The following is a 57,671-nucleotide window of genomic DNA, read 5'->3' as shown; positions in this document are numbered from 1 at the left end:
ACGGCGAAGGAGGTGATGGAGCCGTTCTCGTCGGTCTCGATCTCCGGCCGGAGGATGTTGATGCCGGCCGTCTCCAGCCATGCCTTCGACCAGGTCTTCAGGTCGCGTCCTGAGGTCTCCTCCAGGGCGCCGAGGAGGTCGGACAGACGGGTGTTGCCGAAGGCGTGGGCCTGGAAGTAGGCCTGGACGCCCTTGAAGAACTCGTCCTGGCCGACGTAGGCGACGAGCTGCTTCAGGACCGAGGCGCCCTTGGCGTACGTGATCCCGTCGAAGTTGACGAGCACGTCCTCCAGGTCGTTGATCTCGGCCATGATCGGGTGCGTCGACGGCAGCTGGTCCTGGCGGTAGGCCCAGGTCTTCTCCGCGTTGGCGAAGGTCGTCCAGGCGTTGGGCCAGCGGGTGCCCGCCACCGAGGCCTGGCAGGCGACGGAGGTGTAGGTGGCGAACGACTCGTTCAGCCAGAGGTCGTTCCACCACTCCATGGTCACGAGGTCGCCGAACCACATGTGGGCGAGCTCGTGCAGGATCGTCTCGGCGCGCCGCTCGTACGCCGCGTCCGTCACCTTGGAGCGGAAGACGTACTGGTCGCGGATGGTGACCGCGCCCGCGTTCTCCATCGCGCCCGCGTTGAACTCCGGCACGAAGAGCTGGTCGTACTTCGCGAACGGGTAGTCGTACGCGAACTTCTCCTGGAACCAGTCGAAGCCCTGGCGCGTGACGTCGAAGATGTGGTCCGCGTCGAGGAACTCGGCGAGCGACGGACGGCAGTAGATGCCCAGCGGGACCGTCTGCCCGTCCTTCTCGTACGACGAGTGCACCGAGTGGTAGGGGCCGACGATCAGCGCGGTGATGTACGTGGAGATGCGCGGCGTCGGCTCGAACACCCAGATGTCGTCCTTGGGCTCCGGCGTCGGCGAGTTGGAGATCACCGACCAGCCGCTCGGCGCCTTCACGGTGAACTGGAAGGTCGCCTTGAGGTCGGGCTGCTCGAACGAGGCGAAGACGCGACGCGCGTCCGGCACCTCGAACTGCGTGTACAGATAGGCCTGGTCGTCGACCGGGTCGACGAAGCGGTGCAGGCCCTCGCCGGTGTTGGTGTACGCGCAGTCGGCGACGACCTTGAGCTCGTTGCGGCCCTCGACGAGGTGGGGCAGGGCGATCCGCGAGTCGCGGAAGATGACGGCGACGTCGAGCACGCGGCCGTTCAGGACGACCTCGTGCACGGCGGGCGCGACCAGGTCGATGAAGGTCGAGGCACCGGCCTCGGCGGAATCGAAGCGGACGGTGGTGACGGACCGGTAGGTGCCGCCCTCCTGCGCACCGGAGAGGTCCAGTTCGACCTCGTACGCGTCCACGGTGAGCAGCGCTGCCCGCTGCTGAGCCTCTTCGCGGGTCAGGTTTGTGCCAGGCACCCGGTCAACTCCTCGGTTTTGTGATGTTTGGCCCATCCTTCCACGGGGTGTGTCGGCGGCGCACGAGACATTTCCCAGGGCGAACACGGGAGCTCTCCCGGGCGAACGCGCGAGGGCGGCCACCCGTCTCCGGATGGCCGCCCTCGTACCGGTTCGGGGCGTCAGGCGCCCTTGAGCTCGGCCGCGACCAGCTCCGCGATCTGCACGGCGTTCAGCGCCGCGCCCTTGCGCAGGTTGTCGTTGGAGAGGAAGAGCGCCAGTCCGTTGTCGACGGTCTCGTCCACGCGGATGCGGCCGACGTACGAGGCGTCCTTGCCGGCCGCCTGGAGCGGGGTCGGGATCTCGGAGAGCACGACGCCCTCGGCGTCCTCGAGCAGCTCGTAGGCGCGCTCGACGCCGATCGGGCGCTCGAAGCGGACGTTGACCTGGAGGGAGTGGCCGGAGAAGACCGGGACGCGGACGCAGGTGCCGGAGACCTTGAGCCCGGGGATCTCCAGGATCTTGCGGGACTCGTGGCGGAGCTTCTGCTCCTCGTCGGTCTCGAAGGAGCCGTCGTCCACGATCGAGCCGGCCAGCGGGACCACGTTGAACGCGATCGGGCGCTTGTAGACGGCGGGCTCGGGGAACTCGACGGCCTCGCCGTCGAAGGCCAGCTGGTCGGCGTTCTCGGCCACGGCACAGGCCTGGGTGCGCAGCTCGGCGACACCGGCCACACCGGAGCCGGAGACGGCCTGGTAGGTGGTGGCGATCAGCGCGGTCAGGCCGGCCTCCTGGTGGAGGGGCTTGAGGACCGGCATGGCGGCCATCGTGGTGCAGTTCGGGTTGGCGATGATGCCCTTGGGGCGGTCCTTGATCGCGTGCGGGTTGACCTCGGAGACGACCAGCGGGACCTCGGGGTCACGGCGCCAGGCGGAGGAGTTGTCGATCACGACGGCGCCCTGGGAGGCGACCTTCTCGGCGAGGGCCTTGGAGGTGGCGCCACCGGCGGAGAACAGGACGATGTCCAGCCCGGTGTAGTCGGCCGTGGAGGCGTCCTCGACCGTGACACCGTCCACGACGGTGCCGGCGGAGCGGGCGGAGGCGAAGAGCCGCAGCTCGTCGAGCGGGAACGAGCGCTCGGCCAGGATGCTGCGCATGACTGTGCCGACCTGACCGGTGGCTCCGACGATTCCGACCTTCACGGGGACTCCTCCGTACGTATGTGCAGGTTGCTGCCGGTCCATGATGCGTATGTCCCGTGCCACCTTGTCCAATCCATTGTCCAAGGGACGGACGAGTGTCGGGACGCGAAAGGGGCGGGCACCGGTTCCGGTGCCCGCCCCCTTCACCTGCGGGATGCCGCGGGTACTACGGGGTGACGGCGCCGATCAGGACGCTGCCGGCGCCCGCGACGGTGCCGCGGGCGTTGACCAGCTGGACCTCGCCGAAGAACTGACGGCCCTCGGGAGCCGCACCGGCGACCAGGACCTCGGCCGACACCTGGGCGGACGCGCCGTTGGCCAGGGGGTACTTCTTCGCGGCGTCGATCTGGACGGTGCCGAGCGCGGACGAGAAGTACACGTCCTTGTAGTCGTACGTGGTGCCGCCCGCGGCGTGGACCGCGTAGCCGTCGACGACGACGGTGTACGTGCCCGCGGCCGGCTTCACGAGGGAGACGGACTCCTCCGAGTCGCCGTCGGCCGACTGGGCGACCTGGGTGCCGTTCAGGAGAACGGTGAGGTCGAGGTCGGCGGCCTTGTCGGAGGTGTTGCCGATCCCGATGTCGAGCCGCTCCACGCCCTCACCGATGGTGACGGTGCGGGTCTGCGTCTCGTGGTGCTGGATGGTCGGCGTCTCGCTCTTCTGCGAGCCGAGGGAGCCGCCCTTGAGGGTGCCCTCCATACCCGCGAAGCGGTTCGTGACCGTCCACTGGACCGGGGCGGGCGTGCCGATCTTCGCCTCGGCGACCGTCTGGACGGCCGGGTCGAAGTCGGCGCCGAGGACGGAGACACCCAGGGTGTACGGGTTGTCCAGGTCCGGCGACGTACGGCGGGACTCGACCTCGATCTCCCAGACGCCGGGCGTCGGGTTCGGGTAGGACCGCAGGTCCGGGCGGCAGGTGTTCGCCGGGTTGTAGTGCGGGTAGCAGCCCGTGGTGGCGGTCGGGTCGACCGGCACGCCGTACGGGTGGATCGCGATGAAGCGGGTCTGGCTCTTCGCCTTCAGACCGGCCAGCGAGATCTCCAGCGTCTTCGCGCCCGCGGGCACGGTGACGAAGTAGTGCTTGGTGCTGTTGCGCTGCACCGAGCCGGAGGCGGAGAAGCCGTAGCCCGGGGCGGCCAGGTCGCTCGCGACGATCGAGGTGGCGAGGATCTGCTTGTCGACGCCCTCGGTGCGCTCGTCGTCGGCCTCCAGGATGACGCTGTGCGCGCCGGCGGTGGCGGCACGGGCCTGGAGCTTGACGGTGACCGGCTTGTTCAGCGGCAGGTCGATCTCGTCGTCGCCGAGGATGCGGAAGGTGCCGTCGTTGTACTTGAGGTCGAGCTCGTGCTCGATCGACCGGTTCGGGCCGCTCGTGCGCGTGATCGTGACGTCGTAGACGCGCTTCTGGCCGACCTTGAGGTCACCCTCGCGGTCGTACACACCGGTGCCGGTGTGCGGGGCCGGGAAGATCGCGGTGTCGACCGGGGCCTCGACCTTGTAGTCGTGCGCCGTGGCGCCGTCCTTGATCGACTCCCAGGCCTCCTCGATGTCGATGCGGCCCGAGCCCTGCTCGTGCGCGGCGACACCGGGGATGCGCTGCGCGGTCGAGGTGAGGGCGGTGCGCAGGGTCAGCGGCGAGAGGGCGATGCCCTTCTGCTTCGCGGCCGAGAGCAGCAGCGCGCTCGCGCCCGCCGCCTGCGGCGAGGACATCGAGGTGCCGTTGAGCATGCCGTAGCCGGCGGGCAGCGCGTAGCCGGACTCGGGAACACCGGCGCCGGCCAGCCAGGTCGGGATGGTGTTCACGGACGAGCCGGGGGCGGTGATCGTCGGGGTGAAGCCGCCGTCCTCACGCGGGCCGCGCGAGGAGAAGGGGAACATGGCGTACTTCTTCTCGACGGCCGAGCCGTAGTTGGCGGCCCAGGTGTCCTTGGAGACGGCCGCGCCCACCGAGATGACCTTGTCGGCCAGCGAGGGGTCGCCGATCGTGTTGATGCCGGGGCCCGAGTTGCCGGCCGAGATGACCAGCTGGACGCCGTAGGTGTCGATCAGGCGGGTGTAGAGGCGCGAGCGGACGTTGTCGCCGTCGTTCTGCTGCGGCAGGCCGCCGATCGACATGTTGACGATGTCGACGCCGCGGTTGACGACGAGGTCCGTCATGCCCTCGGTGAGGGCGGTGTTGGTGCAGCCGCCGGTCCAGGTGCAGGCGCGCGAGGAGACGATCTTCGCGCCGGGGGCCGCGCCGTTCATCCGGCCGCCGAAGAGGCTGTTGGCGGCGGTGATGCCGGCGACGTGCGTGCCGTGGGAGGACTCGACGAGACCGACGTTGACGAAGTCGCGCTTCTGGCCGACCCAGCTGCCGCCGTACGGGTCCATCGGGACGTCCTTGCGGATCTCCACGACGAACGGGGTCTTCTCGACGACCTCGGTGGTCGCGTTGTCGGTACCGAAGTAGCCGACCTGGTTCCCGTCCTTGTACGGCTTCATCGGAGCGTTGTCCGTGAAGTCGTTGTTCTGGTCGGTGTCCACACGGACGGTGCCGGCCGCCGGGTCGTACAGCAGGCCGAAGACGTCGGTGGTGTCGCCGTCGCGGTTGATGTCACCGGCCGGGTCGCCGCCCGCGGTGACCGCCTCGGCGAAGCGGCTGAACTGGTAGGAGCCCTCGGGCGCCTTCCAGCTCTGCGAGGCGGCGGTGAAGACCGGGCCCGCGACCGGGGCGTTCTGCACACGCCAGGTGGCGTCGCTCTCGGTGATCGGGTCGGTGGCGGTGACCCAGTCGACGATCTTGCGCTCGCCGGTGGTGGTCTTCTGGAGCGCCGGGTGACCGAGGTCGACACCGGAGTCCAGGATGCCGATGGTCACGCCGCGGCCGTCGGCCTTCGGGTGGTCCTCGACGAAGTCGACCGCGCCCGTCTCGTGCGACGGGTTGTACGGGTTCTTCGCCGGGGTCTTCTTGCTCGGCGCCGGGTACGTCTTCGTGACCGTGGTGCCCTCGACACCGCCCGAGGCGGCGCCCGCGTCCGGCGTCGGGTCGTCCAGGGGGATCTCGGCCTGGAGGTCGACGGACTGGACGGAGGACAGCTTCGTGGCGGCCTTGATGGCCGCCTCGGCCTTGGCGGTCGGCAGGGTGGCGCGGACGTAGCCGAGCGCGTCCTGCTGCTTGCCGACCGAGGCGCCGGCGACGGCGTCCAGCTGGGCGGCGACCTGCTCGGTGGCACCGGGCACGGTGGCGACGAGGACGGTGACGTTCTTCTCGCCGCCGGCCTGCGCCTCGATGAGCCGCTGGGCGTCGATGGTGCCGAGCTTGTCGGCGGAGTCCGAGGCCTTGACCGGGGGAGTGACCGCCGGGTCGTCGGCGGCGAGCACGGGCGCGGCGCCGGTCGCGACGAGCGCGGCGACGAGACCGGCGGCGGCCGCGATGCGCGCCGCACGTCTGTGCCCGTGTGCGGAGCGCCCGGGTATGGCGCTCCCAGTTTCGGGTGTGGTCATGAGCATCCCTGTTTGTGAAAGAGAGGGTCCGGATATCGGTGCCGGAAGACCGCTCAGCCTTTCGCAAATGACAGGGGTTTGTGGAGAGTTGCCGGTGACCGGGTTTACGCCGCGGCACAAACCCGCCAGCGCGCCCAATGCGTCACAGGGGACGAACCCGCCTCAACCGGGGCGTCAGTTCTCCTTCGTTCGGGCGTAGTGACGGGAGGCCTTGGCGCGGTTGCCGCAGATCGCCATCGAGCACCAGCGGCGCGTGCCGTTCCGCGAGGTGTCGAAGAAGTGCAGAATGCACGCTTCGTGGGCACAGGCCCGGATGCGGTCCGGGGCGTCGCGCAGCAGATCGAGGTAGTCGCGGGCGGCCGTCCAGCCGGGGCCCCAGGCGGGGTCCGCGAACTCGGGCCGCTCGCCGGGGCCCTCGGCGGTGAGTGTGGCCCGGATGCGGCCGTGGTCGAGCACGGCGTCCACGCGGGCGGTGGCGGCGGGGTCGCCGGGCCGGTCGACGAGCGCGGCGAGCGCGTCCCGGGCGGCGAGGGTGTGGCGCAGGGTGGTGGCGTCGGCGGTGAACCGCTCGCGCAGGCCGTTGGCGGTGAGCCAGACGGCGAGGCCCTCGACCCCGGTGAGCAGGTCCTGGCGGACGCCCTCCTCGTTCCAGCGGGTGTTGAGGAGGTCCAGGGAGACGGGCTCGCCGGTGAGCGGCCGTGGGTCGGTGGCGGTCATGCGGTGAATCCTCCTCGGTGAACTAACCCCTCAAGAGTACGTGAGCGGTTGACTCCTCTCACGCCTAACCCTTAAAGTCGAATTAAGAGGTTAGCCCGAGAGGGGTCGACCGCGCCAGGGAGAGAACCGTCATGACCGCGATCGGCACACTCGCCACCCACCACGTCGGCCTCAACGTCACCGACCTCGACCGCTCGCTCGCCTTCTACGGAGAGGTCCTCGGCTTCGAGACCCTCGGCGAGGGCAAGGAGGGCGACAGCCGCTTTGCCTTCCTCGGACAGGACGGCCGCCTGGTCCTCACCCTCTGGCAGCAGGCCGGCGACGCCTACGCCCCCGGCCGCGCGGGCCTCCACCACCTCGCCTTCGAGGCCGAGTCCCTCGACCACGTACGGGCCGCCGAGGCGGCGCTCACCGCCCGCGGCGCCACCTTCGCCCACGAAGGCGTCGTGGCCCACCACGAGGGCGCGGCCTCCGGCGGCATCTTCTTCCACGACCCCGACGGCACCCGCCTGGAGATCTCCGTCCCCCGGGGCGCGGAGGGCGCCGAGGCCCCCTCGGGTTCCGCCCCCACCTGCGGTTTCTTCTAGGCCGTCCCTTCCGGATCCCACTCGACCGGCGAGATCCGGAAGAGGCGGCCCGGCCGACCCCGTCCCCACGCCCGCACCCCCAGGAGGACCCCATGGGCGCCCAGAACACCGGCCACCTCGCGACGCCCGCCTACCACCAGGGCTCACGAGCCGTGCAGGCCCGCCTCGGCGTCCAGGACCTCGCCGAACACGTGGGCCGCTCCATCACGCCCGGCATCCGCCCCGTCGCCGCCGCCTTCCTGGAGGCGCAGCCGATGCTGATGATCGGCGCGGCGGACCGGGCGGGCCGCGTCTGGTCCACCCTCCTCACCGGCCCGCCCGGCTTCGCCCGCGCGACCGGCCCGGACACCGTCTCCGTCGCCGGCGGCATCCCCGCCCACGACCCGCTCGCCGACGCGATCACCCCCGGGGGAACCCCCGTCGGCACCCTCGCCCTCGACCCCCGCACCCGCCGCCGGATGCGCCTCAACGGCATCGCCCGCCCCAGCGCCCGCGGTTTCACGATCGAGGCCGAACAGGTCTTCTCCAACTGCCCCAAATACCTCCAGAAGCGGGAGTGGTACGGCTCCGATCCCGACCGCTCCGAGACCGGTGCCGTGCGGCACGGCGAGGTGCTGAGCCCCGACCAGGTGCGCCGCGTCCGTGCCGCCGACACCTTCTTCGTGGCCAGCGCCGCCCCCGACGGCGTGGACACCAGCCATCGCGGCGGCAACCCCGGGTTCGTCCGGGTGGACGCGCCACGCGAGCTGAGCTGGCGCGACTACCCCGGCAACGCGATGTTCCTGACCCTGGGGAACCTGGAGTCGGACGGGCGGGCCGGTCTGCTCTTCCTCGACTGGGAGACCGGGACGACCCTGCAGCTCAGCGGCCTCGCCCACACCGAGTACGGTCCCGAGGGGCGCGTCACCCGCTTCCGTGTCGAGCGCACGGCCGAGACCCCGGCCGGCAGTCCGCTGCGCTGGTCGGCCCCGGAGTACTCACCGGCCAACCCGACCGTGGCCTGACCCCCGCGGCACCGCGCACCGCGCACCACGCGCCTCCGACCGACCGCCGACACCCGCCGACACCCCGAGGACCCCGTGACCACCACCCCGGCCCCCGACACCACCCTGCCCGCCACCGCCCCCGCCGTGCCCCCCGCCGAAACCGTCCCCGCCACCGGAACCCCCGTGGTGCCCCCCGCCGGAGCCGCCCGTCGTCCCGGCCCGCCCCCGCGCCCCCGCCCCCGGGTCCTTCTCCTCTCCACCGCCGGCAGCGTCGCCGCGCTCCTGATCCTGGTCGCCGTCGGGACCGTGCTCCACCAGCCCCTGCTCATCCCGCCGCTCGCCGCGAGCATGGCCCTGGTCGCCGGCGCCCCCGACCTGCCGCTGTCCCAGCCGCGCTCGGTCGTCGGCGGCCAGCTGCTCTCCGCCCTCACCGGCTTCGCCGTCCTCGCCGCCGCGGGCCCCGGCCTCTGGTCCGCCGCCGTCGCGGGCGGCCTCGCCCTGGGGGTGATGATGCTGGCCCGTACCCCGCACTCGCCCGCCGCGGCCACCGCCGTGATCGTGGCCCTCCAGTCCCCGCCGCTCTGGTCGTTTCTCGGCCTTCTCGCCCTCGCCTGTGCCGTCCTCGTCGGCGTCGGCCTCGGGGCCGCCCGTGCGACGGGCCGGACATACCCCACGTACTGGTTCTAACCTCGGCTCATGAAGCAGGAGTTGAGGGTGGCGGCCTACGCCGTGTGCGTCCGGGACGGGCAGGTCCTCCTGGCCCGCTGGGTCGCGAGCGACGGAACCAGGCGGTGGACCCTGCCGGGCGGCGGCATGGACCACGGAGAGGAACCCGTGCGGACCGTGGTCCGTGAGGTGGAGGTGGGGGTCCCCCCAGGCCGCCGGGCCTAGGGGGAGAGACGGGCTGTCTCGCCGAACCCACCGCCCTCCTCGGGATCGACTCCATCCGCCGCTCCTGGCTGCGCCGCCTCGCGGCCCCCGGCGACTTCCAGGGCCTGCGGATCATCTACGAGGCGCGGGTCACCGGGGGTGAGCTGCGCAACGAGACCGGTGGTTCCACCGACCTCGCCGCCGGGCACCCGCTCGACGCCGTCGCCGGTCTGGAACGGGTGGAACTCGTCGACATCGGCCTCGACCTGTGGCGCGAGCGGCCCCCGGTCGGACGCTCCCGGCTCGCCGATCCGTCGAACGGCTGAAAAGCGCTCAACCGGCGCGACCCCGCTCAACCGCCGAGCGGGCCCCGCGGTCCTCCCCGTCGACCGCAGCACACGCAGCACCGTCACAGGGGAGCCCGCATGTCAGCCGTACGCACGACCCGCACCGTCCTCGCCGCCGCCCTGGTCGCGGGGCTCACCGCCACGGCGCTCGCCGGCCCCGCCCTCGCCGCCGCACCGGCGAAGCCGGACCACGAGGCCACCCGGCAGGCGCTCCTGGCCGCGGTCGACGCCGGTGTTCCCGGTGCCGTCGCCCAGGCCCGGGACGGGCGGGGCGGCTGGACCGGCACCGCGGGCGAGCGCGGGGGCGACGACCGCTTCCGGGTCGGCTCCATCACCAAGACCTTCGTGGCCACCGTCCTCCTCCAGCTCCAGGCCGAGGGCCGCCTCGACCTCGACGACCCGGTGGAGAAGTGGCTGCCCGGTGTCGTCCGCGGCAACGGCCACGACGGCCGCAGGATCACCGTCCGCCAACTGCTCAACCACACCAGCGGCGTCTACAGCGTCACCGCCGACCCCGGCTTCCAGGAGAAGATCTTCGGCCCCGGCTTCCTGGAGCACCGCTACGACCGCTGGACCCCGCGTCAGCTCGTCGACATCGCCATGACCCACGCGCCGGACTTCGCCCCCGGCACCGACTGGAACTACTCCAACACCAACTACGTGCTCGCCGGCATGGTGATCGAGAAGGTCACCGGCCGTCCCTACGGCAAGGCGGTCGAGAACCGCATCGTCAAGCCGCTCAAGCTCCGCGCCACGAGCGTCCCCGGCACCGATGTGCGGATGCCGAAGCCGAGCTCCCCCGCCTGGTCCACGCTCTCCGCCGACCCGGACGCCCAGGTCCACGACGTCAGCCGGCTGAGCCCCACCATCGCCTACGCGGCCGGCGAGATGATCTCCGACTCCAACGACCTCCAGACCTTCTACCGCGCCCTGCTCAAGGGCCGGCTGCTCCCGAAGGCCGAGATGAAGGAGATGACCACCACCGTCCCGATCTCCCCCGAAATCCCCGGCGCGGGGTACGGACTCGGGCTCATGAAGCAGAAGCTCAGCTGCGGCAAGGAGATCTGGGGTCACGGCGGCGGCATCCACGGTTCCTCCTCCGAGGCCCAGGCCACCCGCGACGGCGGGCACTCCCTCGCGATGAACTTCAACGCCGACTGGACGGGCGACGGCAACAGCGTCCTGGAGGCCGAGTTCTGCGGCGTCACGCCCAAGCGCTGACCCCTCACCGCGGCAGGACGACGACATACGTGGCGGGCTGCCGGTCGGGCGCGGCCATCAGGGCCGTACGCACCACGGCCGCCTGCTGGTCCATCGCCTCGCGCAGCTTGCGCGGGGTGAGGTGGACGACCGTGATGCCGAGCCGCTCCAGGTGCTCCCGCTTGCGGGTGTACTCGGACCAGAGCGCGTCGTCCTCCTGCCGCGGCGCCCGGGTGTCCAGCTCGACGGCGACAGCCTGGTCGGGCCAGTAGGCGTCCACCCCGCCCAGGTGCGGTCCGCCCGGCAGCCGCAGGTCCACGTTCCACAGCGGGTCCGGCAGGGCGAACTCCCGCACCATCTCGTACAGCCGCTCCTCGGAGAGCGAGCGCCCCTCGGCCAGCAGCGCGTCCACCGCGTCCACCACGTGCGGCCGGGTGAGCAGCCGGGCGCGGTTCAACTCACGCACCACCGCGCCCGGTTCGCAGTGCCCTCCGCGGACCGCCTCGGTGAGCAGCCGGCGCACGGTCTCCGCGTCCGTGAGCCCGGACACCGCGTCGGCGACGGCGCGGGCCACCGGGGCGACGGGGACTCCCGTCAGCTCGACCGGCTCGGGGGACTCGGGGGCGCGCACCACCCGCACCCAGCCGGTCGAGCGCAGCCGCCGGGTGCGCGGGACCAGGACGTCGATCCGGTCCAGGGCGGTGAGCGGGGGAGCGGAGGAGAAGCGGTGCAGGGTCAGCGCGGCGAGGCCGGTGATCATCGCGTCGGGGCCCTGCGGGGGGACGGCGCCGGTCCTGCGGGCGTAGAGCAGTGCGGCGTGCAGCCGGTCCTCGCTGGTGGGCGGACCCGGCCGGAGCAGGAACACACCGGGCAGGAGCTGCTGCCAGGCGCCCGGCCGGCAGTGCGCGGCGACCTCGCCGGCGGGAATGCCCCGGGCCCTCAACTGGTCGGCGGACGCGAGGCGTTCCGTGACGCCGGTGGGGGAGGCGAGGGGGAGGGGGCGGGGGGTGATGGGGGTGTTGTGGTTCATGCCGGGGGTCTTCCGCTCCCGAAGGCTCCCCTAACCCCTGTTACACGCTCGTCGACAATTGGGGACAAGCTCGCCCTAAAGTACGCGCGTTCGAGTGCCGATGAGGGGCGCGCCCGGGAGGCCCGGACAACGCGACGGGGGCCGCGGGCCGAAGCCCGCGACCCCCGTCGTCGGCCGGTGCCTCAGACGGCGAGGCGGTCGCAGGCCTGCGCCCGCAGCGCCCGCGCCAGGTCGTCGCGCGACTCCAGGACGAGCCGGCGCAGCGCCGGCGCGGCCGACTCGTGCGCCGACAGCCAGGCGTCCGTGGCGGCCAGCGTCGCCTCGTCGTCCTGGAGCCCCGGGAACAGGCCCCGGACGATGTCCATGCCGATCTGGATCGACCGCTCGGCCCACAGCCGCTCGATCACCGCGAAGTACTTCTCCGCGTAGGGGGCGATCAGTTCACGCTGCGAGGGCTGGACGAAGCCCGCGATGGTCGCCTCGACCAGCGCGTTCGACAGGGTGTCCGACTCGACGACCTGCGCCCAGGCCTGCGCCTTGACGGCGGCCGAGGGCCGCGAGGCCAGGCAGCGGACCTGGTGGCGCTTGCCGGTCGCGGTGTCGTCCCGGGCCAGCTCCTCGCCGATCCGGACCTCGTCCGCGCGGCCGTGCACGGCCAGCGGCGAGAGCAGCGACCAGCGCATCTCCTGGTCGACGTCGAGCCCGTCGATCTTCGCCGAGCCGTCGAGGAGCCCCTCGACGAGCTGGAGGTCGGCCTCGGAGGAGGCCGTCGCGGCGAAGAACCGCGCCCAGGTCAACTGGTGCTCGCTGCCCGGCTCGGCCACCCGCAGCTCGCGCAGGGCGCCCTCGGAGACCTGCCGCCCGCCCTCCTCGCGCCACTCGGGGGCCGCGTAGAGGGTGACCGCCGACTTGGCCCAGGCGTGGGTCATCTGGAGGACGCCGATGTCGGTCTCGCGGCCCGCGAAGGCGAGGACGACGGAGACGAAGTCCCGGGCGGGCATCAGTCCGTCGCGGGTCAGGTTCCACAGCGCCGACCAGCACAGGGCTCGGGCGAGGGGGTCGGTGATGTCGCCGAGGTGCGCGCGCAGGGTGGCGAGCGACCCCTCGTCGAAGCGGACCTTGCAGTAGGTGAGGTCGTCGTCGTTGACGAGGACGAGGTCGGGCTTCTCCTCGCCCGCCAGGTCGTCGACGACGGTCCGGGCCCCGGTGATGTCGGCCTCGGCCCGCGCGTACCGGACGAGCTCCCCGCCGGTGAGCCGGTAGAGGCCGACGGCGGCGCGGTGCGGACGCAGCTCGTCGCCCTCCTGGAGGACGGCGAGTTCGGTGATCCGGCCCTCCGCGTCGTAGGTGACGGCCGGCGTCATGGTGTTCACGCCGGAGGTCTGCAGCCAGGACTTCGCCCAGGACTTCATGTCGCGGCCGGAGGTCTCCTCCAGGATCGCGAGGAGGTCGGCGAGCCGCGTGTTCCCGTAGGCGTGACGCTTGAAGTAGCGGCGCGCGCCCTCCAGGAAGGCGTCCCGGCCCGCGTAGGCGACGAGCTGCTTGAGCACCGACGCGCCCTTGGCGTACGTGATGCCGTCGAAGTTCAGCTTGGCGGCCTCCAGGTCACGGATGTCGGCCGTGATCGGGTGCGTGGACGGCAGCTGGTCGGCGCGGTACGCCCAGGCCTTGCGGTTGTTGGCGAAGGTCACCCAGCTGTTGGTGAAGCGGGTCGCCTCGGCCAGCGAGAACGAGCCCATGAAGTCCGCGAAGGACTCCTTCAGCCAGAGGTCGTCCCACCACACCATGGTGACGAGGTCGCCGAACCACATGTGGGCCATCTCGTGCAGGATGACGTTGGCCCGGCGCTCGTACGCCGCCTGCGTCACCTTGCCCCGGTAGATGTACTCCTCGCGGAAGGTCACCATGCCCGGGTTCTCCATCGCGCCGAGGTTGTACTCGGGGACGAAGGCCTGGTCGTACTTCCCGAAGGGGTACGGGTAGTCGAAGTTGTCGTGGAAGAAGTCGAAGCCCTGTTTGGTGATCAGGAAGACGTCGTCCGCGTCGAAGTGCTTGGCGAGGCCCTTGCGGCACATCGCGCCGAGCGGGATCTCCAGCTCGGTCCCGTCGGCCAGCGTGCGCCGGTAGCTGTCCGTGACGTAGTGGTACGGGCCCGCCACGACACAGGTGATGTACGTGGAGATCGGCGCCGTCGCGGCGAACCGCCACACGCCCTCGGCGTCCTGCTCGCCCACACCGTTCGACCAGACCGTCCAGCCCTCGGGCGCGGTCACCGAGAAGAGGTGCGGGGCCTTCAGGTCGGGCTGCTCGAAGGTCGCGTACACGCGGCGGGCATCGGCCGGCTCGTACTGGGTGTAGAGGTAGACCTCGCCGTCCTCCGGGTCGACGAAGCGGTGCATGCCCTCGCCGGTCCGGCTGTAGGCGCACTGGGCGTCCACCACGAGGGTGTTCTCGTCGGCGAGGCCGTCGAGCGCGATCCGCGCGCCGTCGAAGACGACCGCCGGGTCGAGGGAGCGCCCGTTGAGGGTGACCGCGGTCACGGACGGGGCGATCAGGTCCACGAACGTGCCGGTGCCCTCGCCGGTGCGGCGGAAGCGGATCGTGGTCTGCGAGCGGAAGGTGCGCACCGCCTCGTCGGAGTCGCCGACCGCGGAACGCAGGTCGAGGACGACCTCGTAGCCGTCGACGGACAGCAGCGCTGCCCGCTCGTGGGCCTCGTCGCGGGACAGATTCTCACCGGGCACGGTCACTCCTTCGTGGCACGTTCGAAACAGCACCGATCCTCCCATGTGCAGCTGTCACCCGAGACACGGGAATGCCCTCGGGCGCGAGCGGGTTCCCTCCTTTCGGCGCACCACCGTCTTCTTTCCGCCTTTCTTTCCGCCACGGCCGTACCGAGGAGTGACATGTCCGAGAGCAGGACCATCGCCGACTTCTACTTCGATCCGCTGTGCCCCTGGGCCTGGATGACCTCCCGCTGGATGCTCGAGGTGGAGCAGGTCCGCCCGGTCGACGTGCGCTGGAAGGTCATGAGCCTGGCCGTGCTCAACGAGAACCGGCTGGACGAGGTCCCGGTCGAATACCGGGAGATGCTGGAGACCAAGGCCTGGGGCCCCGTCCGGGTCGTCGTCGCCGCCCAGCAGCTGCACGGCGACGAGGTCGTCGGCAAGCTCTACACGGCGCTCGGCACCCGCTTCCACAACAACGGCGAGGGCCCGACCCGCGAGGCGATCGTCGGAGCCCTGACCGATGTCGGTCTGCCGGAGGACCTGGTCGAGTACGCCGACAAGGACACCTACGACAGCGAGCTGCGCGCCTCCCACACGGAGGGCATAGAGAAGGTCGGGCAGGACGTCGGCACCCCGGTCATCGCGGTGCCGGGCCCGGACGGCGACGAGGTCGCCTTCTTCGGTCCCGTCGTCACCCCGACCCCGCGCGGCGAGGCGGCGGCCCGGCTGTGGGACGGCACCCTGCTCGTGGCGGCGACGCCGGGCTTCTACGAGATCAAGCGCACCCGCACCGCGGACCCCAGCTTCCACTAGCCGGCGCGGCCTCTCCGGAGGCATGGAAGAACCCCCGTGATTCACGTCATCACGGGGGTTCTTCTTTCATCCGCCCGCAGGTGAAGGTTGAGAAGACGATCACGAGCAGGACGACGGGGGGAGCCTCGGCGGGCTCCGGATCAGAAGGAGATCAGCGGTACGGAGGCCTTGGCGGCGTGGTAGCGCCTGCTCACGTCCTGCCAGTTGACGACCTGCCACATGGCCTCGATGAAGTCCACCTTCTGGTTCTTGTACTGCAGGTAGAAGGCGTGCTCCCAGGCGTCGAAGACCAGGACCGGCACCGAGCCCTGGCCGACGTTGCCCTGGTGGTCGTAGACCTGCTCGACGATGAGCCGGCCGCTGATCGGCTCGTACGCGAGGACACCCCAGCCGGAGCCCTGGGTGGTCGCGGAGGCCTTGGTCAGCTGGGCCTTGAACTTGGCGAAGGAGCCGAAGGACTCGGTGATCGCGTCCGCGAGGTCACCGACGCCGTCGGCGGCCAGCGGCTCGCCGCCGCCCCCGTCCTTCGGGCTGTTCATGTTGTTCCAGTAGATGGAGTGGAGGATGTGGCCGGAGAGGTGGAAGGCCAGGTTCTTCTCCAGGCCGTTGATCGCCCCCCACTGATCCTTGTCGCGCGCCTCCTCCAGCTGCTCCAGGGTGTCGTTCGCGCCCTTGACGTACGCGGCGTGGTGCTTGTCGTGGTGCAGCTCGATGATCTGCGGATTGATCACCGGTTCCAGCGCCGCGTAGTCGTACGGCAGCTCCGGAAGTGTGTAGATCGCCATTGCCGAGCCCTTCGCCTGACCTCTTATTGCAACCCTTATGCAAGTGCAGGCTAACAGTAGGTGCAGCAGATATTGATCAGCCCTTGGTCCTAAGTCGGTCCTACGCCTGTGGTCGTTCGTACTGCTTCCGAGCGCTCCGCCGAACGGGCCGACGATGTCCGGAGACGGCACCGCGCCCCGCCGAGCAGCAGCTCGACGGGGCGCGGTCGCGTAGGAAGGGGAGGCTCAGGCCTCCTCGGTCACCGGACCCCGCAGCTTCTGGCGGGTGAAGCCGACGGCGGCGAGCAGCAGCGTGAGGCCGCCCGTCCAGTACAGCTGCACCCGGGTGCCCTCCTCGCGGGCCATCAGGACGAAGATCGCCGCCATGCCGGCGAGCGCCACCCAGGTCAGCACCGGGAAGGCCCACATCCGCACGACCAGCTTCTCGGGCGCCTCGCGCTCGGTGCGGCGGCGCAGCACCAGCTGGGAGGCGGCGATGAAGAACCAGACGACCAGGATGATGGCGCCGATCGTGTTGAGCAGCCAGACGAAGATGTCCTCCGGACGCCAGTAGCTCAGCAGCACACAGGCGAAGCCGAAGACGGAGGAGACGAGCACCGCCGGGCGGGGGACCCCGCCGAAGGTGCGGCCGAGGGCCTTCGGGCCCTGACCGCGCGAGACGAGCGAGCCGGCCATGCGGGAGGCGCCGTAGATATTGGCGTTCATCGCCGACAGCAGGGCGACGAGCACGACCACGTTCATGATCTGGCCGGCGCCCGGGATGCCCAGGTGGTCCAGGGTCGCGACGTACGGGCCCTTCTCGACGACCGCCTTGTCGTCCCACGGGACCAGGGTGACGATGACCGCCATCGAACCGATGTAGAAGAGCGCGATCCGCCACATGGCCGTCCGCACGGCCTTGGCGACGCCCTGAACCGGGTGCTCGGACTCGGCCGCCGCGATGGTGACCGTCTCCAGACCGCCGTACGCGAACACCGAGGCGAGCAGACCCACGATCAGACCCTCGGAGCCGTGCGGGAAGAAACCGCCGTCACCGGTGAGGTTCGTGGCGCCGGGGGCGTCCGTGCCGGGCAGGACCCCGACGATCGCGAGGACGCCGATGCCGAGGAAGAGGACGATCGCGCCGACCTTGAGCGCGGCGAACCAGAACTCGAACTCGCCGAAGTTCTTCACGGCCGCCAGGTTGGTGGCGCAGAAGACCAGCATGAAGAGCGCGACCCAGGCCCACTCGGGGCTGCCCGGGAACCAGCCGGTCATGATCTTCGCGGCACCGATGCCCTCGAGGCCGACGGCGACGCAGAGCAGGAACCAGAAGGCCCAGCCGGACGTGAAGCCCGCCCAGGAGCCGAAGGCCCGCTCGGCGTGGACGGAGAAGGAGCCGGAGGCCGGGTTCGCCGCGGACATCTCGCCGAGCATGCGCATCACCAGCATCACGAGGATGCCGGAGATCGCGTAGGCGATCACGATGGAGGGCCCGGCCGCGGCGATACCGGCGCCGGAGCCGACGAAGAGCCCGGCTCCGATGACACCGCCGAGGGCGATCATCGAGAGGTGGCGCTGCTTGAGGCCGTGGGTGAGGCCCTCGGCAGATGCGGTCGCGCCGTCCTTGCGGTCGGCCGGCGCGGGCGCGGTGGTCCGAGACATGGGCGAGCCCTGTTCACTAGCTGAGACGGGGAGGGAGCCCACAGTCTGTGGGCCCGCACCGCTCACAGGGAACGGATGTCCGCTATACGGGCACGACCTTCACACAAGGTGAAGATCTAACCCCGCTTCGTACGCGGCTCCCGCAGCCACGCCACGAGCAGCACCGCCCCGGTCGCCGCCCCCGACCACAGCACCTGCGGCCGGGCCCCGTCGTCGAAGAGCATCAGGACCAGCACCGCGCCCATCGCGGCGAGCGCCACCCAGGTGAGCCACGGGAAGCCCCACATCCGCAGCGTCAGCGTCTCCGGCGCCTCCCGCTCGATCCGGCGCCGCAGCCGCAGCTGCGAGACCGCGATCAGGGCCCAGACGAAGAGCAGTACCGCGCCGACGGCGTTGAGCATGTAGAGGAAGACGGAATCCGGCCACTTCAGATTGAGGAGGACGGAGAGGAACCCGAAGGCCACCGACGCGAGCACCGCCCGGCGCGGCACCCCTCCGCCCGAGACCCGGAGCAACCCCTTCGGCGCCTCCCCGCGCTCCGCGAGCGAGAACACCATCCGCGAGGAGCCGTACAGGTTGGCGTTGAGCGCCGAGAGCAGCGCCACGAACACCACCACGTTCATGATCTGGCCCGCCCCCGGCACCCCGATCGAGTCCAGGACCGCCACGTACGGCGACTCGCCCGGCTTCATCGAGGTCCACGGCAGCAGCGTCACGATGACCAGCATCGAGCCCACGTAGAAGAGGAGGATCCGCCAGACCGCGCTGCGCACCGCGCGCGCCACGTTCCGCGCCGGGTCGTCGGACTCGGCCGCCGCGATGGTGACGACCTCCAGGCCGCCGAAGGCGAAGACCACCGCGAGCACCCCGGAGACCACTCCCGCCCAGCCGTTCGGCAGGAAGCCGCCCTGGCCGGTCAGGTTCGCGAGTCCCACGGGGTCGGTGTCGGGCAGCAGGCCCACGATCGCGAGCACGCCGAGCACCAGGAAGAGGACGATCGCGCCGACCTTGAGCGCGGCGAACCAGAACTCGAACTCGCCGAAGTTCTTCACCGCGGCGAGGTTGGCCACGGTGAACACGATCATGAAGATCAGCACCCAGCCCCACTGCGGGACACCGGGCACCCAGCCGTGCGCGATCCGCGCCGCCCCCGTCGCCTCCACGGCCAGCACGACGACGAGCAGGAACCAGTACAGCCACCCCACCGAGAAGCCGGCCCACCGGCCGAGCGCCCGCTCGGCATGGACGGAGAACGCCCCGGACGCAGGCATCGCCGCCGACATCTCGCCCAGCATCCGCATGACCAGCATCGCGAGCGTGCCCGCGATCAGATACGAGACCACGATGCCGGGTCCTGCGACGGCGATGCCCGCCCCCGAGCCGACGAAGAGCCCGGCGCCGATCACGCCGCCGAGCCCCAGCATCGTCAGATGACGTTGCTTCAGGCCGTGGGAGAGGGGCTCCGGTTCGGAGGCGAGGGAGTCGTGCATGTGGGGGCTCGTGCTCTCTGACGGTTTATGGAGACCCCACAGTCTCTCCAGTGAACGACCCCTGGCGCAAAAGGGACCTCCAGGCGTGAGTTCCTAGTGACAAGCGTCACGTGGCGCGAGGTGTGATCAGCGGGGTTTGTTTGATCTCCACGAAGCACTCGGCCGCTGCTTTGTCGGCGGCTGACGGTGATCGGGCGTTCACTCCTGGCATAGCGTCAACCTGTCCCACCCACCCTCACCCCCGCGGAGTACCGATGAGCACCGCCGCCGCCCCCGTCCGTTCCCTCCGTGCGGGCACCGTCCTCGCCGACCTGCTCCCCGCGAGCCGTACCCGCGACATCGCCCTGGTCGTCGGCGGCGCCGCCCTCACCGGTCTCGCCGCGCAGCTCTCGGTCCCGGTCCCCGGCTCCCCGGTCCCGGTCTCCGGCCAGACCTTCGCCGCGCTCCTCGTCGGCACCGCGCTCGGCGCCCGCCGCGGCTTCCTCGCCCTGGCCCTGTACGCGGTGGCGGGCATGGCGGGCGTGCCGTGGTTCGCGCAGGCCACCTCCGGCTACGGCATGCCGTCCTTCGGCTACATCCTCGGCATGCTCCTCGCCTCGACCGTCGTCGGCGCCCTCGCCCGCCGCGGCGCCGACCGCTCGGTGCTCCGCACGGCCGGTGCGATGGTCCTCGGCTCCGCGATCATCTACGCGGTCGGCGTGCCCTACCTGGCCCTCGCCACCGGCATGAGCCTCGGCCAGGCCGTCGCCGCCGGCCTCACCCCGTTCCTCATCGGTGACGCGCTCAAGGCGGCGCTCGCCATGGGCGCCCTGCCGGCCGCGTGGAAGCTGGTCGGCCGCAAGGGCTGAGTCCCCCGCGCACGAGAAGAGGGCCCGCCGTTCCCCGAGGAACGGCGGGCCCTCTCGTGTGTGAGGCCTCTGGCGTCAGAGCGTCAGACGAGCTCGGAGTCCTGCTTCGGGGACTTGACGAGCCGCTCCTTGACCAGCGCGATCGCGATCACCAGCGCGGCCACCAGCAGGGAGAGCACGACCTGCTCACGGGCGCTGCCGCCGTCGTAGATCATGTAGCCGAGGACGAAGACGATCATGGCGATCGTCGCCCAGGTCAGGTACGGGAAGAGCCACATCCGCACGACCAGCTTCTCCGGCGTCTCGCGCAGGATGATGCCGCGCATCCGCAGCTGGGTCACACAGATGACCAGCCAGACGAAGAGCGCCACCGCGCCGGAGGAGTTGAGCAGGAAGGCGAAGACGGTGTCCGGCCACTTGTAGTTGAAGAAGACCGCGACGAAGCCGAAGACGACCGAGCCGAGGATCGCGGCCGTCGGCACGCCCCGCTTGTTGACCTTGGCGAAGGCCTTGGGCGCGTCGCCGCGGCGGCCGAGCGAGAAGGCCATGCGGGAGGCCGTGTAGAGGCCCGAGTTCAGGCAGGAGAGCACGGCCGTCAGGACGATCACGTTCATGATCTGACCGGCGTGCGCGATGCCGATGGAGTCGAGGGCGGCGACGTACGAGCCCTTCTCGACGATCGACTTGTCGTTCCACGGGAGCAGGGTCAGGACGACGAAGATCGAGCCCAGGTAGAAGACGCCGATGCGCCAGATCACGCTGTTGGTGGCCTTGGTGACGGCCTTCTGCGGGTCCTCGGACTCACCGGCGGCGAGGGTGACGATCTCGCTGCCCATGAAGGAGAAGACGACCATCAGCACACCGGTGAGGATCGCTCCCGCACCCATCGGGAAGAAGCCCCCGCTGTCGGTGAGGTGCGCGAATCCGGCGCCCGGGTTGTCCGAGCCGGGCAGCACGCCGAAGACGGCGAGCATGCCGATGACGACGAAGGCGCCGATCGCGACGACCTTGATGCCGGCGAACCAGAACTCGAACTCGCCGTAGGAGGCGACGGAGCCGAGGTTGGTGGCGGTGAGCACCACCATCACGATGAGCGCCCAGCCCCACTGCGGGACGGCCGGGATCCAGCTCTCCAGGATCTTGGCGCCCGCGGTCGCCTCGACGGCGAGGACGACGACCCAGAAGAACCAGTACAGCCAGCCGATGCTGAAGCCGGCCCAGCGGCCGAGGGCCCGGTCCGCGTAGGCGGAGAACGATCCGGAGGACGGCCGGGCGGCGGCCATCTCGCCGAGCATCCGCATCACGAAGACGACCATGGCGCCGACGAGGAAGTAGGACAGCAGGATCGCGGGGCCGGCCGCGGCGATGCCGGAGCCGGAGCCGACGAAGAGGCCGGCACCGATGACGCCGCCGATGGCGATCATCGAGAGGTGACGGTTCTTGAGACCGGCCTTGAGACCGTCGGAGGAGTGCGGTGTCCCGGGGGTACCGGTCTCCTCGCCGTCCTTCGTCAGGGTCGGTTGCGTGTTCATGAACGCTTCCTTGCGTGTGGGGGCTGCTCGGGTCGCGAGCCCGAGCATTCAACCCTGTGAACGGGGGTGATCGGAAGACCTCATTCCGGATAGTTGTGAGGACCACTCCGCGAGAGGCGAAGGTCCGTACCAGACCGGGTGAAGGTCCCGACCCCGATGCCGCCTACCCGGCCCCCGACATGCCACACTCGCCTTCATGCGCGTCTACATCGGTTCCGACCATGCCGGCTTTGAACTCAAGAACCACCTCGTCGAGTGGCTCACGGCACACGGCCACGAGCCCGTCGACTGCGGTCCCCACATCTACGACGCCCTGGACGACTACCCGCCGTTCTGCCTGCGCGCCGCCGAGAAGACGGCCGCGGACCCGGACGCCCTGGGCATCGTCATCGGCGGTTCGGGCAACGGCGAGCAGATCGCCGCGAACAAGGTGAAGGGGGTGCGCGCCGCCCTCGCCTGGAGCGAGCAGACCGCCGCCCTCGGCCGCGAGCACAACAACGCCAACGTCATCTCCGTCGGCGGCCGGATGCACACCCGGGAAGAGGCGACCAAGTTCGTCGAGATCTTCCTCAGCACCCCGTACTCCGGTGACGAGCGTCACACCCGCCGGATCGACATGCTCACCGCGTACGAGAACACCGGCGAGCTCCCCCCGATCCCGGCCCACCACCCGCAGGAGCCGACCGCCTGATGCCCGAAGGGCACACGATCGACCGACTGGCCGCCGACCACCGGGAACGGTTCGGCGGCCGGTCCGCGCGTGTCACCAGCCCACAGGGCAAGTTCACCGACTCGGCCGCGCTCCTCGACGGCACGGTGCTCGACACCACCGAGGCCCACGGCAAGCACCTCTTCCTCGGCTTCGCCGGAATCGGCTGGGTCCACATCCACCTGGGTCTCTTCGGCAAGGTGAACTTCGGCGACGCGCCCGCCCCGCCGCCCACTGACACGGTCCGGCTGCGGCTCGCCAACCCGGAGTCGTACGTCGACCTGCGCGGCCCCACCACCTGCGCCCTGATCACCGACGCCGAGAAGCGGGCGATACACGACCGCCTGGGCCCGGACCCGCTCCGCGCCGGCGACGACCCCGACAAGGCCTGGCGCCGGATCTCGAAGTCCCGCACCACGATCGCCGCCCTGCTCATGGACCAGAAGGTCATCGCCGGCGTCGGCAACGTCTACCGCGCCGAGGTCCTCTTCCGGCACGGCATCGACCCGTACCGCGCCGGCAAGGACCTCACCCGCCGCGAATGGGACGCGATCTGGACCGACCTCGTCGGACTCATGCGGGAGGGCGTCCGCCTCAACCGCATCGACACCGTCCGCCCCGAACACACCCCCGAGGCGATGGGCCGCCCGCCGCGCGTCGACGACCACGGCGGCGAGGTGTACGTCTACCGCAGGACCCACCAGCCCTGCCTGCTCTGCGGCGAAGAGATCCGCACCGCCGACCTCGCCGCCCGCAACCTCTTCTGGTGCCCCGGCTGCCAGACCCGCTAGGGGCGTTCCTTCCGGCCTGCCCGACCGGCGGGATCCGGAAGAGACGACAGGGCCTAGAACCCGTGCGGCAGCCACGGGGCCACGGGGGACCCGAAGGCGACCGACGCCTCGACCAGCGCGCCTTCCCGCCGCTCCCGAACCCGCCCGGCCGCCGCCAGCGACATCAGCGGAACTCCGCCCAGATACGCCGCGCCCAGCTCCCGCACGGACAGTTCGAGGTCCGCCGGATCCGCGGTCCGTACACAGGTCGCTCCCTTGGCGTCACCCGTCAGCCGCCAACGCCCCTCGTTCCAGGGACAGAAGGCGTCCTCGACCTCGAACACCACGTCCAGCGGCGCCTGGTACGTCCGCGCCTCCAGGGCCGCGCCCACCTCCACCAGCCGCAGGTGCAGCACGTCCCGCAGCGTCGGGGAGCAGCGCCGCACATCGCTCACCAGGTGCTGCCAGGCGTCGTCCACCGGACAACTGTGGATCAGCACCTCCCTGGTCAGATCCACGGAACAGAGGAACCGCCACAGCGCCGCCTCCGCCACCGCGTCGAGCCCCATCAGCCGATGAACCGCGACCGACCCGTCGGCACCCGCGGACGACCACTTCGGCTTGATCGCGTACTGCGCGAACCCCACGACCTCCCCGGCCCGCTCCGCGAGCACGCAGAGCTTCGGCGAGGCGCCCTCCCGGTCGCCCGGCGGATCGAGCAGCGGCTCGCGCTCCCAGTGCGGCAACCGGGCGATCATGCCCGGCCGCGACGGCACCAGCTTCGCGTACACCTCCTCGCACACCGGCGACGACTCCTCCAGACCGGCCAGCCGCAGCGACACCTCGTCCGTGCCCTCCGGCACCGAGAGCCGCACCCGGGTCGTGTCGATCGCCGCCCGCGCCGCGAACGAGGCGAGGCCGTAACCGAACCGCCCGTAGATCTCCGGCTCCGAGGCCGTCAGCACCGCGAGCGACTCGCCCGCCGCCCGGAGGTCGTCGAGCTGGCGCCGCATCATCGAGGTCAGGATTCCGCGCCGGCGGTGCGTCCCCGCCACGCTCACCATCGTCACCCCGCCCGCCGGCACCGACGCCCCGCCCGGCACCGTGAGCCGGAACGAGAACGCACCCGCCGTCCCCACACAGAGATCGCCGTCCCACGCACCCATGAAACGGTCGAACTCGGTCAGGTCGCGCCACAGCGCCCGCTCCTCCGGGGCCTCCGCCACACCCCCGAACGCCAGCTCCAGGACCTCGTACCAGCGATCCCACTCGGTCGGGTCGAGAACCCGCAGTTCAGTAGTCATATGCCATCGATATCAGCGGCGCACGCCCGGGGCGACCCGATTTCACGCACATTGTCACCGGGGTACCCCTGCGCGATGTCGGACGGGATGGATAGGGTCCAGGCCAATGGGACACCGCGCCGGAGTGAACACGTACGCGGCCCGGACGCGCCGACGCGCACGCCGGGCCCGCAGCGCGCTGCGCAAGTCCGGCGTCGACTACTTCCGCGGGGACGGCTCCGACTGGCTCGCCTTCGCCGGACTCCTCCTGATGATTCCGGCCATCGCCTGCGGAACCCTCCTCGACCCGGTCTGGTGCGCCCCCGCCGCACTGGTCCTGCCGATCGTCGCGGGCGGACTGCTGCTCCGCCCCGCCAGCCTGCTCGGTCTGTACGCCGCCGCCGCGGGCGCCCTCATCGTCGAGTCCGTCGTCCTCGGCCCCTACACCCAGGGCCCCGCCCGGGTCACCCCCGGCACCGTCCTGGTCGTCGCCGCCTGCGGTCTCTTCGGGTTGCTCATCGCCCAGTTCCGGGCCCGGGTCGGGGTGCCCTGGCGGCGCGGCGGCACCATGCTCTTCGACCTGCGCGAACGCATCCGCGTCCAGAGCGCCCTGCCCCGGCTCCCGCAGGGCTGGCACCGCGAGATGGCGCTGCGCCCGGCCGGCGGCCAGTCCTTCTCCGGCGACTTCGTCGTCGCCGCCCGTACCCACGGCGGCCGCACCCTGGAGGTCGTCCTCACCGACGTGTCCGGCAAGGGCATGGACGCGGCCTCCCGCTCCCTGCTGCTGTCCGGCGCCTTCGGCGGACTCCTCGGCTCACTCCCGCCGGACGGCTTCCTCCCCGCGGCCAACGGCTATCTGCTGCGCCAGAACTGGGACGAGGGCTTCGCCACCTCCATCCACCTGGTCCTCGACCTGGAGTCGGGGGACTACGAGCTCTTCTCCGCCGGGCACCTCCCCGCCCTCCAGCTCCACGCGGGCAGCGGCCGCTGGGAGGAGAAGGCCGCCGAGGGCCCCCTGCTCGGTGTCTACGACGGCGCCGAGTTCCACCCGGTGAAGGGCTCGCTCCACCCCGGCGACGTCCTCATGCTCTTCACCGACGGCCTGGTCGAGGCCGCCGACCGGGACATCGCCGAGGGCATCGACCGCCTCACCGGCGAGGCCGACCGCTGTGTCGCCGACGGCTTCGAGGGCGTCGCCTGGCATCTGATCGAGGCCGTCGCCAAGGACGTCAACGACGACCGCGCCCTGCTCCTCATCTCCCGGCCGGTCTGACCGGGGCCGCCCGCCCGAGGTGATCTTCTCCACGACGATTCGCCACCAGGCAGCGGGGGCAGGGGGGTTGGTGGCACGATGGAGACAGCGGGGGGTGTTCCGGGATCACGGGCTCCCTGGTGGGCAAGGCGGGACCGACCGAGGGTGTGATCAGTTGTGGCCATTTCACTGTCTGTGGTGTTGCTGTTGGCAATCATCCTGGTGGTGCTGATCCGCGGGGGGAACCTCAAGGGCGGCCCGGCCGTCGTCGCCGTGCTCTTCGGCTTCTTCCTCGCCTCCACCGGCATGGCCGACGACATCCAGCGCTTCCTGGACTCGATAACGCAGACGGTCGCCTCGATCAAGTTCTGAGCCGACCGTCGTCTTCGGGGCCGACCGCCGCGCTCCGGGCCGACCGCCGGTCGACGGGCCCCTCCCGGGCGAGGGGCCGGTGGGCGGGCCCTCGGACGGGCTCAGGAGGCCTTCATGGCCCCCTTCGTCCTTGCGGCCGGCTTCGCCGTCCCCTTGGCGGGCGCGGCCTTCGCCGACTTCGCCGACGCGGGCGGCTCGTCCGCCTTGGGCTTCGCCGACCCGGCCGCCACCGGCTTGGCGGGCTTGTCGGCCGCCTTGGCCTTCACCAAGCTGGGCTTGTCGGCCTTCGGCTTCGCCACCACGGACTTGTCCGCCTTCGCCTTCGCGGCCTTCGTCTTCACGGCCTCAGCCTTGACCGCCTTCGGCTTGGCGGCCTTCGCCTCCACGGCCTTCGGCTTCGCCGCCTTGCCCGCCGAGGCCTTCGCCCCGGCCTTCGCCGTCCCAGCCTTCGCCCCCGCCTTGTCCTTGGAGGCCCTCGAAGCCTTGGAAGGCTTGGAAACCTTCGAGGACTTCGCCGCCGACCGCCCGGCGGCCGGGCTCTTCTCGGGCCGGCCCATCGACCAGGTCAGCTCGATCTCCAGCTCGATCTCCCCGTCCTCGACCTCCAGCTCCACCTCGCAGCGGAGCTCGTCGGGGATCCGCAGGCTCAGCGTTCCCGCCCCCAGTGCCAGATCGGCCTCCCCGCCCTTCCGCAGGGCGGTGGCGAGCATCAAGAGCTGATCGGCCGCCTCGACGCGGGACAGCGAACGCTCCTGCTCGAACTTCAGGTCCTTCATGGACTGCCTCCGATGCGACGCTGCGGCGGGAGGGGCGACAGCGAGAGGGGACTGATCTCAGCCCAGTCTGCGTGCGCCCGCCCGACCCGGCATCTCGGACCGGGAAACGCCTCGGGGCCGGTCGGAAGAGGACTTCTTCCGACCGGCCCCGAGGGCATGGAGCGGGTGACGGGAATCGAACCCGCGTAGCTAGTTTGGAAGACTAGTGCTCTACCATTGAGCTACACCCGCACAGCGTCGCGCCGCAGGTCACACGGACCGCGGCACGAAGAGCATGGTAGCGGTTCCGGGGCCGTTCGTGCACACCCGGAAAAGTGGGGGCGCCGTACAGTCCCCGTCCATGTACCCTACGTGTCGCACCGACGGGGTGTGGCGCAGCTTGGTAGCGCGTCCGCTTTGGGAGCGGAAGGCCGTGGGTTCAAATCCCGCCACCCCGACCATGACGATCACGCGCCCACCTTGCGCGCTCTTGATCACGTTGTGGGCGTCATCCCGCTTGCGGTTACTATGCAAGCTGCGTGCCCGTGTGTCTTTCTGACCGGGCCGACCCGCCGGAACCGCCACACGCGGCGCCGGTGGATTCCAGGAATCAGCCACAAGGAGACCGAACCGTGAAGAGCGCCGTGGAGACCCTGAACCCGACTCGGGTTCGGCTCACTGTCGAGGTGCCCTTCGAGGAGCTCAAGGACAGCCTCGACGCGGCGTACAAGAAGATCAACCAGCAGGTCACGGTCAAGGGCTTCCGTAAGGGCAAGATCCCTGCTCGCGTGATCGACCAGCGGTTCGGCCGCGGCGCCGTGCTGGAAGAGGCCGTCAACGACGCGCTCCCGAAGTTCTACACCGAGGCCGTGAACGAGGCCGAGGTCAACCCGCTCGGCCAGCCCGAGGTCGACATCACCGAGCTGAAGGACGGCGAGCTGCTGGCCTTCACCGCCGAGGTCGACATCCGCCCGACGCTCGAGATCCCGGACTACTCCGGCATCGAGGTCACCGTCGACGCGGTCGAGGTCACCGACGAGGACGTCGAGAAGTCCGTGGAGCAGCTCCGCGAGCGCTTCGCCTCGACCTCCACCGTCGAGCGCGCCGCCGAGGAGGGTGACGTCGTCACCATCGACCTCGAGGCCAAGGTCGACGGCGAGATCCTCCCCGACGGTGTCGCCGACGGTGTCTCGTACACCATCGGTTCCGGCGAGCTGCTCGACGGCATCGACGAGGCCGTCAAGGGCCTGGAGGCCGGTGGCGAGGCCACCTTCACCTCGCAGCTGAAGGGCGGCTCCGCCGAGGGCAAGGACGCGGAGGTCACCGTCAAGGTCACCACCGTCGCCGCCCGTGAGCTCCCCGAGCTGAACGACGAGTTCGCGCAGATGGCCTCGGAGTTCGACACCCTCGACGAGCTCAAGGCCGACAGCCGCAAGCGCCTCGAGAACATGAAGCAGTTCGACCAGGCCACCCAGGCCCAGGAGCGCGTCCTCGACGAGCTCCTCAAGCTGGTCGAGGTCCCGATGCCCGAGAAGCTTCTCGAGGACGAGATCAACACCCGCAAGCACAACCTGGAGCACCACCAGCTCGGCCAGATGGGCCTCGACCTCGTGAAGTACCTGGAGATCCAGGGCAAGACCGAGGAAGAGTTCCTGGCCGAGACCAAGGAGCAGGCCGAGAAGGGCATCAAGACGCAGTTCATCCTCGATGAGCTCGTCAACAAGGAGAAGCTCGACGTCTCCCGCGAGGAGCTCACCGAGCACCTGTTCCGCCGTGCCGCCTCCTCCGGCATGAGCCCGGACCAGTTCGCCCAGGCCGTCGCGCAGCAGGGCCAGGTCCCGATGCTCGTCGGCGAGGTCGCCCGCGGCAAGGCCCTCGCGGTCGTCGTCGAGGCCGCCAAGGTCGTCGACAGCAACGGCGAGGTCGTGGACCTCTCGGACGACGAGGACGAGGTCGAGACCGCCGCCGAGGCCGTCGAGGCCGTCACCGGCGAGGCCGAGGTCTCCGAGGACAAGTAAGGGGCCCCCGCGCCCCGCGCGGACCCTGTTCCACGGGCCCGTACGCACTTCTGTGCGTACGGGCCCGTGGACGTACGAGGACCCTTTACGCACCCCCAACTACCTTGCGCTCCCAGCGAACAGTTCGGGAACCGGGATGGCGTTGTCCTACCTGCGCGTTAGGGTCCATGAATACGAGGGCAGTGCCCTCCGAACGAGACGCTGAGACGGCCCTGGCCGTCGGAGACGAGCAGGTGGATACGTGACGAATCTGAAGCCTTACGCCGCGGGTGAGCCGTCCATCGGTGGCGGCCTCGGCGACCATGTCTACAACCGGCTGCTCGGTGAGCGCATCATCTTCCTCGGCCAGCAGGTCGACGACGAGATCGCCAACAAGATCACCGCTCAGATGCTCCTCCTGGCCGCCGACCCGGAGAAGGACATCTTCCTCTACATCAACAGCCCCGGTGGCTCCGTGACGGCCGGCATGGCCGTCTACGACACCATGCAGTACATCCCGAACGACGTCGTCACCATCGGTATGGGCATGGCGGCCTCGATGGGCCAGTTCCTGCTCACCGGCGGTGCCCACGGCAAGCGCTTCGCGCTGCCGAACACCGACATCCTGATGCACCAGGGCTCCGCCGGCATCGGCGGCACGGCCTCCGACATCAAGATCCAGGCCGAGTACCTGCTCCGCACGAAGCAGCGCATGGCCGAGATCACCGCGCACCACTCCGGCCAGACCGTCGAGGCGATCATCCGTGACGGCGACCGCGACCGCTGGTTCACCGCGGACGAGGCCAAGGAGTACGGCCTCATCGACGACATCATCACGCACGCCGCGGGTGTTCCCGGCGGCGGCGGCACGGGCGCCTGAGCCCCGGCATTCCGCTCAAGAGCCCCAGCCCACCGAACGCCACCAGGACGGTGAACCCCCAGATGCAGAACAACCTCTCCGCGAGCGGCCTCTACACCGGCGCGCCGATGGACAACCGCTACGTCGTTCCGCGCTTCGTCGAGCGCACCTCGCAGGGCGTCCGCGAGTACGACCCGTACGCGAAGCTCTTCGAAGAGCGCGTCATCTTCCTCGGCGTGCAGATCGACGACGCCTCCGCCAACGACGTCATGGCGCAGCTGCTGTGCCTGGAGTCGATGGACCCGGACCGCGACATCTCGATCTACATCAACAGCCCGGGCGGCTCCTTCACCGCCCTCACGGCCATCTACGACACGATGCAGTTCGTGAAGCCCGACATCCAGACGGTCTGCATGGGCCAGGCGGCCTCCGCCGCGGCCGTGCTGCTCGCCGCCGGCACCCCCGGCAAGCGGATGGCCCTGCCGAACGCCCGCGTGCTGATCCACCAGCCCTCCGGTGGCACCGGCCGTGAGCAGCTCTCCGACCTGGAGATCGCGGCCCGCGAGATCCTGCGGATGCGCACCCAGCTGGAGGACATGCTGGCCAAGCACTCCTCGACGCCGATCGAGAAGATCCGCGACGACATCGAGCGTGACAAGATTCTGACGGCGGAGGACGCCCTGGCGTACGGCCTCGTCGACCAGATCGTCTCCACCCGTAAGAGCACGGCCTCCGCCGAGCGCTGACGCCCGACCTTTCCCGTGGCACGGTGAGCATTCCGGGGATCATGGCGCATTCCCGTCCATGCGAACCGTGCCAAGGGGGGCCCGAACGGGGGGCCCGGCAAGGTACCGTCGAATATGAGGCACCAGGAGTCGCTGAACCAGGCGCTCCCAGGCGAAGGGGAAGCACCTCGTGGCACGCATCGGTGATGGCGGCGACCTGCTCAAGTGCTCGTTCTGCGGAAAGAGCCAGAAGCAGGTGAAGAAGCTCATCGCGGGACCCGGTGTGTACATCTGCGACGAGTGCATCGACCTCTGCAACGAGATCATCGAAGAGGAACTCGCGGAGACGAGCGAGGTGCGCTGGGAGGAACTCCCCAAGCCCCGCGAGATCTACGAGTTCCTCGAGGGGTACGTCGTCGGGCAGGAGCCCGCGAAGAAGGCCCTCTCGGTCGCGGTGTACAACCATTACAAGCGCGTCCAGGCCGGCGAGAACGGCGGCGCGCAGGGCCGGGACGACGCCATCGAGCTGGCGAAGTCCAACATTCTGCTCCTCGGCCCCACGGGCTCCGGGAAGACGCTGCTCGCGCAGACCCTGGCCCGGATGCTCAACGTCCCGTTCGCCATCGCCGACGCGACGGCGCTGACGGAGGCCGGCTATGTCGGCGAGGACGTCGAGAACATCCTGCTCAAGCTGATCCAGGCGGCCGACTACGACGTCAAGAAGGCCGAGACCGGGATCATCTACATCGACGAGATCGACAAGGTCGCCCGTAAGAGCGAAAACCCGTCGATCACCCGCGATGTCTCCGGCGAGGGCGTGCAGCAGGCCCTGCTGAAGATCCTGGAGGGCACCACCGCCTCCGTACCGCCGCAGGGCGGACGGAAGCACCCGCACCAGGAGTTCATCCAGATCGACACGACGAACGTGCTCTTCATCGTGGGCGGCGCCTTCGCCGGCCTCGAGAAGATCATCGAGTCGCGGGCGGGCGCCAAGGGCATCGGCTTCGGGGCGACCATCCGCTCCAAGCGCGAGATCGAGGCGAGCGACCAGTTCCAGGAGGTCATGCCGGAGGACCTGGTGAAGTTCGGGATGATCCCCGAGTTCATCGGCCGTCTCCCCGTCCTCACCTCCGTGCACAACCTGGACCGGGAGGCACTCCTCCAGATCCTGGTCGAGCCGCGGAACGCCCTGGTGAAGCAGTACCAGCGCCTCTTCGAACTCGACGGTGTGGAGCTGGACTTCGACCGTCCGGCCCTGGAGGCCATCGCCGACCAGGCGATCCTCCGCGGCACCGGCGCGCGTGGCCTGCGGGCCATCATGGAGGAGGTCCTCCAGTCGGTGATGTACGAGGTCCCGTCCCGCAAGGACGTGGCCCGGGTCGTCATCACGGCGGACGTCGTCCGCAACAACGTCAACCCGACGCTGGTCCCGCGGATCGTGAAGAACGACGGCAGGCACGAGAAGTCGGCCTGACGCCAACACGCAGAGGCGCCCGGGTGGTTCACCGACCACCCGGGCGCCTTCGTGTTTTCGGCCGAGGCGGCCTCGTGACTCCTCACGGCGATGCCCGGCCGGTTCGCCGAACCGGCCGGGCATCACGTGTTCGCCCGTGGAGGGATCAGACCTTGGAGCGCGAGGTGTCGTACAGCTTCGCCGCGAGGGTGGCGACCTCGTCCTGGCTCGCGGACTGGCCCGCGCCCATGAGCTGCTCCATGTTGATCAGGTTCACCGCGCCGATCGTGCTGTAGTCGGCCCAGACGCAGATCGGGATCTCGAACGACTTGACCGGCATGCCGGTGCCCGAGTCCTTCGGCGTGAGCTTGGCGTTCTGGCACTTCATCAGCGCGCCCTCGAAGCCGCCGGGCGTCACCTCGGTCGGGCTGCCCACCAGCTCGGCCTTCATCTCCTTGTCCTCTTCGCTGCCTTCCTTCATCTTCAGGAAGTAGCCGTCGATCGCCTTCTCGGGGTCGGAGACCTCGCCCCACAGCCCGTTCAGGGTCAGCACCTTGCCCTTGAGGGGCTCGGTGCTCGCACTGCTCTTGTACGAGGCGGACGCCTCCGCCGGGTTCTTGATGCCGAGGTACTGCTCGGCTTCCTTCTTGTCCTTCTCGTCCATGGAGTCGGACGACCCGCTCTTGGAGTCCTTCTTGTACTCGCCCACGGAAGCCGCCGGGGTGATCTTGTACCCCTTCGTGTCGTCGGCCACGGCACCGTTGCCGCCACCGCCGCCGATCACGAAGTACGCGCCCACGCCGATCGCCGCGACCACCGCGACCGCGCCGATGATCCAGCCCGCCTTCGACTTCTTCGGGGCCGGGGGGTGGGGGACGTAGCCGCCGGGGCCCTGGGGGGCGCCGTACGGGGGCTGCTGGCCGTACGGGCCGGGCTGCTGCGGGTAGCCGTACGGCGGCTGCTGCGGCGGAACGCCCTGCGGGGCCTGCTGGGGGTATCCGTAACCAGGCTGGGGGGCCTGCGGCTGGCCGTAGGGGCCCGGCTGCTGCGGCTGCTGGCCGTACGGGCCCGGCTGGCCGTACGGGCCGGGCTGCTGGGGCGGCTGCTGGCCGTACGGGCCCGGCTGGTTGTAGCTCATCGACAGGTTCCCCTCACAGGATGTTTATGCCTACCGAACATCCTGGCGGAACCGCGCGCCCGCCCATGCGGCGGGGGCCACACCGTTACCGAACAATCGCGTTTCAGGACCACGCCGTGACACCCCTAAACTGGCCCCGTGACCGAGAACACTCAGCAGCAGACAGCGCCCACCACCGAACTGCCGACGACGTACGCGCCGGCCGAGGTAGAGGGGCCGCTGTACGAGCGCTGGGTAGAGCGCGGCTACTTCGAGGCGGACGCGAAGAGCGAGAAGCCCGCGTACACCATCGTCATCCCGCCGCCGAACGTCACCGGCTCCCTCCACCTGGGCCACGCCTTCGAGCACACGCTGATCGACGCCCTCACCCGCCGCAAGCGCATGCAGGGCTTCGAGACGTTGTGGCAGCCCGGCATGGACCACGCGGGTATCGCCACCCAGAACGTCGTCGAGCGTGAGCTCGCCAAGGAGGGCAAGTCCCGCCACGACCTGGGCCGCGAGGCCTTCGTCGAGCGTGTCTGGGAGTGGAAGGCCGAGTCCGGCGGTCAGATCGCCGGCCAGATGCGGCGCCTCGGCGAGGGCCTGGCGTGGAGCCGGGACCGCTTCACCATGGACGAGGGTCTCTCCCGTGCCGTCCAGACCGTCTTCAAGAAGATGTTCGACGACGGCCTGATCTACCGCGCCGAGCGCATCATCAACTGGTGCCCGCGGTGTCTCACGGCCATCTCCGACATCGAGGTCGACTACCAGGACGACGACGGCGAGCTCGTCTCCATGAAGTACGGCGAGGGTGACGACACCATCGTCGTCGCCACCACCCGCGCGGAGACGATGCTCGGTGACACCGCCGTTGCCGTCCACCCCGACGACGAGCGCTACGCCCACCTGATCGGCAAGCGGATCAAGCTGCCGCTGACCGACCGGACCATCCCGGTCGTCGCCGACACGCACGTCGACCCGGAGTTCGGCACCGGCGCCGTCAAGGTGACCCCGGCGCACGACCCGAACGACTTCGCGATCGGCCAGCGCCACGACCTCGAGTCCATCGAGGTCCTGGACGAGCGCGGTGTGATCACCGTCCACGGCCCCTTCCAGGGCCTGGACCGCTTCGAGGCGCGTTCCGCGATCGTCGCCGCCCTGCGGGCCGAGGGCCGGATCGTCGCCGAGAAGCGCCCGTACGTCCACTCCGTCGGCCACTGCTCGCGCTGCAAGACGACGCTGGAACCGCGTCTGTCCCTGCAGTGGTGGGTCAAGGTCGAGACCCTCGCGAAGGCCGCGGGTGACGCGGTCCGCGACGGGCGGGTCGACATCCACCCGGCCGACATGTCGCAGCGGTACTTCGACTGGGTCGACAACCTCAACGACTGGTGCATCTCGCGCCAGCTGTGGTGGGGCCACCGCATCCCCGTCTGGCACGGTCCCGACGGCGAGCTGGTCTGCGTCGGCCCCGACGACGAGGCGCCCACGGGTGAGGGCTGGACGCAGGACACCGACGTCCTCGACACGTGGTTCTCGTCCGGCCTGTGGCCTTTCTCCACGCTCGGCTGGCCCGAGAAGACCCCGGACCTGGCGAAGTTCTATCCGAACTCCGTCCTGGTCACCGGCTACGACCTGATGTTCTTCTGGGTCGCCCGGATGATGATGTTCGGTCTGTACGCGATGGACGGTCAGCCGCCGTTCCGCACGATCGCGTTCCACGGGATGGTCCGCGACGAGTTCGGCAAGAAGATGTCGAAGTCGTTCGGGAACACGGTCAACCCGCTGGACTGGATGGACAAGTACGGCTCCGACGCCCTGCGCTTCACCCTGGCCAAGGGCGCCAACCCGGGCGTCGACGTCCCGATCGGCGAGGACTGGGTCCAGGCGTCCCGGAACTTCGCCAACAAGATCTGGAACGCGACCCGCTTCGCGATGATGAACGGCGCCACGATCGAGGGCCCGCTGCCGGACGCCTCCGCGATGTCGGCGACCGACCGCTGGATCCTGTCCCGGCTCAACGAGACGGTCGCGCAGGTCGACGCGTACTACGAGGACTTCCAGTTCGCGAAGCTCGCCGACACGCTCTACCACTTCGCGTGGGACGAGGTCTTCGCCTGGTACGTCGAGCTGTCGAAGACGACGTTCTTCGCGGGCGGCGAGGGCGCCAAGGTCTCCGGCCGGGTCCTCGGCGAGGTCCTGGACGTCATGCTGCGGCTGCTCCACCCGATCGTCCCGTTCGTCACGGACACCCTGTGGACCACCCTCACCGGCGGTGAGTCCCTGGTGATCGCCGACTGGCCGAAGGACTCGGGGTTCCGCGACAAGGCCGCCGAGCAGGAGATCGAGCTCGTCCAGCGGGTCGTCACCGAGGTCCGCCGCTTCCGCAAGGAGCAGGGCCTCCAGGACGCCCAGAAGGTGCCGGCCCGCCTCACCGTCGACGGCACCCCGCTCGTCGCGCACGAGGCCGCCATCCGCCAGATCCTGCGCCTCCAGCCGGAGGGCGAGGGCTTCGCCGCCACCGCATCCCTGCCGGTCGCCGGCGCCACGGTCGCGCTCGACCTGTCGGGCACGATCGACGTGGCCGCGGAGCGCAAGCGTCTCGCGAAGGACCTCGCGGCCGCGGAGAAGGAGAAGGCCCAGGCGAACGGGAAGCTCGGCAACGAGGCGTTCCTGGCCAAGGCCCCGGACAACGTGGTCGACAAGATCCGTGGCCGCCTCGCCAAGGCGGACGAGGACATCGCCCGGATCGAGGCCCAGCTGGCGAGCCTGCCGCAGGCCTAGTACGGCACGACGGAGGGGCCCGGAACCGCGACACGGTTCCGGGCCCCTCCGCGTACTCCCGGTCATCGAGCGGCCGCAGCGGGGTGGCGAAGCGGGACGAAGTGCCTGAACTCACATCAGACGGGACTTCAGGTCCTCGGCGTCGGGACGAAAGACCTTGGATGATGGAAGGCATGCTCCGCCTCCCCACCGTCCCCGCGCTGCGCCGTTGCGCGGACCGGTGGGCGGTCTCGCCCCGCGCCCTCGACGTCGTCGCCGCGCTCAGCGCCTTCGGCCTCATGTGCCTGGACGTACCGGGGCTCGCCCGCGCCGACAACTCCCTGACGGGACTCACCGCGACCCTGGTCCTCGCGGCCGGGGCCGCCACGCTCGTGCTCCGCCGCCGGCTGCCCTGGGTGCCGTATCTGGTGGCGCTCGTCCTGATGGGCTGGCTGCACGAACTGACCATGATCCAGTTCGCGCTGTACTCGATCGGCAGGTACCGGGGGCGGCGGGCCGCCGTCGCCGCGACCCTGCTGTACGTCGGAGTCGCCTACGCCCTCTTCCAGACACCCGGCTGGCCCGCCCGGCACGGCGACACCCTGAGCGACTTCCTGAGTCTCGTCGTCCCGATCGGCGTTCTCGCGGCGGGCGTCGGCATCGCCGCGTACCGGCAGGACCTCGTCCGCGCCCTGGAGGTCCAGCGGCGCGAGGCCGTCGCCCGGCAGGCCGTCCAGGAGGAGCGGATCTCCGTCGGCCGTGACGTCCACGACCTGGTCGGCCGCGAACTCACCGTCCTCGCGGTGCGGGCCGAGGTCCTCGCCGTACGGGCCAGGGGGGAGTCCCACCAGAAGGACTTCGAGGAACTGGCGGACACCGCCCGGCGCGCCCACCTCATGCTCAACGAGACGATCGTCCGCCGCGCCGACCGGGAGGCGGCCACCCCCGGCCTGGAGGGGCTCGCCGCGCTCGCCGTGGAGAGCGAGCGGATGGGCAGCCCGGTGGAACTGACGGTGGCGGCGGAGGCCAAGGCGCTCTCGCCGCTGCGGCAGGCGGCCGTGCACCGGGTCGTCCAGGAGTGCCTGACGAACGCCGCCAAGCACGCGCCGGGACTGCCGGCGACGGTCGCGATCACGGTGGACGGCCCCGATCTGCGGATCGAGGTGCGCAACCCGCTGCCGAAGACCCCGCCGGACCCGGCCCCCGTCTCGACCGGGACCGGCCTGTTCTCGATGGAGGAGCGGGTCACCAGCATGGGCGGCACGCTGAAGGCCCGACGCGAAGGCGGCGGCTACGCGGTGACGGCGCTGCTGCCCACGGGCCTCGCCACCCGCTGACACGCGCAGGAGCCGGCCCCTTCGACGGGTTCAGCGGACCGTCTCCGCCTTCCCCATCACCCGCTGCAGCGCGTCGAAGTCCTCCACGCAGCGCCCCGACCCGAGCGCCACACAGTCCAGCGGCCGGTCCGCGACGAAGACCGGGATACCGGTCGCCGAGGCCATCCGCAGGTCGAGGCCCGGCAGCAGCGCCCCGCCGCCGGTCAGCACGATGCCGTGCTCCATGACGTCGCCGGACAGCTCCGGCGGACACTCCTCCAGGGTTCCCCGGACCGCCGAGATGATCGCCTCCACCGGCTCGTCGAGCGCCGTCCGCATCTCCGGCACCGTCAGTTCCACCGTCCGGGGCAGCCCGCCGACCCTCTCCCGCCCCCGCACGGTGAAGGTCCGCCCCTCCCGCTCCTCCTCGCCCGGCACCGGCCAGGCCGTGCCGATGGCGATCTTGACGTCCTCCGCGGTCCGCTCGCCGATGAGCAGCGAGTGGGTCTTGCGGACGTACTCGGTGACGGCCGTGTCGAGACGGTCGCCGCCCACCCGCAGCGACCGGGCCGTGACGATGCCGCCGAGGGAGATGACGGCCACCTCGGTCGTACCGCCGCCGATGTCGACGACCATCGAGCCGCGCGGGTCGGAGACCGGGAGCCCGGCGCCGATCGCCGCCGCCATCGGCTCCTCGATCAGATGGACCGCCCGCGCGCCCGCGGAGAGCGAGGCGTGCACGATCGCCCGGCGTTCGACCTGGGTGACCCCGCTCGGCACGCACACCACCATCCGGGTGCGGGGCCGGCGGCGGCCCGGCACGGCCTTGCGCACGAAGTGCCGGATCATCTCCTCGGCCGCCTCGTAGTCGCTGATCACCCCGTCCCGCAGGGGCCGGATCGCGGTGATCGAACCCGGCGTGCGCCCGATGGTCTCCTTCGCCTCCGTACCGACCGCGAGCGCCTGCCGCGAGCCCTCCTGGACCGCCACCACGGACGGTTCGTCGAGCACGATGCCCTGGCCGCGCACGTAGAGGAGTGTGTTGGCCGTGCCGAGGTCGATCCCTATGTCCATGATCGCCAAGTTTGCCCGGCCGACGGCGCGGACGGTGGACCGAAAGTCCCCAAAGGGGCGGGTCCATGGTCCTGTCGGTCGTCGTGTCCGCACCCGTCCGTAGACTGACCCCGTGAGTGAGCCCCGCGACCCGTCCGACACGCCCGACGACTTCGACGGCATCGTCGAATCCGAAACCAACCGTGACCCCGACCTGGCGGTGATCGAGGCCGGCAGCCGCACCCTGCGGACGCAGGGCGCCGCGCCCCAGGGCGACCCCGTGCCCGCCCGCCCGGAGGACCCGGAGCTCGACAAGGCGCTCCGCGAGGTCGAGACCGAGCTGTCCACCCGCTGGGGCGAGACCAAGCTGGAGCCCTCGGTCACCCGGATCGCGGCCCTGATGGACGTCCTGGGCGATCCGCAGCGCGCGTACCCCTCGATCCACATCACCGGCACCAACGGCAAGACGTCGACGGCCCGGATGATCGAGGCCCTGCTCGGCGCCTTCGAGCTGCGCACCGGGCGGTACACCTCGCCGCACGTGCAGTCGATCACCGAGCGGATCAGCCTGGACGGCGCCCCGATCTCCGCCGAGCGGTTCATCGAGACGTACCAGGACATCAAGCCGTACGTGGAGCTGGTCGACGCCCGCGAGGAGTACCGGCTCTCCTTCTTCGAGGTCCTCACCGGAATGGCGTACGCGGCCTTCGCCGACGCCCCGGTCGACGTGGCCGTCGTCGAGGTGGGCATGGGCGGCACCTGGGACGCGACGAACGTCATCGACGGCTCCGTCGCCGTCGTCACCCCGATCGACCTGGACCACACCGACCGGCTCGGCGGGACGACCGCCGAGATCGCCGGCGAGAAGTCCGGGATCATCAAGCAGGGCGCGACCGTGATCCTGGCCCAGCAGCCGGTGGACGCGGCGCAGGTCCTGCTGAAGAAGGCCGTCGAGGCGGACGCCACCGTCGCCCGCGAGGGCATGGAGTTCGGCATCGTCTCCCGCGAGGTCGCGGTCGGCGGCCAGCTCCTCACCCTGCGCGGTCTGGGCGGCGAGTACGACAACATCTTCCTGCCGCTGCACGGCCCCTACCAGGCGCACAACGCCGCGGTGGCGCTCGCCGCCGTCGAGGCCTTCTTCGGGATCGGCGCGGAGCACGCCCGGACCCTGGACGTCGACACCGTCCGGCAGGCCTTCGCCCGGGTGGCCTCTCCCGGCCGACTGGAGATCGTCCGCTCCTCCCCGACGGTGATCCTGGACGCCGCGCACAACCCGCACGGCGCGCGGGCGACGGCGGAGGGCATCAGCGAGGCCTTCGGCTTCTCCCGGCTGGTCGGCGTGGTCTCCACGAGCGGCGACAAGGACGCCAAGGGCCTCCTGGAGGCCTTCGAGCCGATCTTCGCCGAGGTCGTGGTCACGGCGAACTCCAACCCGCGGGCCACCGACGTGGACGCGCTCGCCGCGGTCGCGGTCGAGGTCTTCGGCGAGGACCGGGTCGTGGTCGAGCCGCGGCTGCCCGACGCCATCGAGGCGGCCATCACCCTCGCGGAGGAAGAGGCCGAATACGGCGGCGCGGGCGTCCTGGTGACCGGTTCGATCTTCACGGTCGGCGATGCCCGGCTGCTGTTCCGGAGGGGCTGAATCAGATGCGTACGCTCTGTTCCTCGACGCTGATCGGCGAGTTCTTCGTCATCGGTTTCGCCGGGCTCGTCGCCATGAAGGACGACAGCCTCGCGATGTCCACCGTCTGGTGGGTCTGCGGTGTCGCGATGGTCTTCTCGGTGCTGCTCTGCGGGATGGTCACCCGTCCCGGAGGTGTGCAGCTCGGCTGGGCCCTGCAGATCGTCCTGATCCTCAGCGGTTTCTTCGTCCCGACGATGTTCTTCCTCGGGGCGGTCTTCGCCGGTCTGTGGTGGGCCTCCGTTCACTATGGGCGACGGATCGACGACATCAAGGCACGGTGGGCCGAGGCGCAGACCGCGGGGGCTTCGGCAGGGCCTGACGCTGCGTAATCGACGGGCGTCCGGGGCCTGTAGCCTCGGAGGCCCGCACACCGCTTTTCCGAAGGAGTTCCCCCGTGAGCCAGCGCACGCTCGTCCTGCTCAAGCCCGACGCCGTCCGCCGTGGCCTGGTCGGCGAGATCATCGGCCGTATCGAGCGCAAGGCCGGCTGGACCCTGGCGGCCCTGGAGCTCCGCGAGCTCGACCAGGAGACCCTGGAGCAGCACTACGGCGAGCACAAGGGCAAGCCCTTCTACGAGCCGCTGATGGGCTTCATGTCCTCCGGTCCCGTCGTCGCGCTCGTCGTCGAGGGTGAGCGGGTCATCGAGGGCGTCCGCCAGCTGGCCGGTCCGACCGACCCGATCGCCGCCGCGCCGGGCTCGATCCGCGGCGATTTCGGCACCATCGTCCGGGAGAACCTGATCCACGCCTCCGACTCGGAGGAGTCCGCCCTCCGCGAGCTGAAGATCTTCTTCCCGGGTCTTGCCTGACCTTTGCTGACTCCGAGTCAGCCGAACGCAGCACCCTGTGGGGCGACCGAAGGAATTCGGTCGCCCCCAGGCATATGAACGCCGATCCCGGGAACGGATCGCCGCGTCCTACCGTCACCTGTACAGAGGTGGACCACCGCGCGGTATCCGGGCGGGCGGCACTACGATGGAAAACTCCACGCCGCACCACCTTCAGCCACTCACTTCAGCCACCGTTTCGCCTACCTGAGAAGCCGTCAACGGTCGCTGGGGAAGGCCCGAAGCATCCTCATGGGAAACAAGGGGAACTCAATGTCGTTCATCGGCCGTGACATGGCTATCGACCTCGGGACTGCCAACACGCTGGTGTACGTCAGGGGGCGTGGCATCGTCCTCAACGAGCCGTCCGTCGTCGCGATCAACACCAACACCGGCGGCATCCTCGCGGTCGGCGCCGAGGCGAAGAAGATGATCGGCCGGACCCCCGGCAACATCGTCGCCGTCCGGCCCCTGAAGGACGGCGTGATCGCCGACTTCGAGATCACGGAGCGGATGCTCCGCTACTTCATCCTCAAGATCCACAAGCGCCGCTACCTGGCCCGCCCCCGGGTCGTCGTCTGCGTGCCCTCCGGCATCACCGGGGTGGAGCGCCGTGCCGTGATCGAGGCCTCGACGCAGGCCGGCGCCCGCCAGGTGCACATCATCGAGGAGCCCATGGCGGCGGCCATCGGCTCGGGCCTCCCCGTCCACGAGGCCACCGGCAACATGGTCGTGGACATCGGCGGCGGCACCACCGAGGTCGCCGTCATCTCCCTCGGCGGAATCGTCACGGCACAGTCCATCAGGGTCGCCGGCGACGAGCTGGACAACGCGATCATCCAGCACATCAAGAAGGAGTACTCGCTCCTCCTCGGTGAGCGCACCGCCGAGCAGATCAAGATCACCATCGGCTCCGCGTACGACCTCGACAAGGACGAGCACACCGAGATCCGCGGCCGTGACCTCGTCTCCGGCCTCCCGAAGACCGTGGTCATCTCGGCCGCCGAGGTCCGCAAGGCCATCGAGGAGCCGGTCAACGCGATCGTCGACGCCGTGAAGACGACCCTCGACAAGTGCCCGCCGGAGCTCTCCGGTGACGTCATGGACCGCGGCATCGTTCTCACGGGTGGCGGTGCCCTGCTGCGCGGCCTCGACGAGCGGCTCCGCCGCGAGACCGGGATGCCGATCCACATCGCCGAGGACCCGCTGGACTCGGTGGCGCTCGGCTCCGGCAAGTGCGTCGAGGAATTCGAGGCCCTGCAGCAGGTCCTGGACGCCCAGCCGCGCCGCTAGCACCACCCGTACGGCCCCACGAGGGGACGACCGGACACCGTTTCACCCGCACAGCCGAACAACCGAACCCCGAGGAAAGGCACGGCCGCCGCACGTGAGGGACACACGAGAGAGCCGGCTGCTCCTGGTGCTGCTGATCGCCATCGCGTTCGCACTGATCACGGTGGACATCCGAGGCGGCCAGGAGTCACCCGTCGACGGTGCCCGACAGGCCGCGTCGGCGGTCTTCGGGCCGGTCGAGAACGGTGTGGCGGCCGCAGTCGATCCCATCGGCAACGCCATAGGCGCGGTCCGGGACTCCGGCGAGCGGCACACCCGGATCGCCGCTCTGGAGCAGGAGAACGCCCAGCTCAAGGCCGAGCTCGGCAGCGACGACCGCAACCGCAACCGGCTGCGGGAACTCGACTCCATGCTGAAGACCGCCGGAGCCGGTCAGTACGGCATCAAGGGCGCCCAGGTCATCGCCATAGGAGCGGCCCAGGGCTTCTCCTGGACCGTCACCATCGACGTGGGCGCCCGCGACGGCATCACCCGGGACATGACCGTCCTCAACGGCTCCGGGCTCGTCGGCCGGGTCACCACCGTCGGCCCGTCGACCGCCACGGTCCTCCTCGCCAACGACCCCGACTTCACCGTCGGCACGCGCATGGAGAAGTCCGACGAACTCGGCTTCGCCACCGGCCAGGGCGACCGGCCGCTGCTCGTCCAGCTCCTCAACGGCAAGGCCAAGGTGAAGCCCGGCGACCGGCTCGTCACCTTCGGGTCGAGCGCCGACAAGCCCTTCGTGCCCGGCGTCCCGGTCGGCGAGGTCGTCCGCGTCGACCCCGCGGGCGGCGGCCTGACCCGCAACATCTACGTCCGCCCGTACGTCGGCTTCACCAAGCTGGACATCGTCGGCGTCGTCGTCCAGGCCCCCCGCTCCGACCCGCGCGACGCGGTCCTGCCGCAGAAGCCCAAGCCCGCGCCGACCGTCACCGTCACGGTGACACCGCCGCCACCGGACGGACAGCGGGCCGCCGACGGACAGCAGCCGAACACGGCACAGCAGGGCCAGAACCAGCAGAACCAGCAGGGCCGGGACCAGGGGGACGCGACACCGTGAAGTTCAACCGCATCCTCCTCTCCGCCACCCTGATCGTGGTGGCCCTGGTCGTCCAGGTCTCCGTCCTCGCCCGGCTCCAGCTCCCCGGCGCCGTCCCCGACCTGGTCCTCCTCACCGTCGTCGGCCTCGCCCTCGTCTACGGACCCGTCAGCGGCTCCCTCATCGGCTTCACCGCCGGGCTCCTCGCCGACCTGGCGCCGCCCGCCGACCACGCGGCCGGCCGCTACGCCCTGGTGCTCTGCGTCATCGGCTACCTGGTCGGCCTGGCCCGCCCGGAGAACGGCCGGCTGACCTCCGCGACCGGCCCCATGGCCGTCGTCGTCGCGGCCGCCGTCGGCTCCACCCTGCTGTACGCGGGGGTGGGCGCCCTCGTCGGCGACACCGCCGCCCGCCATGTCGGCCTGGGGTCCCTGCTGTTCACCGCGGCCGTGTACGACCTGCTCCTCGCACCCTTCACGGTGCCGCTCATCATGGCCCTGGCCAGACGCGCGGAGAACGATCCGCTCGCCGACGCCGGCGGGGGCAACGGCGCCGACGTCGCCTCCGGCTGGCTCTCCTCCGGCACCGGCCTGAGGATCGGGAACCAGCGCGGCGGCCTGCGGGTCAAGACCGCCCGGAGCCGCGCCTCACGGGCCGGACGCATCAAGGGAGTCAAGCGACTGTGACCGAGGGGGCACCGGCAGTATGAGCAACATCCCCGAGACAGGGCGGACCCCCCGGGTCCAGATCCGGCTCGTCGTCATCCAGATCCTCGTCTTCTCGCTGCTGCTGACCCTGGGGGGCCGGCTCTGGTACCTCCAGATCCGCAACGGCAAGGAGTACACGGACGAGGCGAAGAACAACCACGTCCAGCAGGTCGTGCAGCCCGCCGTGCGCGGCTCCCTGCTCGACGCCCGCGGCGTCCCGCTCGCCGACAACGAGACCCGTCTCGTCGTCTCCGCGTCCCGCACCGATCTGATGAAGATGAAGGACCGCGGCAAGACCGTCCTGACCCGGCTGGCCGGCGTCCTCGACATGAAGCCCGACGAGGTCATCAACAAGATCAGGCTCTGCGACTCCAAGACGCCGAAGCCCTGCTGGAACGGTTCGCCCTACCAGCCGATCCCGGTCACCGACGAGGCCACCACCCAGCAGGCCCTCCAGATCCGCGAGCGCGCCGAGGACTTCCCCGGCATCACCGCCGAACCCACCGCCGTACGCCGCTACCCGGCCCCCGGCAAGTCCCGCACCTCGCAGGTCCTCGGCTACCTCTCGCCCGTCACCGACGCGGAGATCGAGAAGGCCAAGGACACCGACTCGCCGTTCCTCCGCTCCGACCAGATCGGCCGCTCCGGCCTGGAGCGCACGTACGACAAGGAACTGCGCGGCAAGGCCGGCGTCACCCGCTACGAGGTCGACAACCTCGGCCGCGTCATCGGCCAGGCCAAGAACGACCCCGCGATCCCCGGCTCCAACGTCGTCACCTCCATCGACGCCCGCGTGCAGGCGGTCGCCGAGTGGGAGCTGCACAACGCGATGGTCGAGGCCCGCAAGGTGCACGACAAGAACACCAGCGAGAACTACAAGGCCGACTCCGGCGCCGTCGTCGTCATGGAGAACAAGACCGGCCGGATCGTCGCCATGGCCTCCCAGCCCGACTACGACCCCAACGCCTGGGTCGGCGGCATCTCCGCCAAGGACTACGCGGCCCTCACCGGCAAGGACTCCAACTTCCCGCTCCTCAACCGGGCCATCCAGGGCCAGGCCGCCCCCGGCTCGATCTTCAAGGTCATCCCGACCACCGCCGCCGTCAACGCCGGATACGACTTCAACGGGCGCTACCCCTGCCCCTCCTCGTACTCCATCGGCAACCAGGTCTTCAAGAACTTCGAGTCCCAGGGCCACGGCTCCATCACCCTCGGCCAGGCCCTCGAGGTCTCCTGCGACACCGTCTACTACGCCCTCTCCCACCAGCAGTGGCAGAAGGACGGCGGGATGAAGCCGAAGAAGAACGCCAACGACTGGTTCTACAAGACGGCCCACCAGTTCGGCCTCGGCGCCGAGACCGGCATCGACCTTCCCAACGAGGTCACCGGCCGCGTCCCCGACCGGAAGTGGAAGCAGGACTTCTGGGCGGACAACAAGGACTACTGGTGCCGCATCGGCAAGAAGGGCGGCACGTACGTCCAGCAGCTCTCCTACGAGAACTGCCTCGAAGGCAACCTGATGCGCGCCGGTGACTCGGTCAACTACTCCATCGGGCAGGGCGACACCCTCGTCACCCCCATCCAGATGGCCACCATCTACGCCGCCATCGCCAACGGCGGCACCCTCTGGAACCCCACCGTCGGCAAGGCGATCGTCAGTCCCGACGGCAAGAAGGTCACCGAGATCAAGCCCACGTCGCACGGCAAGCTCCCGATGGACACCAAGACGCAGGCCTTGATAGAGGAAGCCCTCGCGGGAGTCGCCACCCGCGGTACCGCCGCCTGGCGATTCGGCGGCTGGCCGCAGGACAAGATCCCGATGCACGCCAAGACGGGTACCGCCGAGGTCTACGGCAAGCAGACGACGTCCTGGTTCGCCACGTACACCAAGGACTACGCGATCGTCATGACGATCGCCCAGGGTGGTACGGGCTCCGGCGCCTCCGGCCCCGCCGTGCGCAACATCTACGACGCGCTCTACGGACTCGACGACGCCGGCAACCAGGACCTCAAGCGGGCCCTGCTGCCGCAGCCGCAGAAGAGCCTCCCGAAGATCGAGACCGACGGCTCCATCGACGCCCCGAAGATCAAGCCGTACGACCCCGAGATCGGGAAGATCGACCCGAACGCGCCCCCGAAGGCCCCGGACGACACCCCCCAGGCCGACCCCGACAAGCCGGACCAGCAGGAACTCGCGGGTCCGCCGGCCGCATGGCGGAGGGACTGAACCGATGACCGCACCCCACGGCTTCTCCGTCTCCCGGTACGCCCCCGAGCGCGGCACGCTCGCCAAACTGGCCGCCCGCGACTCGGTGGTGCGCCGGCTCGACTGGCCGATACTGCTCTCCGCGCTCGCGCTCTCCTTCATCGGGGCACTGCTCGTCTGGTCCGCCACCCGCGGCCGCACCGAGCTCAACAACGGCGACCCGTACTACTTCCTCTTCCGGCACGTGCTCAACACCGGCATCGGCGTCGCCCTGATGATCGGCACGATCTGGCTCGGCCACCGCACCCTGCGCGGCGCGGTCCCGGTCCTCTACGGCCTCTCGATCGTGCTGATCCTCGCCGTCCTCACCCCGCTCGGCGCCACCATCAACGGCGCCCACGCGTGGATCGTCGTCGGCGGCGGCTTCTCCCTCCAGCCCAGCGAGTTCGTGAAGATCACGATCATCCTGGTCATGGCGATGCTGCTCGCCGCCAAGGTCGACGCCGGAGACCAGATCCACCCCGACCACCGCACCGTCGCCAAGGCCCTCACCCTGGCCGCGCTCCCCATGGGCATCGTCATGCTGATGCCCGACCTCGGCTCGGTCATGGTCATGGCCGTCATCGTGCTGGGCGTGCTGCTCGCCTCCGGCGCCTCCAACCGCTGGGTCCTCGGACTGATCGGCGCCGGCATCGGCGGCGCGGTCCTCGTCACCGCGCTCGGCATGCTCGACGAGTACCAGATCAACCGCTTCGCGGCCTTCGCCAACCCCGACCTCGACCCGGCCGGCGTCGGCTACAACACCAACCAGGCCCGCATCGCGATCGGCTCCGGCGGCCTCCTCGGCGCGGGACTCTTCAAGGGCTCCCAGACCACCGGCCAGTTCGTGCCCGAACAGCAGACGGACTTCGTCTTCACGGTGGCGGGGGAGGAACTGGGCTTCGTCGGCGCCGGCCTCATCCTGGTGCTCCTCGGCGTCGTCCTCTGGCGCGCCTGCCGGATCGCCCGCGAGACCACCGAGCTCTACGGCACGGTCGTCGCGGCCGGGATCATCGCCTGGTTCGCCTTCCAGTCCTTCGAGAACATCGGCATGACCCTCGGCATCATGCCGGTCGCGGGCCTGCCCCTGCCGTTCGTGTCGTACGGCGGCTCGTCGATGTTCGCGGTGTGGGTGGCGATCGGACTGCTCCAGTCGATCAGGGTGCAGCGACCGATGACGGCCTGAGCCCCTCGCGCCCCCTGCCACCCCGCCCGCTTCCCGTCTAGATTCGATTCATGGCGGAGACGAAGCGAGAGATCGAGCGGAAGTACGAAGCCACCTCCCGGACCGGCCTCCCGGACCTCACCCGGGCGGCCGGGGTGGCCTCGGTCACCGACGAGGGCGTCACCGAACTCGACGCCGTCTACTACGACACGCCGGACCTCCGGCTCGCCGCCCACTCGCTCACCCTGCGCCGCCGCACCGGCGGCGCAGACGCCGGCTGGCACCTGAAGTTCCCCGTCGCCCCCGGCGTCCGCGACGAGATCAGAGCCCCGCTCTCGGACACGCTCCCGCGTTCCCTGGCGGGGCTCCTGCGTTCCCGGGTCCGGGACGGCGAGGTCGTCCCCGTCGTCCGCCTCCGCTCGGCGCGGGACGTCCGCCACCTCCGGGCCGACGACGGCACCCTCCTCGCCGAACTCTCCGTGGACACCGTCCGCGCCGAACGCCTCACGGGAGAGGGGACGACGGCCTGGACCGAGATCGAGGTCGAACTCGCCGACGACGCCGACCCGGCGATCCTCGACGCCGTCGAGAAGCGCCTCGGGAAAGCCGGCATCACACCCTCCGCGTCCGCGTCCAAACTGGCCAGGGCCCTCGCCGAGACCGGCGCCGAGCCCGAACGGCCCCCGGCCGCCCCCGGGAGACCCGGCACCGCCGGAGCCGCCGTCCTGGCCTACGTACGCGAACAGATCGACGCCGTCGTCATCTACGACCCCGCCGTACGCCGCGACCTGCCCGACGCCGTGCACCAGCTGCGCGTCGCCTGCCGCCGACTGCGCAGCGCCTTCAAGACCTACGGACACGTCCTCGACCGGGAGATCACCGACCCCCTGGGGGAGGAACTGAAGTGGCTCGCCGGAGAACTCGGCGTCGCCCGCGACCAGGAAGTCCTCGACGCACGGCTGCGCGCCCGCGTCGACGGCCTGCCCCGCACCCTCGTCCTCGGCCCGGTCGGGGCCAGGCTGCGCCGACGGGACGCCGCGCTCGCCAGGAGCGCCCGGCGCCGGGTGCTCGCAGCCCTCGACTCCGACCGCCACCTCGCCCTCCTCGGAAGGCTCGACGCGCTCCTCGCCCACCCGCCCCTCCACGAGGACGCCGGGCGCAAGGCCCACAAGGTCCTCGCCCGCGCCGTCCGCGCGGACCACGACCGCCTCGCCGTCCGGGTCGAGCACGCCCTCTCCCTCGACCCCGGCCATCGGCGCGACCTCGCCCTCCACGAGGCCCGCAAGGCCGCCAAGCGCGCCCGCTACGCGGCCGAGGCCGCCCGCCCCACCCTCGGAAAGCCCGCCGAGAGGCTCGCGAAACGGGTGAAGGCCGTCCAGTCCCTGCTCGGCGAACACCAGGACGCCGTCGTCGCCCGCGGGGCCCTGCGGGAGCTCGCCGTCGAGGCCCACGGAGCCGGCGAATCGGCCTTCACCTGGGGACTTCTCTTCGGACGCGAGGAGTCCGCCGCCGAGGCGACGGAGCGCGAACTCCCCGGGGTCTGGGCCCGCGCCGCGGCCCCGGAACTCACGGCGGCTCTGACCCGCCGAGCACCGGGGTACGCTTGAGAGTCGCCCCCCTGCCAGCTCACGAAGGTTCGAGATGTCTGCTGCCGAGTCTGTCTTCCCGCAGCTCGAAGCTCTGCTCCCGCACGTGCAGAAGCCGATTCAGTACGTCGGTGGAGAGCTGAACTCCACGGTCAAGCCGTGGGAGTCCGCCGACGTCCGCTGGGCGCTGATGTACCCGGACGCGTACGAGGTCGGTCTGCCCAACCAGGGCGTCATGATCCTGTACGAGGTGCTCAACGAGCGCGAGGGCGTCCTCGCCGAGCGCACCTACAGCGTCTGGCCGGACCTCGAAGAGCTGATGCGGGAGCACAAGGTCCCGCAGTTCACGGTCGACAGTCACCGGCCCGTCGGCGCGTTCGACGTCTTCGGCCTGAGCTTCTCCACGGAGCTCGGCTACACGAACATGCTCACCGCCCTCGACCTGGCCGGCATCCCGCTGGAGTCGAAGGACCGGACCGTCGACCACCCGATCGTCCTCGCGGGCGGCCACGCGGCCTTCAACCCCGAGCCGATCGCGGACTTCATCGACGCGGCGATCATCGGCGACGGCGAGCAGGCCGTCCTCGACATGACCGAGATCATCCGCGCCTGGAAGGCCGAGGGCCGGCCGGGCGGCCGCGAGGAGGTCCTCTTCCGCCTCGCGAAGACCGGCTCGGTGTACATCCCGGCGTTCTACGACGTCGAGTACCTGCCGGACGGCCGCATCGGCCGTGTCGTGCCCAACAAGTCCGGTGTGCCGTGGCGCGTCTCCAAGCACACCGTCATGGACCTCGACGAGTGGCCCTACCCCAAGCAGCCCCTCGTGCCGCTCGCGGAGACCGTCCACGAGCGCATGTCCGTCGAGATCTTCCGCGGCTGCACCCGCGGCTGCCGCTTCTGCCAGGCCGGCATGATCACGCGCCCCGTGCGGGAGCGAAGCATCACCGGCATCGGCGAGATGGTCGAGAAGGGTCTCAAGGCGACGGGCTTCGAGGAGGTCGGCCTCCTCTCGCTCTCCTCCGCGGACCACACCGAGATCGGTGACATCGCCAAGGGCCTGGCGGACCGCTACACGGAGGACAAGGTGGGTCTCTCCCTGCCGTCCACCCGTGTCGACGCGTTCAACGTGGACCTGGCCAACGAGCTGACCAGGAACGGGCGCCGCTCCGGCCTCACCTTCGCCCCCGAGGGCGGGTCCGAGCGCATGCGCAAGGTCATCAACAAGATGGTCTCGGAGGAGGACCTCATCCGGACCGTCTCCACCGCGTACGGCAACGGCTGGCGCCAGGTGAAGCTGTACTTCATGTGCGGCCTGCCGACGGAGACCGACGAGGACGTCCTCCAGATCGCCGACATGGCGATGAACGTGATCGCCGAGGGCCGCAAGGTCTCCGGCCAGAACGACATCCGCTGCACCGTCTCCATCGGCGGTTTCGTCCCCAAGCCGCACACCCCCTTCCAGTGGGCTCCGCAGCTGTCGGCCGAGGAGACGGACGAGCGGCTGCGCAAGCTCCGCGACAAGATCCGCGGCGACAAGAAGTACGGCCGCTCGATCGGTTTCCGGTACCACGACGGCAAGCCCGGCATCGTCGAGGGCCTGCTCTCCCGCGGTGACCGCCGCATCGGCGCGGTCATCCGCGCGGTGTACGAGGACGGCGGCCGCTTCGACGGCTGGCGCGAGTACTTCTCGTACGACCGCTGGATGGCCTGCGCGGAGAAGACGCTGCCGGACATGGGCGTCGACGTCGCCTGGTACACGACCCGCGAGCGCACCTACGAGGAGGTCCTGCCCTGGGACCACCTGGACTCCGGTCTCGACAAGGACTGGCTGTGGGAGGACTGGCAGGACTCGCTCGACGAGACCGAGGTCGAGGACTGCCGCTGGACGCCGTGCTTCGACTGCGGTGTCTGCCCGCAGATGGACACCCAGATCCAGATCGGCCCCACCGGCAAGAAGCTGCTGCCGCTGTCGGTCGTGAAGTAGGGCTGTTCGGGTAACACTCCGGCGACGGCCCGGTGCGAGGGGAAACCCTCCACCGGGCCGTCGCGTCATTTCCGGCATGAGCATGGAGAACCCGCCGCCGCCCGCGTTGATCCGCGTCCCGATCCGGATCGTCGTGCTGGTCGTCGTCCTCCCGATCCGGATGACATGGGACGCCCTTGCGGCCGCGGCCCACCTCCTCGACCGCACGGTCCTCCGCCCGACGGGCCGGGGCATCGCGTGGGCGCTGACGGGCGTGGGCCGGGGGATCGCCCTGGTCCTCACCGGGGTGGGGCGGGGCATCGCGTGGGTGTTCCGGCACACGGTGACCCGCCCGGCACGATGGCTGTACGGGGCGGTGCTCGCGCCGGTGGGGCGGGGCATCGGCTGGGTCCTCACCGGGGTGGGGCACGGCCTCGGGTGGCTGCTCACCCGGGTGGGGCACGGCCTCGGGTGGTTCTTCACCGGTGTCGGGCGAGGGCTGGCGTGGTTCTTCGCGCGGGTGGGCCAGGGGCTGGCGTGGTTCTTCGTGCGGGTCGGGCGGGGACTGGCCTGGTTCTTCGCCGGGCTGTGGCGGGGGATCGCCTTCGGGTCCGGCCGGCTGTGGCGGGGGCTTTCGGTCGCCGGTCCCCGGCTCGGCAGGGCTGTGTTCGTGTGGCCGTGGGTGGGGCTCTGGCGGTACGTGATCGTGCCCGTCTGCCGCTACGGGATCGCCGTACCCGCCGTATGGCTGTACCGGCGGGTCCTCGCCCCGCTCGGCACGGGATGCGCGTTCCTGCTGGAGAAGGCGGTGTTCGTACCGGTCGCCGCGCTCTTCACGTACGTCCTCGTCCCACTGCTCCGGTACGGCGTCGTCGTGCCGGTCCTCTGGTTCGACCGGTATGTGCTCACCCCGGTGGGCCAGGGACTCGGGTGGTTCTTCCCGCGACTGGGCCGCGGCCTCGCCGTCGGCACGGCCTGGCTGGCCCGGGCGGTGTTCGTGTGGCCCTGGGTGGGGCTCTGGCGCTTCGTGCTCGTGCCGGTCGTCCGGTACGGGATCGTCGGCCCCCTCGCCTGGCTCTGGAAGCGGGTCCTGGTACCCGTCGCGCGGGAGGTGCGGGACGCGCTCGCCGTCTGCTGGCGGGTCGCCGGGTATGTGTCGCTCGCCGTCGGCCGTGCGCTCGGGTGGACGTTCCGGACCCTGGTCGGACGGCCCGCGACCTGGCTCTGGCGGAGTGTCTGCACACCCGTCGGGCACTGGGTCCGCGACAGCGTCTGGGCCCCCGCCCGCCGGGCCGCCGTCCAGGCGGGCCGGGCGGCCAAGGAGGCCCTCTCCTCGGCCCGTGCCTCCGTCCGGGAGGCTCTCGCCTCGGCCCGCGTCACCGTGCGGGAGGCCCGCCGGGACGCCTGGCGTGCCCTGGTCGGCGGAGCCCGGTCGCCCGAGCCCGGGGAACCGGAGGTGGCCCGGGCGCGTACTCTGGGTAGTACAACGAACGTCCCCGGCGCGGCGCCCGCCCCCGAGATCTCCCTGCGAAAGCGGGGGTGAACCGGGCGGGACCCCCGAGGCAACCCGTACATCTCGTGGACGGCGCCACCCGCGCCGCCCCGCACCGAGGAGAAGAACCACTGGGCAAGCGACAGCCCGAAGGCCCGCCGCCCGCACCGGCGGTGCAGCGCATCCGACTGCGCTACACCAAGCGCGGCCGCCTCCGGTTCACCAGCCACCGTGACTTCCAGCGCGCTTTCGAGCGTGCGCTGCGCCGTGCCGAGGTGCCCATGGCGTACTCGGCCGGCTTCACCCCGCACCCCAAGGTGTCGTACGCCAACGCCGCCCCGACGGGTACGGGCTCCGAGGCCGAGTACCTGGAGATCGCCCTCACCGCGACGCGCGACCCGGAGACCCTGCGGGCCCTGCTCGACGAGTCCCTGCCGGCCGGTCTCGACATCACCGACGCCGTCGAGGCCCGGACCTCGGGTCTCGCCGACCGGCTCACCGCCTCCGTGTGGGAGCTGCGCCTCGAGGGCGTCACCGTCGAGGACGCCGCGAAGGCGGCCGAGACGTTTCTCGCGGCCGAGGCGGTGGAAGTACAGCGCAAGACCAAGAACGGCGTCCGCACCTTCGACGCGCGTTCCGCGGTCACCGAGCTGACGGCAACCGCTCCCCAGGGTGATCCCCAGGGTGATAGGCCGCTGGACAGCGCCTGTGCGATACTGCGGCTGGTTGTTCGGCACGTGACACCTGCCGTGCGACCCGACGACGTCCTGTCCGGTCTCCGAGCTGTGGCCGACCTGGCGCCGCCGGTCCCCGCTGCGGTGACCAGGCTGGCGCAGGGGCTCTTCGACGAGGAGTCCGGCACGGTGACCGACCCGCTCGCGCCCGACCGCGAGGCAGTCACGGCCGCTTCTACCACGGCCGCCGCGACCGCCTCTGCGACGGCGCCGGGTGAAGGCATCGCGTAGGGAGCGGTCGTTGTAGCGCAGCCCTGGTACTCGGGAGCCACCTGGGTCGGGCCGCGCACAGACCAGGAGACTTTCGCCAGGCCGTCCGCAACAAGGGCGTACGGAACCGGCGAGCCAGACATAGAGCTCCCGTGCGGCGCCCGCGCCCCGGACGGCGGCACCGCGCCACAGGCGCGACCGTGCCGCCGGACCGGAACCAGACGCGGCGCCCGGGAGCGTGACGGGAGAACCCCGCATGCTCGAGTCCAACGAAGACACCAATGCCCCCGGTGACAAGCTGCCGCCGCGCCGCAGGCGCCGCGCCGCTTCCCGCCCCGCCGGTCCGCCGGTGACGGGCGCGACCGCCGACGGCACCGAGACCACGGCGGCCGCCGAGGCCCCCGCCGTGGAGGCCGCCCCGGCCGAGGCCGAGGCGACACCCGCGCCGCGGACCCGCCGTCGCGCCACCCGCAAGGCCACCGCGCCGGTCGTGGAGACCGCCGCCGCGGAGACCCCGGAGCCGGTCGTGGAGACCGTCGCCCCCGCGGCCGAGGCCGTCGAGGAGGCCCCCGAGGCCGCCCCGGCCCGCCCGCGTCGCCGTGCCACCCGCAAGGCCACCTCGCCGGTGACCTCCCCGGTCGTCGCCGAGGAGCCCGCCGAGGTGCCCGTCGTGGCCGCCGAGGCCGTCGAAGCCGTCGTGGAGGAGGCCCCCGAGGCCGCCCCGCCGGCCCGCACCCGCCGCCGTGCCACCCGTAAGGCGACCGCTCCGGCCGCCACCCCCGAGGCCGCCGAGCCCGTGGCCGCCGCCGAGCCGGTGGCCGCCGCTCCTGCCGTCGAGCCGGTCGTGGAGACCGCCGTCGAGGAGGCCGCTCCGCCGGCCCGCACCCGCCGCCGTGCCACCCGTCAGGCCACCTCGCCCGAGGTGAGCACCGGGGCCCCCGCCGCCGAGGCCGTCACCGGCGAGTCGCTGCCGACGGCCGCCGTCGAGCAGATCGCCGCCGACGAGGCGGAGGTCGCCGCCGCCGAGGCCGCCGCCACCCGTGGCCGCGGCCGCCGCCGCGCGACCTCGCCGCAGTTCACCTCCGAGCCGGCCCCGGTCCGTGAGTCGCGCCGCGCCGCGCGCCCCTCCGTCGCCGTCTTCCAGGCCCCGGTCTTCACCGAGCCCATGTTCCAGACCCCGGAGACGGCCGCCGCGGCCGCCGCCGCCGTCGTGGTGGAGCCGGAGGACGAGGAGGAGACGGTCGAGGAGATCGAGGCCGTCGAGACCGAGACCGAGGTCGAGGAGACCCCCGAGCCCGCCGAGCGCGCAGAGGCCGGCTCCCGCCGTCGCCGTCGCCGCCGTGGCGAGCCCGTCGCCGTCGAGCCCGTCCCGGCCACCGTCGCCGACGAGCCCGAGGTCGAGGGCGCCGCGGACGAGATCGAGGAGTCCGAGGAGGCCGAGGAGACGGACGAGTACGAGGACCGCCCGTCCCGTCGCCGCCGTCGTGGCGGCCGTCGCCGTCGTCGCGGTGAGCTCACCGAGGTCGAGGAGGCCGAGGAGGGCGAGGAGCCGCGGTCCGACGAGTCCGACGAGTCCGACGACTCCGAGGAGAGCGAGGAGGACCAGGACGAGGCCGAGGGCTTCGCCGGAGGCTCCAGCAGCTCCCGCCGTCGCCGTCGCCGTCGCAGCGGGGACGCCTCCGCCGACGCCGAGGGCACCGACGAGGAAGGCGTCCGTACGGTCGTCAAGGTCCGCGAGCCCCGCCCGGCCCGTGAGAAGGCCGAGCCCGGCACCGGCGCCGACGAGGTCCAGTCCATCAAGGGCTCGACCCGCCTGGAAGCCAAGAAGCAGCGCCGTCGCGAGGGCCGCGAGCAGGGCCGCCGCCGCGTCCCGATCATCACCGAGGCCGAGTTCCTGGCCCGCCGTGAGGCCGTCGAGCGCGTCATGGTCGTCCGCCAGAGCGGCGAGCGCACCCAGATCGGCGTCCTGGAAGACAACGTGCTCGTCGAGCACTACGTCAACAAGGAGCAGGCCACCTCGTACGTCGGCAACGTCTACCTGGGCAAGGTCCAGAACGTCCTGCCGTCCATGGAGGCCGCCTTCGTCGACATCGGCAAGGGCCGCAACGCCGTCCTGTACGCCGGTGAGGTCAACTTCGAGGCGCTCGGCATGGGCCACGGCCCGCGCCGCATCGAGTCCGCGCTCAAGTCCGGCCAGTCGGTCCTCGTCCAGGTGACGAAGGACCCGATCGGCCACAAGGGTGCCCGTCTGACCAGCCAGGTCTCGCTGCCCGGCCGCTACCTCGTGTACGTGCCCGAGGGCTCGATGACCGGCATCAGCCGCAAGCTCCCGGACACCGAGCGCGCCCGCCTCAAGACCATCCTCAAGAAGATCGTCCCCGAGGACGCGGGCGTCATCGTGCGCACCGCCGCCGAGGGCGCCAGCGAGGACGAGCTGCGCCGTGACGTCGAGCGACTGCAGGCGCAGTGGGAGGACATCCAGAAGAAGGCGAAGAGCGGCAACGCCCCGACCCTGCTCTACGGTGAGCCGGACATGACCGTCCGGGTCGTCCGCGACATCTTCAACGAGGACTTCTCCAAGGTCATCGTCAGCGGTGACGACGCGTGGGAGACCATCCACGGGTACGTGCACCACGTCGCCCCGGACCTGACCGACCGCCTGTCCAGGTGGACGAGCGAGGTCGACGTCTTCGCGACGTACCGGATCGACGAGCAGCTCATGAAGGCGCTGGACCGCAAGGTCTGGCTGCCGAGCGGCGGCTCGCTGGTGATCGACAAGACCGAGGCGATGATCGTCGTCGACGTCAACACCGGCAAGTTCACCGGGCAGGGCGGCAACCTCGAAGAGACCGTGACGAGGAACAACCTCGAAGCGGCCGAGGAGATCGTGCGCCAGCTGCGGCTGCGCGACCTCGGCGGCATCGTCGTCATCGACTTCATCGACATGGTCCTGGAGTCCAACCGCGACCTGGTGCTCCGTCGCCTCCTGGAGTGCCTGGGCCGGGACCGGACCAAGCACCAGGTGGCCGAGGTCACCTCGCTGGGCCTGGTCCAGATGACCCGCAAGCGGGTCGGCCAGGGCCTCCTGGAGTCCTTCTCCGAGACCTGCGTCCACTGCAACGGCCGCGGTGTCATCGTCCACATGGAGCAGCCGACCACCGCCGGTGGCGGTGGCGGCGGCAAGCGCTCGAAGAAGCGCGGCCGCGGCGGCGCCGAGCACGTCCACGAGCACGAGCACGAGCACGCCGAGGTCGCGGCGACCGAGGCCGAGTCCGGCGAGGTCGAGACCGAGACCGAGGCCGAGGTCGCGGCCGAGCTGGCCGCCCCGGTGGCGCTGCCCGAGCCGATCGCCGCGGACGAGGAGCTGTACGGCTCCGCCGCCGAGGCGGAGGCCGCCGCCACGCGCGGTCGTGGCCGCCGTCGCGCCACCCGCAGGGTGTCCGCTCCGGTCGCCGCGCGACCGGTCGTGGAGACCGAGGCCGTGGTGTTCGAGACGAAGCCGGAGCCCGTGGCGGCGCCCGAGCCGGTCGTCGAGCCGGAGCCCGTCGTGGAGGCGGTCGTCGAGACCGTCGCCGAGCCGGTGGTCGAGGAGACCGCCGCCCCGGCCCCGCGCGGCCGTCGTCGTGCCACCCGCCGGGCGACCTCCCCGGTCGTCTCGACCACGGAGCCGGCCGTCGAGCCGACCGTCGTCGAGCCGGTCGCGGCCGAGCCGGTCGTCGAGGCGGCCCCGGAGCCGGAGCCCGTCGTGGAGCCGGTCGCCGAGCCCGTCGCCGAGGAGGCCCCCGTGGCCGCCCCGCCGCGTGCCCGTCGCCGGGTGGTCCGCAAGGCCACCGCGCCCGCCGGTTCGCCCTCGGGCGCCGAGGAGGCGGCCGTCCTCGTGGTGGCCACCGCTCCGGCCGAGGCCACCGAGGCCCCCGTCGAGGCGTCCGCCGAGGCCGAGGCCGAGCCCGCCCCCGTCAAGAAGACGGCGGCGCGCAAGACCGCGGCGAAGAAGACCACGGCCAAGAAGGTCGCCACCAAGAAGACGGCGGCGACCAAGAAGACCGCGGCGAAGAAGACCACCACCAAGAAGGCCCCGGCCAAGAAGGCGGCGGAGAAGACCGCCGCTCCGGCCCAGGACTGACCGGTGGGTACGGGCCGCCGCTCCGCACCGTCGGGGCGGCGGCCCGTACCGAACGGGCGAATTTGACCCTCCGAGGTCGCCGCCCGTAACCTAGACCGTCGGCGTGTCTATCGATGCGTCGCGCCTCTGAGCAACTCCCTCCCGCCCGTCGGGAGAGGCCGCTCGTCCGATTCCGGAACGCCGCGGGCCCTCGGGTCCGTGTGAGTGGCTGGCTTCAGAGGTTTCGATCCCGAGTGAGAGAGAGATCCGCGTGTACGCCATCGTGCGCAGCGGTGGTCGCCAGCACAAGGTTGCTGTCGGCGACATCGTTGAGGTTGACAAGATTTCCACTGCCAAGGTTGGCGACACGGTCGAGCTCTCGACCCTGCTCGTTGTCGACGGCGACGCCGTGACCAGCGACCCGTGGGTCCTGGCCGGTATCAAGGTCACGGCCGAGGTCGTGGACCACCACAAGGGCGCCAAGATCGACATCCTGCGCTACAA

At 70.8% G+C, this 57,671-nt stretch carries 44 protein-coding genes, 2 tRNA genes and 1 pseudogene (2 of these 47 running past the window's edge); 32 read left to right on the top strand and 15 right to left on the bottom strand.

What is annotated here, in order from left to right; genetic code table 11:
- The 4 genes from pepN (IE311_RS01505) to IE311_RS01490 form a co-directional block, all read right to left on the bottom strand.
- Positions 1-1,412, bottom strand: partial view of an aminopeptidase N gene (gene pepN, locus IE311_RS01505; protein WP_189829645.1) — the 5' portion only. The gene continues 1,165 nt to the left of window position 1, outside the view; only the first 1,412 of its 2,577 coding nucleotides appear in the window; its start codon is at positions 1,410-1,412; its stop codon lies off the left edge, out of view.
- 161 nt (positions 1,413-1,573) lie between these two features.
- On the bottom strand, positions 1,574-2,593 hold the full coding sequence (locus tag IE311_RS01500; RefSeq protein WP_189829644.1) for an aspartate-semialdehyde dehydrogenase: 1,020 nt from the start codon (positions 2,591-2,593) through the stop codon (positions 1,574-1,576).
- 166 nt (positions 2,594-2,759) lie between these two features.
- On the bottom strand, positions 2,760-6,080 hold the full coding sequence (locus tag IE311_RS01495) for a S8 family serine peptidase (protein ID WP_189829643.1): 3,321 nt from the start codon (positions 6,078-6,080) through the stop codon (positions 2,760-2,762).
- 174 nt (positions 6,081-6,254) lie between these two features.
- Positions 6,255-6,797 (bottom strand): CGNR zinc finger domain-containing protein, encoded by a 543-nt coding sequence (locus IE311_RS01490; protein WP_189829642.1) that lies wholly within the window; start codon positions 6,795-6,797, stop codon positions 6,255-6,257.
- Between the two features lie 131 nt (positions 6,798-6,928).
- On the opposite strand from IE311_RS01490, the gene IE311_RS01485 reads away from it, so the two are divergent.
- The 5 genes and pseudogenes from IE311_RS01485 to IE311_RS01465 all read left to right on the top strand — a co-directional run bounded on the left by IE311_RS01485 (position 6,929) and on the right by IE311_RS01465 (position 10,808).
- Entirely contained in the window at positions 6,929-7,384 is a 456-nt protein-coding gene (locus IE311_RS01485; RefSeq protein WP_189829641.1) for a VOC family protein, read from the top strand.
- A 92-nt stretch (positions 7,385-7,476) separates the two neighbouring features.
- Positions 7,477-8,388 (top strand): PNPOx family protein, encoded by a 912-nt coding sequence (locus tag IE311_RS01480; RefSeq protein WP_189829640.1) that lies wholly within the window; start codon positions 7,477-7,479, stop codon positions 8,386-8,388.
- 75 nt (positions 8,389-8,463) lie between these two features.
- A complete protein-coding gene (locus IE311_RS01475) occupies positions 8,464-9,057 on the top strand; it encodes an HPP family protein (RefSeq protein WP_373313721.1) in 594 nt (197 codons plus the stop codon).
- Between the two features lie 9 nt (positions 9,058-9,066).
- Positions 9,067-9,566 (top strand): annotated as a pseudogene (locus IE311_RS01470) (NUDIX hydrolase).
- A 99-nt stretch (positions 9,567-9,665) separates the two neighbouring features.
- Positions 9,666-10,808, top strand: coding sequence for a serine hydrolase domain-containing protein (locus tag IE311_RS01465; RefSeq protein WP_189829639.1), 1,143 nt, complete (start codon positions 9,666-9,668; stop codon positions 10,806-10,808).
- A 4-nt stretch (positions 10,809-10,812) separates the two neighbouring features.
- Here the strand turns inward: IE311_RS01465 and IE311_RS01460 are convergent, their stop codons facing one another.
- A complete protein-coding gene (locus tag IE311_RS01460) occupies positions 10,813-11,817 on the bottom strand; it encodes a hypothetical protein (protein ID WP_189829638.1) in 1,005 nt (334 codons plus the stop codon).
- Between the two features lie 182 nt (positions 11,818-11,999).
- Positions 12,000-14,561 (bottom strand): aminopeptidase N, encoded by a 2,562-nt coding sequence (gene pepN, locus IE311_RS01455; protein ID WP_189829637.1) that lies wholly within the window; start codon positions 14,559-14,561, stop codon positions 12,000-12,002.
- A 162-nt stretch (positions 14,562-14,723) separates the two neighbouring features.
- Between pepN (IE311_RS01455) and IE311_RS01450 the strand changes: the two genes are divergently transcribed.
- Entirely contained in the window at positions 14,724-15,359 is a 636-nt protein-coding gene (locus tag IE311_RS01450) for a mycothiol-dependent nitroreductase Rv2466c family protein (protein WP_189829636.1), read from the top strand.
- Positions 15,360-15,499: 140 nt separating this feature from the next.
- On the opposite strand, the gene IE311_RS01445 is transcribed toward IE311_RS01450, so the two are convergent.
- The 3 genes from IE311_RS01445 to IE311_RS01435 form a co-directional block, all read right to left on the bottom strand.
- On the bottom strand, positions 15,500-16,144 hold the full coding sequence (locus IE311_RS01445) for a superoxide dismutase (RefSeq protein ID WP_189829635.1): 645 nt from the start codon (positions 16,142-16,144) through the stop codon (positions 15,500-15,502).
- Between the two features lie 225 nt (positions 16,145-16,369).
- Positions 16,370-17,788 (bottom strand): amino acid permease, encoded by a 1,419-nt coding sequence (locus tag IE311_RS01440; protein ID WP_189829634.1) that lies wholly within the window; start codon positions 17,786-17,788, stop codon positions 16,370-16,372.
- Between the two features lie 116 nt (positions 17,789-17,904).
- Complete coding sequence (locus tag IE311_RS01435; RefSeq protein WP_189829633.1) at positions 17,905-19,278, bottom strand: amino acid permease; 1,374 nt, start codon at positions 19,276-19,278, stop codon at positions 17,905-17,907.
- Positions 19,279-19,532: 254 nt separating this feature from the next.
- On the opposite strand from IE311_RS01435, the gene IE311_RS01430 reads away from it, so the two are divergent.
- Positions 19,533-20,126: a biotin transporter BioY gene (locus tag IE311_RS01430; RefSeq protein ID WP_189829632.1), complete on the top strand. Its 594-nt coding sequence runs from the start codon at positions 19,533-19,535 to the stop codon at positions 20,124-20,126.
- An 83-nt stretch (positions 20,127-20,209) separates the two neighbouring features.
- Here the strand turns inward: IE311_RS01430 and IE311_RS01425 are convergent, their stop codons facing one another.
- The gene (locus IE311_RS01425; protein ID WP_189829631.1) at positions 20,210-21,658 is read right to left on the bottom strand and encodes an amino acid permease; all 1,449 of its coding nucleotides are present in this window, start codon (positions 21,656-21,658) and stop codon (positions 20,210-20,212) included.
- 196 nt (positions 21,659-21,854) lie between these two features.
- Between IE311_RS01425 and IE311_RS01420 the strand changes: the two genes are divergently transcribed.
- Together IE311_RS01420 and IE311_RS01415 are read left to right on the top strand one after the other, a co-directional pair.
- Complete coding sequence (locus IE311_RS01420) at positions 21,855-22,349, top strand: ribose-5-phosphate isomerase (RefSeq protein WP_189829630.1); 495 nt, start codon at positions 21,855-21,857, stop codon at positions 22,347-22,349.
- Positions 22,349-23,158 (top strand): Fpg/Nei family DNA glycosylase, encoded by an 810-nt coding sequence (locus IE311_RS01415; protein WP_189829629.1) that lies wholly within the window; start codon positions 22,349-22,351, stop codon positions 23,156-23,158. Before IE311_RS01420 ends, IE311_RS01415 begins: the two co-directional genes overlap by 1 nt.
- A gap of 53 nt (positions 23,159-23,211) precedes the next feature.
- Here IE311_RS01415 and IE311_RS01410 read toward each other — a convergent pair whose 3' ends face one another.
- Positions 23,212-24,441, bottom strand: coding sequence for a GNAT family N-acetyltransferase (locus IE311_RS01410; RefSeq protein WP_189829628.1), 1,230 nt, complete (start codon positions 24,439-24,441; stop codon positions 23,212-23,214).
- Positions 24,442-24,547: 106 nt separating this feature from the next.
- Here IE311_RS01410 and IE311_RS01405 point away from each other — a divergent pair, with 106 nt between their 5' ends.
- Together IE311_RS01405 and IE311_RS01400 are read left to right on the top strand one after the other, a co-directional pair.
- Complete coding sequence (locus tag IE311_RS01405) at positions 24,548-25,693, top strand: PP2C family protein-serine/threonine phosphatase (protein WP_189829627.1); 1,146 nt, start codon at positions 24,548-24,550, stop codon at positions 25,691-25,693.
- Between the two features lie 156 nt (positions 25,694-25,849).
- Positions 25,850-26,044 carry a hypothetical protein gene (locus IE311_RS01400; RefSeq protein WP_015033610.1) on the top strand — a complete coding sequence of 65 codons (195 nt, stop codon included), beginning with the start codon at positions 25,850-25,852 and terminating at the stop codon, positions 26,042-26,044.
- Between the two features lie 101 nt (positions 26,045-26,145).
- On the opposite strand, the gene IE311_RS01395 is transcribed toward IE311_RS01400, so the two are convergent.
- Both IE311_RS01395 and IE311_RS01390 read right to left on the bottom strand, forming a co-directional pair.
- Positions 26,146-26,820, bottom strand: a complete 675-nt coding sequence (locus IE311_RS01395; RefSeq protein WP_189829626.1) for an amphi-Trp domain-containing protein — start codon at positions 26,818-26,820, stop codon at positions 26,146-26,148.
- 157 nt (positions 26,821-26,977) lie between these two features.
- A tRNA-Gly gene (locus tag IE311_RS01390) sits at positions 26,978-27,051 on the bottom strand.
- A 132-nt stretch (positions 27,052-27,183) separates the two neighbouring features.
- On the opposite strand from IE311_RS01390, the gene IE311_RS01385 reads away from it, so the two are divergent.
- From IE311_RS01385 to clpX, 5 genes are all read left to right on the top strand, one after another.
- A tRNA-Pro gene (locus IE311_RS01385) sits at positions 27,184-27,260 on the top strand.
- A 171-nt stretch (positions 27,261-27,431) separates the two neighbouring features.
- A complete protein-coding gene (gene tig / locus IE311_RS01380; RefSeq protein WP_189829625.1) occupies positions 27,432-28,817 on the top strand; it encodes a trigger factor in 1,386 nt (461 codons plus the stop codon).
- A 241-nt stretch (positions 28,818-29,058) separates the two neighbouring features.
- Positions 29,059-29,676 (top strand): ATP-dependent Clp protease proteolytic subunit, encoded by a 618-nt coding sequence (locus IE311_RS01375; RefSeq protein WP_189829624.1) that lies wholly within the window; start codon positions 29,059-29,061, stop codon positions 29,674-29,676.
- 62 nt (positions 29,677-29,738) lie between these two features.
- A complete protein-coding gene (locus IE311_RS01370) occupies positions 29,739-30,401 on the top strand; it encodes an ATP-dependent Clp protease proteolytic subunit (protein ID WP_189829623.1) in 663 nt (220 codons plus the stop codon).
- Positions 30,402-30,570: 169 nt separating this feature from the next.
- Positions 30,571-31,854, top strand: a complete 1,284-nt coding sequence (gene clpX / locus IE311_RS01365; RefSeq protein WP_015033605.1) for an ATP-dependent Clp protease ATP-binding subunit ClpX — start codon at positions 30,571-30,573, stop codon at positions 31,852-31,854.
- Positions 31,855-31,999: 145 nt separating this feature from the next.
- On the opposite strand, the gene IE311_RS01360 is transcribed toward clpX, so the two are convergent.
- Positions 32,000-32,971 carry a hypothetical protein gene (locus IE311_RS01360; protein ID WP_189829622.1) on the bottom strand — a complete coding sequence of 324 codons (972 nt, stop codon included), beginning with the start codon at positions 32,969-32,971 and terminating at the stop codon, positions 32,000-32,002.
- A gap of 138 nt (positions 32,972-33,109) precedes the next feature.
- Here IE311_RS01360 and IE311_RS01355 point away from each other — a divergent pair, with 138 nt between their 5' ends.
- Both IE311_RS01355 and IE311_RS01350 read left to right on the top strand, forming a co-directional pair.
- On the top strand, positions 33,110-35,731 hold the full coding sequence (locus IE311_RS01355) for a valine--tRNA ligase (protein ID WP_189829621.1): 2,622 nt from the start codon (positions 33,110-33,112) through the stop codon (positions 35,729-35,731).
- A 173-nt stretch (positions 35,732-35,904) separates the two neighbouring features.
- A complete protein-coding gene (locus IE311_RS01350; protein WP_229901658.1) occupies positions 35,905-37,047 on the top strand; it encodes a sensor histidine kinase in 1,143 nt (380 codons plus the stop codon).
- 30 nt (positions 37,048-37,077) lie between these two features.
- Here IE311_RS01350 and IE311_RS01345 read toward each other — a convergent pair whose 3' ends face one another.
- Positions 37,078-38,100: a rod shape-determining protein gene (locus IE311_RS01345; protein WP_189829619.1), complete on the bottom strand. Its 1,023-nt coding sequence runs from the start codon at positions 38,098-38,100 to the stop codon at positions 37,078-37,080.
- A 112-nt stretch (positions 38,101-38,212) separates the two neighbouring features.
- On the opposite strand from IE311_RS01345, the gene folC reads away from it, so the two are divergent.
- The 14 genes from folC to rplU form a co-directional block, all read left to right on the top strand.
- On the top strand, positions 38,213-39,721 hold the full coding sequence (gene folC / locus IE311_RS01340) for a bifunctional tetrahydrofolate synthase/dihydrofolate synthase (protein ID WP_189829618.1): 1,509 nt from the start codon (positions 38,213-38,215) through the stop codon (positions 39,719-39,721).
- A gap of 5 nt (positions 39,722-39,726) precedes the next feature.
- A complete protein-coding gene (locus tag IE311_RS01335; protein ID WP_189829617.1) occupies positions 39,727-40,092 on the top strand; it encodes a DUF4233 domain-containing protein in 366 nt (121 codons plus the stop codon).
- 65 nt (positions 40,093-40,157) lie between these two features.
- Complete coding sequence (gene ndk, locus IE311_RS01330) at positions 40,158-40,571, top strand: nucleoside-diphosphate kinase (protein WP_109185942.1); 414 nt, start codon at positions 40,158-40,160, stop codon at positions 40,569-40,571.
- Between the two features lie 291 nt (positions 40,572-40,862).
- On the top strand, positions 40,863-41,882 hold the full coding sequence (locus IE311_RS01325; protein ID WP_030317599.1) for a rod shape-determining protein: 1,020 nt from the start codon (positions 40,863-40,865) through the stop codon (positions 41,880-41,882).
- A 94-nt stretch (positions 41,883-41,976) separates the two neighbouring features.
- Positions 41,977-42,984, top strand: a complete 1,008-nt coding sequence (gene mreC, locus IE311_RS01320) for a rod shape-determining protein MreC (RefSeq protein ID WP_189829616.1) — start codon at positions 41,977-41,979, stop codon at positions 42,982-42,984.
- Complete coding sequence (gene mreD / locus IE311_RS01315) at positions 42,981-43,649, top strand: rod shape-determining protein MreD (RefSeq protein WP_189829615.1); 669 nt, start codon at positions 42,981-42,983, stop codon at positions 43,647-43,649. The genes mreC and mreD overlap by 4 nt, the downstream gene beginning before the upstream one ends.
- A 19-nt stretch (positions 43,650-43,668) precedes the next feature.
- On the top strand, positions 43,669-45,897 hold the full coding sequence (gene mrdA, locus IE311_RS01310; protein WP_189829614.1) for a penicillin-binding protein 2: 2,229 nt from the start codon (positions 43,669-43,671) through the stop codon (positions 45,895-45,897).
- A gap of 4 nt (positions 45,898-45,901) precedes the next feature.
- Positions 45,902-47,101, top strand: coding sequence for a rod shape-determining protein RodA (rodA, locus tag IE311_RS01305; protein ID WP_189829613.1), 1,200 nt, complete (start codon positions 45,902-45,904; stop codon positions 47,099-47,101).
- Between the two features lie 50 nt (positions 47,102-47,151).
- Positions 47,152-48,687 (top strand): CYTH and CHAD domain-containing protein, encoded by a 1,536-nt coding sequence (locus tag IE311_RS01300; protein WP_189829612.1) that lies wholly within the window; start codon positions 47,152-47,154, stop codon positions 48,685-48,687.
- 34 nt (positions 48,688-48,721) lie between these two features.
- A complete protein-coding gene (locus tag IE311_RS01295; protein ID WP_189829611.1) occupies positions 48,722-50,650 on the top strand; it encodes a TIGR03960 family B12-binding radical SAM protein in 1,929 nt (642 codons plus the stop codon).
- Between the two features lie 76 nt (positions 50,651-50,726).
- Positions 50,727-52,172 (top strand): hypothetical protein, encoded by a 1,446-nt coding sequence (locus IE311_RS01290; RefSeq protein ID WP_189829610.1) that lies wholly within the window; start codon positions 50,727-50,729, stop codon positions 52,170-52,172.
- A 122-nt stretch (positions 52,173-52,294) separates the two neighbouring features.
- On the top strand, positions 52,295-53,086 hold the full coding sequence (locus tag IE311_RS01285; protein ID WP_189829920.1) for a TIGR03936 family radical SAM-associated protein: 792 nt from the start codon (positions 52,295-52,297) through the stop codon (positions 53,084-53,086).
- A 235-nt stretch (positions 53,087-53,321) separates the two neighbouring features.
- Positions 53,322-57,188, top strand: a complete 3,867-nt coding sequence (locus tag IE311_RS01280; protein ID WP_189829609.1) for an Rne/Rng family ribonuclease — start codon at positions 53,322-53,324, stop codon at positions 57,186-57,188.
- A gap of 250 nt (positions 57,189-57,438) precedes the next feature.
- Positions 57,439-57,671, top strand: partial view of a 50S ribosomal protein L21 gene (rplU, locus tag IE311_RS01275; RefSeq protein ID WP_015033583.1) — the 5' portion only. Its footprint extends 88 nt past the window's final position; only the first 233 of its 321 coding nucleotides appear in the window; the start codon lies at positions 57,439-57,441; the stop codon falls past the right edge of the window.

The sequence above is a fragment of the Streptomyces zaomyceticus genome (genome assembly GCF_014656215.1).
In the GTDB taxonomy this organism is placed as follows: Bacteria; Actinomycetota; Actinomycetes; order Streptomycetales; family Streptomycetaceae; genus Streptomyces; species Streptomyces zaomyceticus.
The sequence above is the reverse complement of the archived record's forward strand: the minus strand, read 5'-3'. Positions and strand labels throughout refer to the sequence as shown.

Coding starts and splice junctions, on each gene's coding strand:
- IE311_RS01495 (WP_189829643.1), bottom strand. CDS start 6,080: ATGACCACACCCGAAACTGGGAGCGCCATACCCGGGCGCTCCGCACAC.
- IE311_RS01490 (WP_189829642.1), bottom strand. CDS start 6,797: ATGACCGCCACCGACCCACGGCCGCTCACCGGCGAGCCCGTCTCCCTG.
- IE311_RS01485 (WP_189829641.1), top strand. CDS start 6,929: ATGACCGCGATCGGCACACTCGCCACCCACCACGTCGGCCTCAACGTC.
- IE311_RS01480 (WP_189829640.1), top strand. CDS start 7,477: ATGGGCGCCCAGAACACCGGCCACCTCGCGACGCCCGCCTACCACCAG.
- IE311_RS01465 (WP_189829639.1), top strand. CDS start 9,666: ATGTCAGCCGTACGCACGACCCGCACCGTCCTCGCCGCCGCCCTGGTC.
- IE311_RS01460 (WP_189829638.1), bottom strand. CDS start 11,817: ATGAACCACAACACCCCCATCACCCCCCGCCCCCTCCCCCTCGCCTCC.
- IE311_RS01450 (WP_189829636.1), top strand. CDS start 14,724: ATGTCCGAGAGCAGGACCATCGCCGACTTCTACTTCGATCCGCTGTGC.
- IE311_RS01445 (WP_189829635.1), bottom strand. CDS start 16,144: ATGGCGATCTACACACTTCCGGAGCTGCCGTACGACTACGCGGCGCTG.
- IE311_RS01440 (WP_189829634.1), bottom strand. CDS start 17,788: ATGTCTCGGACCACCGCGCCCGCGCCGGCCGACCGCAAGGACGGCGCG.
- IE311_RS01435 (WP_189829633.1), bottom strand. CDS start 19,278: ATGCACGACTCCCTCGCCTCCGAACCGGAGCCCCTCTCCCACGGCCTG.
- IE311_RS01430 (WP_189829632.1), top strand. CDS start 19,533: ATGAGCACCGCCGCCGCCCCCGTCCGTTCCCTCCGTGCGGGCACCGTC.
- IE311_RS01425 (WP_189829631.1), bottom strand. CDS start 21,658: ATGAACACGCAACCGACCCTGACGAAGGACGGCGAGGAGACCGGTACC.
- IE311_RS01420 (WP_189829630.1), top strand. CDS start 21,855: ATGCGCGTCTACATCGGTTCCGACCATGCCGGCTTTGAACTCAAGAAC.
- IE311_RS01415 (WP_189829629.1), top strand. CDS start 22,349: ATGCCCGAAGGGCACACGATCGACCGACTGGCCGCCGACCACCGGGAA.
- IE311_RS01410 (WP_189829628.1), bottom strand. CDS start 24,441: ATGACTACTGAACTGCGGGTTCTCGACCCGACCGAGTGGGATCGCTGG.
- IE311_RS01405 (WP_189829627.1), top strand. CDS start 24,548: ATGGGACACCGCGCCGGAGTGAACACGTACGCGGCCCGGACGCGCCGA.
- IE311_RS01395 (WP_189829626.1), bottom strand. CDS start 26,820: ATGAAGGACCTGAAGTTCGAGCAGGAGCGTTCGCTGTCCCGCGTCGAG.
- IE311_RS01370 (WP_189829623.1), top strand. CDS start 29,739: ATGCAGAACAACCTCTCCGCGAGCGGCCTCTACACCGGCGCGCCGATG.
- IE311_RS01360 (WP_189829622.1), bottom strand. CDS start 32,971: ATGAGCTACAACCAGCCGGGCCCGTACGGCCAGCAGCCGCCCCAGCAG.
- IE311_RS01350 (WP_229901658.1), top strand. CDS start 35,905: ATGCTCCGCCTCCCCACCGTCCCCGCGCTGCGCCGTTGCGCGGACCGG.
- IE311_RS01345 (WP_189829619.1), bottom strand. CDS start 38,100: ATGGACATAGGGATCGACCTCGGCACGGCCAACACACTCCTCTACGTG.
- IE311_RS01335 (WP_189829617.1), top strand. CDS start 39,727: ATGCGTACGCTCTGTTCCTCGACGCTGATCGGCGAGTTCTTCGTCATC.
- IE311_RS01325 (WP_030317599.1), top strand. CDS start 40,863: ATGTCGTTCATCGGCCGTGACATGGCTATCGACCTCGGGACTGCCAAC.
- mrdA (WP_189829614.1), top strand. CDS start 43,669: ATGAGCAACATCCCCGAGACAGGGCGGACCCCCCGGGTCCAGATCCGG.
- rodA (WP_189829613.1), top strand. CDS start 45,902: ATGACCGCACCCCACGGCTTCTCCGTCTCCCGGTACGCCCCCGAGCGC.
- IE311_RS01300 (WP_189829612.1), top strand. CDS start 47,152: ATGGCGGAGACGAAGCGAGAGATCGAGCGGAAGTACGAAGCCACCTCC.
- IE311_RS01295 (WP_189829611.1), top strand. CDS start 48,722: ATGTCTGCTGCCGAGTCTGTCTTCCCGCAGCTCGAAGCTCTGCTCCCG.
- IE311_RS01290 (WP_189829610.1), top strand. CDS start 50,727: ATGAGCATGGAGAACCCGCCGCCGCCCGCGTTGATCCGCGTCCCGATC.
- IE311_RS01280 (WP_189829609.1), top strand. CDS start 53,322: ATGCTCGAGTCCAACGAAGACACCAATGCCCCCGGTGACAAGCTGCCG.